This is a genomic window from Pedobacter arcticus A12 (genome assembly GCF_000302595.1).
In the GTDB taxonomy this organism is placed as follows: Bacteria; Bacteroidota; Bacteroidia; order Sphingobacteriales; family Sphingobacteriaceae; genus Pseudopedobacter; species Pseudopedobacter arcticus.
Genome location: NZ_JH947126.1, coordinates 209,797 through 267,467, shown reverse-complemented (window position 1 = coordinate 267,467; position 57,671 = coordinate 209,797). Strand labels below are relative to the sequence as shown.

56 protein-coding genes and 1 riboswitch (2 of these 57 only partly in view) are annotated in these 57,671 nt (G+C 35.1%); of the genes, 16 read left to right on the top strand and 40 right to left on the bottom strand.

All coding sequences use genetic code 11. From position 1 onward, the window contains the following. Positions 1-99, top strand: partial view of a hypothetical protein gene (locus tag B176_RS0108060; RefSeq protein ID WP_017258291.1) — the final stretch only. 207 nt of this gene lie to the left of the window's left edge; the window shows 99 of its 306 coding nt (coding positions 208-306); its start codon lies beyond the left edge, outside the window; it ends in the stop codon at positions 97-99. A 67-nt stretch (positions 100-166) separates the two neighbouring features. Here B176_RS0108060 and B176_RS0108055 read toward each other — a convergent pair whose 3' ends face one another. Further along, complete coding sequence (locus tag B176_RS0108055; protein ID WP_154647926.1) at positions 167-517, bottom strand: hypothetical protein; 351 nt, start codon at positions 515-517, stop codon at positions 167-169. A gap of 376 nt (positions 518-893) precedes the next feature. On the opposite strand from B176_RS0108055, the gene B176_RS0108050 reads away from it, so the two are divergent. Then, positions 894-1,463 (top strand): hypothetical protein, encoded by a 570-nt coding sequence (locus B176_RS0108050; RefSeq protein WP_017258289.1) that lies wholly within the window; start codon positions 894-896, stop codon positions 1,461-1,463. Between the two features lie 83 nt (positions 1,464-1,546). On the opposite strand, the gene B176_RS21380 is transcribed toward B176_RS0108050, so the two are convergent. The 8 genes from B176_RS21380 to B176_RS0108010 all read right to left on the bottom strand — a co-directional run bounded on the left by B176_RS21380 (position 1,547) and on the right by B176_RS0108010 (position 8,357). After that, positions 1,547-1,726 (bottom strand): magnesium transporter, encoded by a 180-nt coding sequence (locus B176_RS21380; protein ID WP_262495916.1) that lies wholly within the window; start codon positions 1,724-1,726, stop codon positions 1,547-1,549. 501 nt (positions 1,727-2,227) lie between these two features. Beyond that, a complete protein-coding gene (locus tag B176_RS0108040) occupies positions 2,228-2,794 on the bottom strand; it encodes a cytochrome b/b6 domain-containing protein (RefSeq protein WP_026063224.1) in 567 nt (188 codons plus the stop codon). Positions 2,795-2,810: 16 nt separating this feature from the next. Then, complete coding sequence (locus B176_RS0108035) at positions 2,811-3,266, bottom strand: hypothetical protein (protein ID WP_017258286.1); 456 nt, start codon at positions 3,264-3,266, stop codon at positions 2,811-2,813. Positions 3,267-3,272: 6 nt separating this feature from the next. Next, on the bottom strand, positions 3,273-3,866 hold the full coding sequence (locus B176_RS0108030) for a TetR/AcrR family transcriptional regulator (RefSeq protein ID WP_017258285.1): 594 nt from the start codon (positions 3,864-3,866) through the stop codon (positions 3,273-3,275). A gap of 237 nt (positions 3,867-4,103) precedes the next feature. Continuing rightward, on the bottom strand, positions 4,104-4,817 hold the full coding sequence (locus B176_RS0108025; protein ID WP_017258284.1) for a DUF3307 domain-containing protein: 714 nt from the start codon (positions 4,815-4,817) through the stop codon (positions 4,104-4,106). Next, on the bottom strand, positions 4,805-5,410 hold the full coding sequence (locus B176_RS0108020) for a hypothetical protein (protein ID WP_017258283.1): 606 nt from the start codon (positions 5,408-5,410) through the stop codon (positions 4,805-4,807). The genes B176_RS0108025 and B176_RS0108020 overlap by 13 nt, the downstream gene beginning before the upstream one ends. 297 nt (positions 5,411-5,707) lie before the next feature. Further along, entirely contained in the window at positions 5,708-6,946 is a 1,239-nt protein-coding gene (locus B176_RS0108015) for a homoserine dehydrogenase (protein ID WP_017258282.1), read from the bottom strand. A gap of 106 nt (positions 6,947-7,052) precedes the next feature. Further along, positions 7,053-8,357 (bottom strand): O-acetylhomoserine aminocarboxypropyltransferase/cysteine synthase family protein, encoded by a 1,305-nt coding sequence (locus B176_RS0108010; protein ID WP_017258281.1) that lies wholly within the window; start codon positions 8,355-8,357, stop codon positions 7,053-7,055. Between the two features lie 200 nt (positions 8,358-8,557). Continuing rightward, positions 8,558-8,660: riboswitch (SAM riboswitch) on the bottom strand. A 263-nt stretch (positions 8,661-8,923) separates the two neighbouring features. Here B176_RS0108010 and mgtE point away from each other — a divergent pair. The 4 genes from mgtE to rpiA all read left to right on the top strand — a co-directional run bounded on the left by mgtE (position 8,924) and on the right by rpiA (position 12,661). Further along, positions 8,924-10,273 carry a magnesium transporter gene (gene mgtE / locus B176_RS0108000; protein WP_017258279.1) on the top strand — a complete coding sequence of 450 codons (1,350 nt, stop codon included), beginning with the start codon at positions 8,924-8,926 and terminating at the stop codon, positions 10,271-10,273. Positions 10,274-10,337: 64 nt separating this feature from the next. Next, positions 10,338-11,324, top strand: a complete 987-nt coding sequence (gene bioB / locus B176_RS0107995; protein WP_017258278.1) for a biotin synthase BioB — start codon at positions 10,338-10,340, stop codon at positions 11,322-11,324. Positions 11,325-11,380: 56 nt separating this feature from the next. Then, positions 11,381-11,899, top strand: coding sequence for a GNAT family N-acetyltransferase (locus B176_RS0107990; protein ID WP_017258277.1), 519 nt, complete (start codon positions 11,381-11,383; stop codon positions 11,897-11,899). Positions 11,900-11,995: 96 nt separating this feature from the next. Beyond that, complete coding sequence (rpiA, locus tag B176_RS0107985; protein ID WP_017258276.1) at positions 11,996-12,661, top strand: ribose-5-phosphate isomerase RpiA; 666 nt, start codon at positions 11,996-11,998, stop codon at positions 12,659-12,661. Here rpiA and B176_RS19215 read toward each other — a convergent pair. From B176_RS19215 to B176_RS0107960, 5 genes are all read right to left on the bottom strand, one after another. Further along, positions 12,658-13,272 (bottom strand): histidine phosphatase family protein, encoded by a 615-nt coding sequence (locus B176_RS19215; protein WP_017258275.1) that lies wholly within the window; start codon positions 13,270-13,272, stop codon positions 12,658-12,660. The two genes, rpiA and B176_RS19215, sit on opposite strands and share 4 nt — an antisense overlap. Before the next feature lie 561 nt (positions 13,273-13,833). Beyond that, complete coding sequence (locus B176_RS0107975; protein ID WP_017258274.1) at positions 13,834-14,079, bottom strand: hypothetical protein; 246 nt, start codon at positions 14,077-14,079, stop codon at positions 13,834-13,836. Between the two features lie 70 nt (positions 14,080-14,149). Next, entirely contained in the window at positions 14,150-14,824 is a 675-nt protein-coding gene (locus tag B176_RS0107970) for a DUF3291 domain-containing protein (RefSeq protein WP_017258273.1), read from the bottom strand. A 216-nt stretch (positions 14,825-15,040) separates the two neighbouring features. Continuing rightward, positions 15,041-15,616 carry a MarC family protein gene (locus tag B176_RS0107965; RefSeq protein WP_017258272.1) on the bottom strand — a complete coding sequence of 192 codons (576 nt, stop codon included), beginning with the start codon at positions 15,614-15,616 and terminating at the stop codon, positions 15,041-15,043. A gap of 31 nt (positions 15,617-15,647) precedes the next feature. Continuing rightward, positions 15,648-16,403, bottom strand: a complete 756-nt coding sequence (locus tag B176_RS0107960) for an SGNH/GDSL hydrolase family protein (protein ID WP_017258271.1) — start codon at positions 16,401-16,403, stop codon at positions 15,648-15,650. Positions 16,404-16,696: 293 nt separating this feature from the next. Between B176_RS0107960 and B176_RS19210 the strand changes: the two genes are divergently transcribed. After that, entirely contained in the window at positions 16,697-17,392 is a 696-nt protein-coding gene (locus B176_RS19210) for a DUF4397 domain-containing protein (protein WP_161603017.1), read from the top strand. A 73-nt stretch (positions 17,393-17,465) separates the two neighbouring features. Here B176_RS19210 and B176_RS0107950 read toward each other — a convergent pair whose 3' ends face one another. From B176_RS0107950 to B176_RS0107925, 6 genes are all read right to left on the bottom strand, one after another. After that, complete coding sequence (locus tag B176_RS0107950; RefSeq protein WP_017258269.1) at positions 17,466-18,329, bottom strand: N-acetylglucosamine kinase; 864 nt, start codon at positions 18,327-18,329, stop codon at positions 17,466-17,468. 126 nt (positions 18,330-18,455) lie between these two features. Continuing rightward, positions 18,456-19,445 carry a CobW family GTP-binding protein gene (locus B176_RS19205; protein ID WP_017258268.1) on the bottom strand — a complete coding sequence of 330 codons (990 nt, stop codon included), beginning with the start codon at positions 19,443-19,445 and terminating at the stop codon, positions 18,456-18,458. Positions 19,446-19,563: 118 nt separating this feature from the next. Beyond that, positions 19,564-20,646, bottom strand: coding sequence for a sugar transferase (locus B176_RS0107940; protein ID WP_017258267.1), 1,083 nt, complete (start codon positions 20,644-20,646; stop codon positions 19,564-19,566). A 3-nt stretch (positions 20,647-20,649) separates the two neighbouring features. After that, positions 20,650-21,045 (bottom strand): response regulator, encoded by a 396-nt coding sequence (locus B176_RS0107935; protein ID WP_017258266.1) that lies wholly within the window; start codon positions 21,043-21,045, stop codon positions 20,650-20,652. A gap of 435 nt (positions 21,046-21,480) precedes the next feature. Further along, a complete protein-coding gene (gene yidC, locus B176_RS0107930; RefSeq protein ID WP_017258265.1) occupies positions 21,481-23,265 on the bottom strand; it encodes a membrane protein insertase YidC in 1,785 nt (594 codons plus the stop codon). 22 nt (positions 23,266-23,287) lie between these two features. Next, entirely contained in the window at positions 23,288-24,901 is a 1,614-nt protein-coding gene (locus tag B176_RS0107925; protein ID WP_017258264.1) for a CTP synthase, read from the bottom strand. 274 nt (positions 24,902-25,175) lie between these two features. On the opposite strand from B176_RS0107925, the gene B176_RS0107920 reads away from it, so the two are divergent. After that, positions 25,176-25,610: a hypothetical protein gene (locus B176_RS0107920; protein ID WP_017258263.1), complete on the top strand. Its 435-nt coding sequence runs from the start codon at positions 25,176-25,178 to the stop codon at positions 25,608-25,610. A gap of 31 nt (positions 25,611-25,641) precedes the next feature. On the opposite strand, the gene B176_RS0107915 is transcribed toward B176_RS0107920, so the two are convergent. Beyond that, the gene (locus tag B176_RS0107915; protein WP_017258262.1) at positions 25,642-26,226 is read right to left on the bottom strand and encodes a riboflavin synthase; all 585 of its coding nucleotides are present in this window, start codon (positions 26,224-26,226) and stop codon (positions 25,642-25,644) included. 340 nt (positions 26,227-26,566) lie between these two features. On the opposite strand from B176_RS0107915, the gene B176_RS0107910 reads away from it, so the two are divergent. The 3 genes from B176_RS0107910 (at position 26,567) to B176_RS0107900 (ending at position 31,089) form a co-directional block, all read left to right on the top strand. Then, positions 26,567-27,808 (top strand): GAF domain-containing sensor histidine kinase, encoded by a 1,242-nt coding sequence (locus B176_RS0107910; protein WP_017258261.1) that lies wholly within the window; start codon positions 26,567-26,569, stop codon positions 27,806-27,808. Positions 27,809-27,944: 136 nt separating this feature from the next. Continuing rightward, on the top strand, positions 27,945-30,524 hold the full coding sequence (gene mutS / locus B176_RS0107905; RefSeq protein ID WP_193372303.1) for a DNA mismatch repair protein MutS: 2,580 nt from the start codon (positions 27,945-27,947) through the stop codon (positions 30,522-30,524). A 1-nt stretch (position 30,525) separates the two neighbouring features. Next, positions 30,526-31,089, top strand: coding sequence for a C40 family peptidase (locus B176_RS0107900; RefSeq protein ID WP_017258259.1), 564 nt, complete (start codon positions 30,526-30,528; stop codon positions 31,087-31,089). A gap of 221 nt (positions 31,090-31,310) precedes the next feature. Here B176_RS0107900 and B176_RS0107895 read toward each other — a convergent pair whose 3' ends face one another. The 15 genes from B176_RS0107895 to gatB all read right to left on the bottom strand — a co-directional run bounded on the left by B176_RS0107895 (position 31,311) and on the right by gatB (position 46,007). Then, complete coding sequence (locus tag B176_RS0107895) at positions 31,311-32,210, bottom strand: WD40 repeat domain-containing protein (RefSeq protein WP_017258258.1); 900 nt, start codon at positions 32,208-32,210, stop codon at positions 31,311-31,313. A gap of 107 nt (positions 32,211-32,317) precedes the next feature. After that, positions 32,318-32,905: a bifunctional phosphoribosyl-AMP cyclohydrolase/phosphoribosyl-ATP diphosphatase HisIE gene (hisIE, locus tag B176_RS0107890; protein ID WP_017258257.1), complete on the bottom strand. Its 588-nt coding sequence runs from the start codon at positions 32,903-32,905 to the stop codon at positions 32,318-32,320. Next, a complete protein-coding gene (gene hisF / locus B176_RS0107885; RefSeq protein ID WP_017258256.1) occupies positions 32,905-33,660 on the bottom strand; it encodes an imidazole glycerol phosphate synthase subunit HisF in 756 nt (251 codons plus the stop codon). The genes hisIE and hisF overlap by 1 nt, the downstream gene beginning before the upstream one ends. Positions 33,661-33,671: 11 nt before the next feature. After that, positions 33,672-34,421, bottom strand: a complete 750-nt coding sequence (locus B176_RS0107880; protein WP_017258255.1) for a 1-(5-phosphoribosyl)-5-[(5-phosphoribosylamino)methylideneamino]imidazole-4-carboxamide isomerase — start codon at positions 34,419-34,421, stop codon at positions 33,672-33,674. Between the two features lie 9 nt (positions 34,422-34,430). Further along, on the bottom strand, positions 34,431-35,021 hold the full coding sequence (gene hisH, locus B176_RS0107875) for an imidazole glycerol phosphate synthase subunit HisH (RefSeq protein ID WP_017258254.1): 591 nt from the start codon (positions 35,019-35,021) through the stop codon (positions 34,431-34,433). Between the two features lie 102 nt (positions 35,022-35,123). After that, on the bottom strand, positions 35,124-36,260 hold the full coding sequence (gene hisB / locus B176_RS0107870; RefSeq protein WP_017258253.1) for a bifunctional histidinol-phosphatase/imidazoleglycerol-phosphate dehydratase HisB: 1,137 nt from the start codon (positions 36,258-36,260) through the stop codon (positions 35,124-35,126). Continuing rightward, entirely contained in the window at positions 36,253-37,305 is a 1,053-nt protein-coding gene (hisC, locus tag B176_RS0107865) for a histidinol-phosphate transaminase (protein ID WP_017258252.1), read from the bottom strand. The genes hisB and hisC overlap by 8 nt, the downstream gene beginning before the upstream one ends. Positions 37,306-37,367: 62 nt before the next feature. Further along, positions 37,368-38,687 (bottom strand): histidinol dehydrogenase, encoded by a 1,320-nt coding sequence (gene hisD / locus B176_RS0107860; protein ID WP_040540297.1) that lies wholly within the window; start codon positions 38,685-38,687, stop codon positions 37,368-37,370. A gap of 133 nt (positions 38,688-38,820) precedes the next feature. Then, positions 38,821-39,672, bottom strand: coding sequence for an ATP phosphoribosyltransferase (hisG, locus tag B176_RS0107855; RefSeq protein WP_017258250.1), 852 nt, complete (start codon positions 39,670-39,672; stop codon positions 38,821-38,823). A gap of 402 nt (positions 39,673-40,074) precedes the next feature. Next, positions 40,075-40,914, bottom strand: a complete 840-nt coding sequence (locus tag B176_RS0107850; protein WP_017258249.1) for an anti-sigma factor — start codon at positions 40,912-40,914, stop codon at positions 40,075-40,077. Then, complete coding sequence (locus B176_RS0107845; protein ID WP_017258248.1) at positions 40,915-41,466, bottom strand: RNA polymerase sigma factor; 552 nt, start codon at positions 41,464-41,466, stop codon at positions 40,915-40,917. It abuts the gene before it with no gap. Positions 41,467-41,489: 23 nt separating this feature from the next. Beyond that, on the bottom strand, positions 41,490-42,371 hold the full coding sequence (gene lipA / locus B176_RS0107840) for a lipoyl synthase (RefSeq protein WP_017258247.1): 882 nt from the start codon (positions 42,369-42,371) through the stop codon (positions 41,490-41,492). Between the two features lie 153 nt (positions 42,372-42,524). After that, positions 42,525-43,220: a response regulator transcription factor gene (locus B176_RS0107835; protein ID WP_017258246.1), complete on the bottom strand. Its 696-nt coding sequence runs from the start codon at positions 43,218-43,220 to the stop codon at positions 42,525-42,527. 110 nt (positions 43,221-43,330) lie between these two features. Then, positions 43,331-44,452 (bottom strand): TlpA disulfide reductase family protein, encoded by a 1,122-nt coding sequence (locus B176_RS0107830; protein ID WP_017258245.1) that lies wholly within the window; start codon positions 44,450-44,452, stop codon positions 43,331-43,333. Positions 44,453-44,537: 85 nt separating this feature from the next. After that, entirely contained in the window at positions 44,538-46,007 is a 1,470-nt protein-coding gene (gatB, locus tag B176_RS0107825; protein ID WP_017258244.1) for an Asp-tRNA(Asn)/Glu-tRNA(Gln) amidotransferase subunit GatB, read from the bottom strand. Positions 46,008-46,144: 137 nt separating this feature from the next. Here gatB and B176_RS0107820 point away from each other — a divergent pair, with 137 nt between their 5' ends. The 5 genes from B176_RS0107820 to B176_RS0107795 all read left to right on the top strand — a co-directional run bounded on the left by B176_RS0107820 (position 46,145) and on the right by B176_RS0107795 (position 52,669). Further along, positions 46,145-46,525 carry an iron chaperone gene (locus B176_RS0107820; protein ID WP_017258243.1) on the top strand — a complete coding sequence of 127 codons (381 nt, stop codon included), beginning with the start codon at positions 46,145-46,147 and terminating at the stop codon, positions 46,523-46,525. Continuing rightward, positions 46,515-49,364 (top strand): alpha/beta hydrolase family protein, encoded by a 2,850-nt coding sequence (locus B176_RS0107815; RefSeq protein WP_017258242.1) that lies wholly within the window; start codon positions 46,515-46,517, stop codon positions 49,362-49,364. Before B176_RS0107820 ends, B176_RS0107815 begins: the two co-directional genes overlap by 11 nt. A 119-nt stretch (positions 49,365-49,483) precedes the next feature. Further along, the gene (locus B176_RS0107810) at positions 49,484-50,716 is read left to right on the top strand and encodes a nucleoside recognition domain-containing protein (RefSeq protein WP_017258241.1); all 1,233 of its coding nucleotides are present in this window, start codon (positions 49,484-49,486) and stop codon (positions 50,714-50,716) included. A gap of 76 nt (positions 50,717-50,792) precedes the next feature. Further along, a complete protein-coding gene (locus B176_RS0107805) occupies positions 50,793-51,164 on the top strand; it encodes a methylglyoxal synthase (protein WP_017258240.1) in 372 nt (123 codons plus the stop codon). A 329-nt stretch (positions 51,165-51,493) separates the two neighbouring features. Then, entirely contained in the window at positions 51,494-52,669 is a 1,176-nt protein-coding gene (locus B176_RS0107795) for a nucleotidyltransferase family protein (protein WP_017258238.1), read from the top strand. Here the strand turns inward: B176_RS0107795 and B176_RS0107790 are convergent. The 4 genes in view from B176_RS0107790 to B176_RS0107775 are tightly spaced (at most 32 nt apart) and all read right to left on the bottom strand, a layout consistent with a single transcriptional unit that may run on beyond the window. After that, positions 52,652-54,727: a prenyltransferase/squalene oxidase repeat-containing protein gene (locus B176_RS0107790; RefSeq protein ID WP_017258237.1), complete on the bottom strand. Its 2,076-nt coding sequence runs from the start codon at positions 54,725-54,727 to the stop codon at positions 52,652-52,654. The genes B176_RS0107795 and B176_RS0107790 overlap by 18 nt on opposite strands. Positions 54,728-54,729: 2 nt before the next feature. Further along, a complete protein-coding gene (locus B176_RS0107785; protein WP_017258236.1) occupies positions 54,730-55,665 on the bottom strand; it encodes a phosphoenolpyruvate carboxykinase (ATP) in 936 nt (311 codons plus the stop codon). Positions 55,666-55,679: 14 nt separating this feature from the next. Then, complete coding sequence (locus B176_RS0107780; RefSeq protein ID WP_154647925.1) at positions 55,680-55,832, bottom strand: hypothetical protein; 153 nt, start codon at positions 55,830-55,832, stop codon at positions 55,680-55,682. 32 nt (positions 55,833-55,864) lie between these two features. After that, a protein-coding gene (locus B176_RS0107775; protein ID WP_017258234.1) for an asparagine synthetase B family protein crosses the window boundary here: on the bottom strand, positions 55,865-57,671 show its 3' portion. The gene runs 14 nt beyond the window's last position; only the last 1,807 of its 1,821 coding nucleotides appear in the window; its start codon lies off the right edge, out of view — the gene reads right to left on this strand; it ends in the stop codon at positions 55,865-55,867.

Genomic DNA, 57,671 nt, shown 5'->3' with positions numbered 1-57,671 from the left:
AAGCAGATGAAGAGTGAAGCAAACGCAATTAGCAATGGTGGGATTTATCTTTCTGTTACTGCCTTATTAGTAATCATTGTTATATTATTGATTATATAATAATTAACAGAACGCTATAAAAATAAAGCCTCTCGATTTGCTGTCTAGAGGCTTTTTTATTTTAAGATTATTTGACCAACGTTGTAACGGTAATCTCCCCATCAAAAGATTTGTAAGTATACAGCCCTTTTTTCGTGGGTTTAAAAGTGTACTTCAAAGTATGCACCGGAATATTCGTAGTGCAAATTTCCTGCGCTTTAGGGTAATTATAATACGCTTTTATACTGACTGAATTGTCGGTCACTTTTGTTTCTAAATGATCTGCTATTGCACAACCATTTGTACCGCCGTTAAATATGACCACCACAGTATCTGTTTGTCCTAAAGAGATTTCGCTCAACGATTCAATTTCTGTTATTTGACCAACGGCCTGAATAGTGCCTTTGTTTTTAGTGCATCCCATTATAAATAGAGACATAATTATTAAAAAAATCTTCATAAGAGTAAAATTAGTGATATATTATGTGTAATACGTAGTTCTGTGCAATTCTGCTACGTTTTTTAACATTACAATAAATTACACAAATTATCCATGGAAATAATAAACTGATGCTTTAAATAAGCTGGTTTTTCACTACGCTGTATTGCAAATGCCACTGGATTTTAACTTTTTTAAATAGAATAAAAATTATTTTTAGATGATATAAACGTAGTTGTAAGATGGTACGTTGAGCTTTTATGAAAATAAAGTTCGCTTTTCGCTAATTAACTTCTAAAGGGAGGGGTAACAATTTTTGAGATGAGTTTATATAAAGGAAACAACATAATTATTTAACCTTTAAAACAAATACATCATGAAAAATTCAAGAACCATCATCGGAGCATTAAGCTTTATTCTTTTAGTTACTTTTGGATGCAAAAAAGAGAAAGAAGCAAAGTTAGACACAAAAGAACAATTTTCAGTAGCGATGCAAAAAAGCTCTTTCAAAGGAGAAAATGAAAATGCAATAGTAGTAGGATCTAAGTCTGAACTGGAAGCCTTGTTCAGCGGTAAAAAAGACAGAGTTTTTTTGAAAAAAGCGTCAGAAAAAAATAATTTATTCCGTCCAGTTGTTGGAACCACAGGTCCAGTAGTAGATCCAGAGCCAATTGATTTTTGCTGGGAAGAAATCAATACTTATTACAACGAGCATATCCAGTCTTGGCAAGCAATTGCTAACGAAACTTGTAAGCCTTACGTAACATGTATTACTTGTCCTAATTCTGGAGGTGGCTTATATGTAATGTACGCTATACAACCAAAAGGAAAAAACTGTTTGATTTACGAGCAGGCTTCAATAATGTATAATTTCACACCATTTAACTTCACAGTTAATCAGTACGATACTGAAGCGGTTTCATCAGTAATCAATCCAAAAAGATAATTAGTTGTCCAACTAGTTTTACCAACAAAGCCACTCATATTGGGTGGCTTGTTGGTTTTAGAAGGTTTTTAAAACATTAAAACTTACAATGATTTTCCGGTTAAAAGAGAACGCTGCAACCGAAAACAAATAACAAGTCCAGTGAGGTCTGTCAAAGTTGTCCCAAAAGGTGCAGAAGCTGTTGCCGGATCTGAACCTGCTTTTCTCAAGATAAAGGGAATTAACGAACCCGAAAGTGTTCCCCAGAGCACAATAAATACCAACGAAACGGATACTTAAAGCAATGGAAAACCAAAACTCACCATAATCATAAAAGCCAGCTTCTGCCAAACAAAAATTCTAACGAACTCGATAACGCCCAAAATTGTACTTAACAACAAACCAGAAAGCACTTCTTTTTGCATCAGGTACCGCCAATCTTTAAGAAGATTAAAAAAATTTAATCGCTTGGGAAGTTGGTTGAATCTTAATGGGTGAAAAAACTTCTAAATCACAAAGCTTTATAAGCACAGCCTTTTTGAAGTTGTTGCAATACTATTTAGAACTAGAACGAGAGAATATCGAAAATAAAAGAATGCGTTTCAATAGTTATAAGGGTTTTTTGAGATATAACCTTGTGAAATTGTATTATATATTTAGTTGGTGTTGCGTTATTGATAGCAACGGAGGAATAACGCTTTGTGGCAACCGGCGCAGGCAAGTCCCGATAGCTCGGGAAAATGCCCAAGTCTTAAACAATCAAAATCCATTAAGTGGAGAAGAACCTAGTCTCCCCCAATCATTTTTGAGACGATACCCTTTTTATTAGAATGTTCTGCGATAATAAGTCCAACCATGTGTAAAACAATAAAAATTGGGAACCAGTAAATCCCCCACTTGTGAACGGTTTCTATTCCATCTTTCCACTGCTCTAAGAAGCCTTTTTCAATACAGATTCCGGTAAATGCGGAAATGAAAACGAATACGTAAAAATACACATAACTTAAACCTTGCAAACGTTCTTTAAAGCTAGTGTTGCTTTTAAATGGGTTTGGGAAGCGGATTCCCTTAACCAGCATATACAATATACGGATAACAAAAGCGATGATCATGATGTGCGCAAACAGCTCATGCCATTGCCACATAGGCTCACGAATTGCTTTTGTGATACTAACCATTTGATCTTTTGAAAGGGGAGTGGTTTCTGTTTTACTTTGGATGATAGACACGATGCCATTTTTGTTCATCCAATACATCCGCAAAAACCCAGTGATAAATAACACAGGCATTGCTATAGCCATTACCCAATGCAGAACTCGGTGTAGTACGGAAAATTTCTTTTGCTTTTCCATTGTTTTAAGGTATTAGTTAATTGAAGTACTGACGGTATGTTTGATAGGATTGTTGCAGTTGAAGAATGATTTCTGACGCTTTCGCTTTATCAGTCTCTGTTTTTAAGGTTTTTACCAGTTCTAAGTGCGGATGAAGCCATTTGTGTAGTGCTTCATGACTTTCGCCTTTCATGGTGCAACTTTTTACCAACATGCTATTTTGTGCCTTTATTTCTTCCGCAAGTATTTTGTGATCTGTATCGTTATTCTCCAAATAACCATTTACGAGGTTTTCTCCTTCTAAAACAAAAGGTTTCATTTCGTTATTTACCACCCATTTTTCGCCATGATTTAATTGAATAGCATTAGCTTCTTCATCATGGTGATGTTCTTCGCTACTTACTTTTTCTTGGTTGTTTTGTGATTTTGTCGAGTTGTTACCACAGCTCGACAAAATGATAGCGCTTAACGCTAATAAAAATACTTTTTTCATGATTTTTTAGTTTTTGTTTTCAATCATTTTTAAGATGCCGTCTAAAACAGCGTTTCCTTCTTTTAGTAGATTAGATTTATGTCCGGACAATTTCCATTTGAGAACGGTTAAGCGTATGGAACCGATAATTATAGTGGTAAGTGTGGAAACACCGATGAGCTTGCTGTATTTACCAGATTCTTGTCCGCTTTTAATATTATCGCTAACGTATTTGTGCATGAGGTCCATAATCTCGGCTACTTTAGCACTCAGGCCATCATCAAAATGGAAAATGCTTTCTGCAAAAATCACACTTACTATCGCTGGTTTATTTGTGAACGCCAGTAATTGAGAATTAAAAATGGCTCTTAAATTATTTCCTTCCGTGTTGTTTGGATTCATAGCAATGCCTTGGATACGGTTTTTCATTTCTGCGATGAAATAGTTTAGCAAACCCAGTAAGATCTCATTTTTACTTGCAAAATGACGATATAGGGCCGGTTCTGACAAGCCTATATCGGCTGCCAAGTTTTTTATAGTAAGGTTTTGGATGCCGTATTTATCAATTCGGGCTGTTGCGGCTTCTATAATTTCTATTTGCCTATCCGTAAAATTTCCCATATAGATATTAAATAGATAAAACTATTAGTTAGCGTTCACTAACAAAGATAGTTTTAATTTCTAGAATAGCAATTCTGTTTAAGAAATATTTTTTTACGATAGTTTTTAGAAAAGTAGATATTATTTAATGTTAGGTTAGGAACGAAAGTTCAGAGGATTGAATTAAAACTATTGCTATAGGAAGGGATGCAGAGTCCTTCATTATTGTGGTGGATTGATTGTTTAATTAAATTGATTTTATAAGATTACTTTTATCTTTAAGTAAAGCAAGCCGATTAATATGGCAACTCCAAAACTTAATAAGGTGCCAATTAATATGTACTCCGTTAACTTAATGTCTTTGTTTTCTTTTAGATCTCCAAATCTAAATATTGACTTTGCAGCCAATAAAAATCCAATTCCTTCCCAAAAGGAAGTCACAATAAAACCGAATACAAATAAGCGCTCTAACATGCCTATGTATTTACCTGCGTTTTTTAATCCGCCGTTGGGTAATGGATAGTTAAAAATCTCAATTATTTTTTTAATTAATATGGACGATACATAGGTTAAGCTTATCAAAGCTATAACGAGCAGGTAGTTTTGGTTGCTAAATATCTGGTTTAAATCGATATTGTAGTTATAAAAATGCTTAATAAAAACAGCAATTGCAATAACGTGTAAAAACTGATCTAATAAAAAATTACTGATGGTACTGATGCTGTTTTTGAGAAAAACTTTTGTAATAACATCTATTGCAAAATGCGATAACGCCAATATTATTGAAGCTATGATGTACTTTTTATCGAAACCTGTTGCAATTAAAATTAAAAGTAAATGGATTACAATGTGGGCATAAAGATACAGTGATCTGAATTTTTTATCTTGGATATCTTGCACCATTTTATTGGTTTGAAATACAAAATCTCCCAATAAATGCGCTAGTGTGATTTTCAATATTAATTCAAACATTTTGTAATCTTTTTTGCAAATAAATCTACAATTTCAATCATCTCATCATAAGCACCTCTTTTAAGAGCCTTATTTATAGTGGTATTATCTTTCTGTAGCTTTTTTGCAATCTCTTTCTGCATCAAACTTCTGTTGACTAACGAGAAAAATATGGTTTCTGAAGTGGCTGGTTTCCAGCTATTGCTGATAAAACTTACCAATTTTAATATAGAGTTGAAGTATTCGTCAAATTCTAGGAATGGACTTTTGATGATCAGCGTATGGTTTTTTAATTTCTCAAAACTTTCGCCCGAATTGATATGTGCTGTACCAGAGGATTCGGTCACTTTTTTTCCTTTAAAACTTTTATCTCCAATTCCAATCGACATTCGTACATCAATTAAGCTGCTAGACTTGATCAACGACTTTATACACAAGGCTACTTCTAATGCTTTTTCCACAGGTACTTCTATTTGGAAACTATCTCCTCGGTATATTTCCCATTTTGTAGCATCTTTTGTAGTTGTGGAAAAATATTCTTTTAACCTTTGTTGCCAAATTTCTGGTTTAACCTTTTTGGAGTCGATGATATCTCCTGTTATTACCGCTACCATATTATTCTTTTTTATAAAGATACATTTTTTTTAATAATTGGCTTATTTTGACCAATTTATTGAAATTGGCTTATTTTGACCAATTATTGTTTTAGACTTATTTTTTAAAGATGTTAGCGAAATTACTTTAAAGAGAATAGGCTTATTTCAGCCAATTCATCAAAAATGGCTGAAATAAGCCTATTAGAAGTTGTCGAAAAAACTGTTACCCACCATTTTGCTTTGCGATTATGCATAAAAAACAAACCCCTCTGTTAAAAATAACAAAGGGGCTCATCATCATAAAAATGAAAGATATTAATCTATATTACTGCATACTTCTTCAATAACTTCCACCGCTTTTTCCGAAACATAATTTCCGGTATCGGCAATAAAAGCACCGTCATCTAAAATCAGTCTTTTTGCTTTAAAGATATCGTCCAACTTAATAGAACCTACTACATAATGATACTGTTTACAAGAGAAACGTTCTTCAATATCAATAAATGGCAGTTTTTTAACTAAACTTTCTGCATTAAATCTTAAATAAACCTGAATAATTTCCTCATTATTGAATTTTATCTTTTCTTCAATCAATGATTTTTTGTACTCGTAACGGTAATCATAACGGAGCGCAGAAATATCAGAAAAAACCGCCGCACCTGTTGGATGACCTCCAGCGCCTTTTCCGAAGAAAAACTGTTGATCGGCGAAAGCAGCCTGTACGCTTACTCCATTGTATTCGTTTTCTACGTTGAACAGAAAATCTTCTTTCTTAACCAATTTGGGCAAAACGTAAATGCTCACTTCGCTATCGTTCTGTTTTTTTGCAACTGGAACCAATTTTAGTTTCTGACCTTTTTCCTTCGCATATTGTAAATCGCTGTTCTGTAAGTTTTGGATACCGATATTTAAGATATCATCTGGATTTACAAATAAACCATAAGCATGAGCAGTAGCAATGGCAACTTTGTATTTGGCATCATAACCCCCAACATCCAATGTAGGGTCAGTTTCGGCAAAACCCAATTCCTGAGCTTTTTTTAACGCGTCATTATAGCTTTGGTTTTCGTTAAATACCTTAGAAAGTATGTAATTAGACGAACCGTTGAAAATACCACTTACGGCGTACAATAATTCGTTGTTATAATATTCCTCTAAATTTCTAATAATGGGGATACTGCCACAAACTGCACCTTCGTAAAGTAGCGAAGTGCCATTATCTCGCTGTATTTGAACCAATTCCTCCAAATGCAGGGCAATCATTTTTTTATTGGCCGATACTACATTTTTACCGTTTTTTAGTGCAAAAGACACAATTTCGTAAGCCGCATCTGCATCGTTGATCAACTCAATAATGGTATTGATTTCTGGGTCATTCAGTATTTCCCACTGGTCGGTTGTGAAAAGTTCGGCAGGTAAGGTTCTTTTTTTAGAAGGATCTTTAATCGCAATTTTCTTGAACTCTAAGTTTAAATTCCGGCTTACGGTGATGTCGTACAAACCTTGTCCCACTACGCCAAACCCAAACAAACCTATATTTAATTTTTTACTCATTATGCTATTCTTGAATTTTATTTAGCGTATATCAAAAGGATTTAAAAAGCTGTAAGTAACCTCACAGCTTTTAGTTCTATGAATTTCTCTAAAATTGTTTAACCAATTATTTAGCTGCTGCTAAAGCTTGTTCTATATCTGCTTTGATATCATCAATATGTTCAATACCAACAGATAACCTTAATAACGTTGGTGTAACACCAGATCCTAATTGTTCTGCATCTGTTAATTGTTGATGCGTAGTAATAGCAGGTTGTATAATTAATGTTTTAGTGTCACCTACGTTAGCTAAATTGCTAATCATCTTTAGATTATCAACAAATTTAGCAGTACTTTCTTTTCCGCCTTCTAATTCGAAACTCAATACAGCGCCAAATCCTTTTTTAAGGTATTTCTTAGCATTTTCATGCGCAGGGCTACTGGTCAAGCCTGGGTAGTTTACGCTTTTTACACTTGGGTGTTTTTCTAACCACTCAGCAATTGCCTGTGTGTTTTGGATGTGGCGCTCCATACGTAAAGACAAAGTTTCGATTCCTTGCAACAGTAAGAAAGAGTTGAAAGGCGAAATTGCCTGACCAAAATCTCTTAATCCTTCAACACGAGCTCTAATGGCAAATTGGATATTACCGAAAGGCCCTTTGCTTCCGAAAACATCATTGAAAACCAATCCGTGGTAACCTTCAGATGGCTCAGAGAATTGAGGGAATTTGCCATTGCCCCAGTTGTAATTTCCACCGTCAACAACTACACCTCCAATGCTGGTTCCGTGTCCGCCGATCCATTTGGTAGCTGCATGTACTATTACGTGTGCGCCATGTTCAAACGGACGGAAAAGGTAACCGCCACCTGCAAAAGTGTTATCTACTACAAGAGGAATATCATATTTTTTAGCTACAGCTGCAATTCCTTCAAAATCTGGAACGCTAAACTCTGGATTGCCAATGGTTTCAACGTAAATCGCTTTTGTTTTGCTATCAATAAGCTTTTCAATGCTTGCTCCTTTATCGTTTTCGGCAAACCTTGCCTCAATTCCTATACGCTTGAAAGCTACTTTAAATTGATTATAGCTTCCGCCGTATAAAAACGGACTGGTCACAAAATTATCTCCAGCTTCTAAAATATTGTTCAAAGCTAAAAATTGAGCAGCCATTCCAGATGCAGTAGCTACCGCTGCAACTCCACCTTCTAATGCGGCTATTCTTTTTTCAAAAACATCCGTAGTAGGGTTCATGATACGGGTGTAAATATTTCCGAATTCTTTTAAAGCGAAAAGATTACCTCCATGTTCAGAGTTTTTGAAGTTGAATGAAGTGGTCTGATAAATCGGAACCGCTCTTGAACCGGTAGTTGGGTCAGGTTCTTGTCCTGCGTGTATCTGTAAAGTTTCGAATTTTAGATTTTCAGTTGACATTGTTAAATTGTTTTAAAAGATGAATAATTTGAAGTTAATTTGATGGGTGTGCAATTTTAAATCGGCTTAAAGCCAAATATAATATTAACACATAGAAAAACACATACAACAAGAACTAACCGATTGTAGCATTTTAAGTCGTAGACCTTTAAGTAAGGTACTTAACAGAGATGGAATGTTGTTTTTTTTCATGTCTCAAAAATTTATATCCCCCTTTCGGGCTAGGAATTGGCACCTTCTCTTTTATGCTAAGGGTTGCCAGTGGGTCTGTGAGCCTAATCTCTCGCCACTTCTTTATAAATCAAGACCTGTGTTAGAGGCATTGATTTTGGTATCTCAACCAAATGATGTTGCGAATATAGGGGCTAAATCTATTAAAAACAAAATATTATTTGGATAAATGTTTGAGTAATAGGGCTGAGGTGTTCCACGACGCCCTGATTTAAACGGATATGACGATTTTCTTACAGTACTAGATTAGTTAACGCAAAAAAATAGCGTTTGTAACCGAAATTTAAATTCTAAAAAATGCAAATTTCTAAACCATTAAATTTAATTTCGCGTTCATGCAATCCTTTGATATTGACAAAACCGACATCCTGAAGATCAAACAGGCATTGGAGGGAGATGAGCAGGAACTTTTGTTGTTGGTTCAGGATTATCATGCATCAGAAATTGCAATTTTATTTGAGTCAATTCCGCTAGAAGCTCAAAAAAGAATCATCAACCTACTGCCTGTAGACGTTGCTTCAGATGTGATTTCTGAAATGAGCCAAGAGGCGCATCCCGCAGAACTTTTAGTTGATCTAGAACCAGAAAAGCGTCAAGAAATTGTAGAAGAACTCGATTACGACGATGCTACAGACATCATCTCGCAGATGCATAAAGACGATCAGCATGAGATTCTGGAAGACATGGACAAAGAGGACGCGGTTCATATCCGTAACCTGATGACTTATGCAGAAGATACCGCGGGTGGGTTAATGAACACGCAGGTAATTAAGGTGGATGCCGAAATGACCAAAAAACAGGCAATCGATCAAATTATCCTACAAAGTGAAGAAATAGAGGAGTTTTATACCATTTACGTTGTCGATCATTTCGATGTTTTGAAAGGCATCGTGTCATTAAAAGATATTATTAAAAGCAAGGTTAGCGCTAAAGTTTCTGATCTGGTAAATTCTGAATTTGTTTATGTTAAAGCCGATACAGACCAGGAAGAGGTGGCCGATTTAATTTCTCAGTATAACCTAACCAGTATCCCAGTTGTAGATATAAATATGAGACTGCTGGGGCGAGTAACCTTTGATGACGTGATTGACGTTATGGAAGAAGAAAATACAGAAGATATTTTAAAGTTTTCTGGTGTTTCTGAAGACGAGGAGTTAAGTGGTAACTGGGTTGATGCGGTAAAATCTCGTTTGCCTTGGCTTGTTTTAAATTTAGGGACTGCTTTTTTAGCGTCTTCCGTGATTAGATATTTTGAGCCTACCGTTACTAAAATTGTGGTTTTAGCAGGCTACATGACTATTATTGCTGGAATGGGAGGTAACGCTGCCACACAGGCGCTTGCGGTTACCATCCGTAGAATTACTTTAAGTGATTTGACAGATCACCAAGCTTACCGTACCGTTGTAAAAGAACTTACGGTTGGACTAATTAACGGTGCTATTAACGGATTTATCGTTTGTCTTTTTGCCTATTTTTATGATGATAATTTGATGCTGGGGATGGTGATATTTATAGCCATGACCGGTAATTTGTTGATTGCAGGTATAACGGGAGCTGGCATCCCTTTAATTTTAAAAAGGGTAGGGATTGATCCTGCAATTGCTTCGTCTATTATTATTACAACGTTTACCGATGTTTTCGGATTTTTACTTTTATTGGGTTTAGCCTCTAAATTATTACTATAATTGCTTTAATAATAAGTCAATGGACTAATGACCATTGTCCCTTGACTTTTCAACAACTTAACACATGCAAACAACAAAACACAACTGGACCAAAGAAGAAATTCTAGCTATTTATAATAAACCATTTTTAGATTTAGTTTATGAAGCTGCTACCATACAACGTGAAAATAAAGATTATTCGGAAGTTCAAATAAGCTCCCTAATCTCTATTAAAACAGGTGGTTGTCCGGAAGATTGTTCGTATTGTCCACAAGCAGCTCGTTACCATACAGACGTGGAAGTGCAATCAATGATGAAGGTTGAGGAGGTGATTGATTTAGCACAGAAAGCTAAAGACGGCGGCGCATCAAGATTGTGTATGGGAGCAGCCTGGAGAGAGGTTAGAGACAACCGTGATTTTGATAAGGTTATTGATATGGTTACCGCCGTAAACAACATGGATATGGAGGTTTGCTGTACTTTAGGGATGTTGAATGCGCACCAAGCACAACGTTTATCTGATGCGGGTTTATATGCTTATAACCACAATTTAGATACGTCTGAAGAGGATTATAGCAGGATTATTTCAACCCGTACTTACGACGACAGGTTGCAGACTATTGAAAATGTGCGTAAAGCAAATTTAACAGTTTGCAGTGGCGGAATTATTGGTTTGGGTGAAACTGTTAACGATAGGGTAGCCATGTTGCAGGTTTTAGCAAATATGCCACAACACCCAGAATCTGTTCCGGTAAACGCTTTGGTTCCGGTAAAAGGTACGCCATTGGCAGATCAGCCAAGAGTAGAGATTTGGGATATGGTGCGTATGATTGCTACTGCAAGAATTATTATGCCTAACAGTGCAGTGCGTTTATCCGCAGGACGAAATGAAATGAGTGTTTTAGAGCAAGCTTTTTGCTTTATGGCAGGTGCAAACTCTATTTTTGCCGGCGATAAACTGTTAACTACTCCAAATCCTGATTTTAAAGACGACATGGCGATGTTTGAGCTTTTGGGCTTAAGTACTCGTAAAGCATTTAAAAACGGAAGGCCAAGTGATTTAGTTCATTAGTCTTATGTATGTGTTGTTTTAGTTCATCGGGATGATTTTCATAAAAAGAAGCCGTCATGTTGACGATAGGGAGCATCTCACAAATAGGTTTAATGAGGTTAGTTCAGTTTAAAAAAGAACATTTTCAGATACTGGTTGATTGGATTATTGACGAGGATACCATGCTGAAATTCGCTGGGATTGGTTTTAAATATCCACTTTCAACAGATCAGCTGGAGAATTATATCCTCAAACATCCTGATAGACTTATTTATTTAGGAATTGACGAAAACGAAAAACCAGTTGCTTACGGTGAAATTATCCCTCAAGATGCTGATTCAGCAAGATTAGGTCATTTAATCATCGGTGAAAGCGAACGTAGGGGAAAAGGTTTAGGACAAACTTTGATAGAACTACTGAACCACGAAGCGAAACGTATGCTAGCTATTAAAAGGATGGATTTGTTTTTACTTCAGAATAATTTGGCGGCAGAAAAATGTTATCTTAAATATGGTTTCGAATTCGTGAAAAACGATTTCCAAATTAACCATAAAGGAAAATCCTACGATATATTAAAAATGACAATTGCTTTGTAGTCGATAAAAATACAAATAATCAAGATTTTACTTAGACCATTTGAAAACTCAGTAAACTGACCACCTAAAAACCTAACCCCTAAAAAGCTAAAAGAAATGAATCCAAAACAATTAATAGGCGAAGAAGCAACAAAGTACGTTAAAGAAGGAATGATTGTAGGTTTAGGGACCGGTTCAACAGCCTATTTCGCTATTATGAAGATTGGTGAAATGGTTAAAAATGGTTTGCACATAAAAGGAGTTCCCACTTCTAAATCAACTGAAGAATTAGCAATTTCATTAAATATCCCATTATTGCCTATTGAAGACGTTGTTAAAATTGACGTTACCATTGACGGTGCGGATGAGTTTGACGCTCGTAAAAACCTAGTCAAAGGTGGTGGCGCCGCCTTGTTGCGAGAAAAAATTATTGCTTCTGTAACCGAATTTTATGTAATCATCGCCGATGCGGCCAAAGGGTCGGATTACTTAGGTGATTTCGCTGTTCCGGTTGAAGTTACGCCTTTCGGAAAGGAAATCACCATCTTTCAACTTAAAGCCTTGGGTTGTGTGCCTAAACTGCGTTATAAGGACGATGAATTGTTAGTGACAGATAATCAGAATTATATTGTGGACTGTAAGTTTTATAAAATTGAAAATCCCGCTGAATTATCTGTAAAAATGAATGCAATTCCTGGTGTTGTAGAAAATGGTTTGTTTGCAAATATGGCGAACGTAATCATAAGCGAAGATGGAAAGGGTAGTACGCTTAAAATCGGTTAATCTTTAGTAACGGTTTTTAAATGTTCTGCCGTGAGATTTAGAAATGAGATACTGCTTAATGCTAATTCTTCGCTGTAGCTTAACTTAGATAAACTGCTATAATCAATCTGTAGGTTAAAAACCTTTTCTAACGGAAATTCCAAAACATATGAAACAATAGAGCGAATTACTCCAGCATGCGTTACCAGTACAATATTTTCTGATTCGTTATTGGAAACTGTCTCCTCGTAAAAATCAATAGCTCTTTCGTGTAAATCTAAAAATGATTCTCCTTTTTTGATCCTATAATTTACAAAATCTCCGTTCCAAGCGGTTAATTCTTTTGTGGGGATTTTAGCCCATTCCATCATCTCCCATACGCCGTAATTTAAATCCGAAACTCGTTGGTCAACTGTGAATTTATCGTCACTTAAATAGCTAGCTAATTTGGCGCACCTCCTTAAATTGCTGCTGTAATAAATCGTATTATTATTAAGTTGTAATCGCTCTCTAATCCAATCAAACTGTACAGTGAAATTTTCCTCTAAAGGCATTTCCGATTGACCAAAACATAGCTTGTTTGGGTTGTAGGTTTCCGTGTGCCTAATTAGGTAAATATTTTTATTCGCCATTTTATAAAATAGTTTTTCGGTATTTTATTAATCCTATTAGATAAGTACTTAGTTTTTAAATTAATATAAAAAAAACACACTAAGGTTGTTTTAGATTGCCGCTAGCTATGAAGTTTGTTTTGTCAAATTATTTTGCTCATCATAAAATAGGGGCAACAAAGCTAAAATTATATAAACCTTGGCCATCGGTTTTTTTATAATGAAAAACCAGTATTTAACATGTGTTTATTTTCTTGTTAATTCTATTTGTGAATGCTCTGTTAAAATGTTCGAGCGTTAAATCTTAATCTTTAACTATAGTTATCAACCAATAGCTATGAACGGTGTTTTACGCTAGACTTAGTTTATATTTCGCAGTTATCCTAAGCCAAATAATATTTTTATCTAATAATCAATAGTCTATTTATTAGGAATTTATAAGTTTTATCTCAATCTAATGTTTAGTATATTCCTGTTTGTATTCGTAAGATAATTTCAGTATTCCCAAATTATATTCTGATAAAACATTAAATAAAATTTAACTATCTATTTTTAAGTATTTTATGTACTTTATCTAATTGTTTAGTTATGTCTATTGTAAGTAGCTATAAATTCAGACCTCATTGTCTTGAAGTTTTCTATTACCGATTTTATGAACGCTTCATCAATAACTTCAAACACCCCATCGATACCATTTAAAATATCCATCTCGGCTAATTTGTATGTTTGCTCAATAGCGCCTTGCTCAAATTTGATGATGTATTTATTGTTCATAGAAAAGATGGTGATCTTACATTCTGGGTGTGGTAATTCTGCAACAATTCTCATAATTTGTAAATATTTTAAAAATAAAATACACTAAGGTGTTTTTGTTTCAATGTTATTACCTCAATTTTTTTTATGCTTTTATCAGTTTTCCATGTGTTTCAAGGATAATGAATCTCGCAAAAAGCTCTTCGCTATACCAACCTTCATCACGAGTTAGCTTTACTACTTTCGCGTGTTCTTCATCTTTGTAAGCGAACTTCACAACGTCGTCTACAGTTTCCCAAATAGAGAAAGTTGCCTGCATAAAAAATGGCGCCTCTCCAATTCCAATTGATGTAATAAAGCCTTTGGATTTGCCCATAATTGAAGCAACTGGCGGAACGTTTCTCCAGAAGTTTTTTAATTTATTTGGTCTAATTGTAGCTCTTGTAAGTACTGCAAGTCTTCCTTTTGCTTGTCTGATTTTTGGGTTGCCAAAAGGTTCTTTCCCACTCCATTTTCCATGAGAAGAAGTAGGTTCTAAAAGGATATAAGATTGGTCAAAACAAAATATTCTCCACCATTTTGCAATGAGTGATTTTTCTTGAAATTCGTCAAAGTCAGCTTTTGTTTGCCAAACAGCCAATAAACCCCATTGTTGAAAATCTGGATTAATGTCGAAAGTTCCGTTTTTACCACAACCTAAAAGTTTCCAAAAGCTAATTTTCGAATTGAAATACAGCGGTAAACGGTGTATTGCCATTGCTATAAAAGCAAAGGGTACAAGTGCTTTTGAATACCTAACTAAAGTGATTGAAACGAGCATGGAAAGCTAATTTCGTTAATTTAATGCGATGCTTTAAATAAGGTGGATAAATAGCTAAATGTGGATATGTTTAAGCACTGGGCTTAATCTAAAGAGATGCTAGGTTTGAACAGAAGCAAAAAACCATTCCTTTGATTTTAAGACTGCTGTGAAATAAAAAAAATTAGCAAACCAAAGAGCGAGCTTTGGAGTGAAGTTGATTGGTATTGTAATAAATTAAAATCCAGTGTTGTTTCTGAACATTTTAACGGCAATAGCTAGTAAAATGATTCCAAACGCTTTTCTAAGAATATGTAGCCCAGTTGGGCCAAATAGCCTTTCTATTCGTTGAGAGTTTTTTAAAACGGCATATACAAACAGAAGATTTACAAATATGCCGATAACTATATTTATGGTGGCATATTCTGCCTTAAGAGACAACAGCGTGGTCATTGTTCCCGCACCTGCTATAAGTGGAAATGCCAAAGGAACAATAGAAATTGTTTCTGGGATTTCTTCCTTAAAAAAATTGATTCCAAGAACCATTTCCATGGCAATAATGAAAATAACAATGGATCCGGCGATGGCAAAGGATGAGATATCTAACCCTATGACTTTCAATAAGGCTTCTCCTAAAAATAAAAAAAGCAACATCAGTAATAATGATACTAAAGTTGCTTTTTCTGATTGAATATGTCCGCCAGCTTTACGTCGTAAATCAATAATCAATGGGATTGAACCTAAAATATCAATAATCGCGAACAGCACCATGGTTACTGAAAGGATTTCTTTAAAATTCAATTTTTCGATCATTAGCTGGTAGGATTAAATCTGATTTTCTTTACTAACCTAACTTGGTGGCTTTAAGCCATGCTTCAGCCATTAATTTAGCACCTGCTAAACTTGGATGAACACCGTCTTTGGTCCAATAAGTTCCAGGAGCACTTTTTAATGCCTCGTCAAATACTGCTTGGTATGGAACAAAAATAGCGTTAAATTCTTTGGCGATTTTTTTAGCTGAAGCTCTGTATTCGTCAAATTCTGGATACCAAGAATCATCTACCGCCTTTACACCCTTCACTGCGAACGGCTCGCCAATTACCAGCTTTACATTAGAAAGCTTTTTTATAGTCCGTTGTAACAGTGCTGTTAAATCGTTTTCATAAACCTTAACTGTACCATCGTATTTTCCGCTGTGTTTATGCCAATAATCATTAACTCCTATCAAAATGCTTAATAAACTTGGATTTAAGTCCAAACAATCGCTATCCCAACGTTCTGCCAGTTGGTAAACTTTGTTTCCACTAATTCCTTTATTATAAATATGCAGGTTTTTTGATGGCTGGTTGTTAAGTAAAGTTGCGCCAGCATGCAAAGCGTAGCCATAGCCTAAGTTATCCATAGTACTAAAATCTGTATTGGCCTTCTTTCTTCCGGCATCGGTGATAGAATCTCCTTGGAAAAGGATTATTTCATCTGTACTTAGTTTTAGTCTTGATGTTGCAGTTTCTGGTATTGCAGCACTTACAATTTGAGGTAAACCAACTGCTAACGTGGTGGTCAAGGCTGTGGTTTTCAAGAAATCTCTACGTTTAATCATCTTATTGTTTTAACTATTTAGGTTGTATTTAAATGTATCGTTAAAAAATATTAATCGCAATAGCTTTTTATTTTATTTTGAGTGCAATTAAGATAGGACGTAACAATACTTTAAGAAATATCATGTTAAACATAAATTAATATGGTAAACATGGTTATAGCAGCGTATGGTCTAGGGATATTTTACTAGTGTTAATTTAAATTGTTTTTTTTTGTAGCGTATTGTACACTTGCTGCGTTAAGGTAGTTAGAACACAGGAATTAATAATGATTAAAAATTTAAAATTAACAGTTATGAAAAGTTTGAGAAATAGAAAGATTGGTGTATTAGCGATATTATTGGCCGTATTTTCCTTGACTTCTTGTTTGAAAGATAATAATACTGCGCCCAATTCTGCATGGCTATCCGTAATTAATGCATCACCAAATTTAGAAAATTTTGATTTTGTTATTGATAACAGATTGGTGAACAATGATTCATTTAGTTTTACTGAGCGTTTACCATATTTCGACATTTACACTGGCTCACGCCGTATCGGGATTTACAAAGACGAAACAACAGATACGCTAAGAACAGGAACTTTGTTGGCAAAGCCGGGAGAAATTTATTCGGTATATGTAGTAGGAGAGGCTCCCAGCCATGAATTTTTAACGATAACCGACTCTTTAACAAATCCTACAACAGGAAAAGCACAAATACGTTTTTTAAATTTAAGTGTGGGTGCACCTGCTTTAAAGCTTAACTACGGTGTAGATTCAACTTTAGTTAGTGATGTAGCTTACAAAAAGCATTCTAAATTTGTTGAGATCCCTGGAGGCAAGAAATATAATTTTAGTGTAACTACCCAAACAGGTTCTGGAAATACTGGAGCAGAAAACGGCGTGATGATTGAAAGTGGTAAAATTTATACCATTTGGGCAAAAGGATTTTATAACAATGCCACCACTGTTGATAGCCTTAAATTAGGACTTAAAATTCAAAGGAACTAATTGAAAATATAAACTATGATTAACCCAAAACGGGCTGCTAAATTATTTGCAGCCCGTTTGCTTTTTAAAATTTTTAAGCCTGTTTCTGATTAAAGTTTTCTAAGTGAAATTTCACTAAATCATCTATAGGAGAACGGATGATTTTTCCAACCTTCATTCCGTACTCTGTAGCAACCTCTTCTAAAACATTTCTAAAGTTATAGGCAACTGATCCAATACAATTGAATTCAAGTTCTTTATAGTTTGGATAATGGCTTACCAAGTTTTTGAAAAAATCTTCAAAAGATGTTCTTACCAGACCTCTTGAGTATTCAAGATTTAGTGTTATATCATATACAAATTTACTGAAGCTTGCACAGAATCTGTTTGGCAAAGGCTGTGTGTAAACTGCCTCTAAAATATCATCGGGTGTTAGTTTAAAAGTCTCCCAAAAAGAGTCTCTCACGTTTTTCGGCATATAGCCTCTTATATAATCACCTAAAAGTTTTTTTCCGATGTAACAACCGCTACCTTCATCACCTAAAATAAATGCTAAAGAATCGATACTCATTTCAATACCTTCACCGTCGTAAATACAAGTATTTGTTCCTGTACCCAAAATTGCGGCAAAGCCTCTTTTGTTTCCTAATAAAGCTCTAGCGGCTGCTAACAAATCATGTCCGATGTTAATTTTAGCAACCGGAAAAATCACTTTCATTGCACTTGCAACTATCGCAGCCTTTTCGTCGTTGTGCACTCCGGCCCCATAGTAGTTAACTTCTTTGATTTTTGCTACTGGTAAATCAGAGGGCATATTCTTTTTCATAGAATCTATAATATATTCCGTATTAGAAAAATATGGATTATAGCCCTCAGTATTAAACATTACCTTTTTTCCATCATCTTGAATTAGTGTCCAACTGGTTTTTGTGGAGCCCCCGTCTGCAATTAGTATCATTATCTTCTTTTGTGAGTTTAGGATTTATTTTAGGATAAAAATAGTAAAATTTACTTATTGTACACGCAACACTAAGCAAAGCTTTTCAAATTTTCTTAAAAAGTCGATTAATTTAATGTGCTCAATCTACGATTTAAAAAAACACTGCGCTAATCCTTTTTCTAATACCTCTCGTTTAAGTTTTTTACCGATAAAAACAAGCTTAGTTTCTCTGGGTTCATCGGGGTTCCATTCGTCACCGTCGGTAAATACGGGCGAGCCTTTAACAGACTGTATAATCAACTTTCTATTTAATCCTTCGATGTATAAAATACCTTTTATTCTATAAAACCATGCTCCTTGTATAGCTAACATCACTGCGAAATAGTGCCTAAGCTTTAATAGATCGAAACTTTGCTTAAAAATAAAGCTTTGCGACACAATTTCGTGATGCTTATATTCCGTTGGGATATTGAAGATGTTATTGTTTTGAGGGCTGGAGAAACTAAGTTTTAGCGCTGTCCTCTTTTTATCGTAAGCTTTTAAGTCAAGTATCTTATGAGTATTAACCTTTGCATAATCTGTAAATTCGTAATCTGCTAAAGGGTTAATCTGTTTTATGGTTTGGCCAATAGTTTTTAATGTATTTTCATCAACATTGGTTGATTTATTGAATATAATATAATCCGAAAATAAAACTTGTTTTGCAGCTTCTTCTTCGGTACCAATAACCTCTAAAACATTTACAGCGTCTATTAAACAAACAGTTCCATCAAGTTTAAAGGCCGTTTGTATATTATAGTCGGTTAAAAAAGTGGCAGCAACTGCCGAAGGATCTGCAATACCCGTGGTTTCAATAATTAAATGATCATAATCATAAGGGCCTATAACCAATTTATTGAGCACCTCGAACAGATCGCCGTTTAACGAACAGCAGATACATCCGTTTGATAATTCAAAGATATTTTCATCTGTTTTTACTACCAATTCGCTATCAATGTTGATTTCTCCAAACTCATTTTCAATAATGGCAAATTTAGTTCCGGGGTTTTCTTTGATAATATGATTAAGGAGTGTTGTTTTTCCAGAACCTAAAAATCCGGTAAGTATGGTTACTGGTACTGATTTTATGGACATTTTTTAGATGTTGAATTCTTTAAACTAATATTTATTAGGCAAACCTATAAAATTAGTTGTAGATAGGAAGCTGTACGTTATTTTTTATGGAATAAATTCGTTTGGAACGGTTAATTTCTTAAACCTTTTCTTTTTGAACCAATGCTGGTACCGTTTTTAAAATAATTTTTAGATCTAACCACATAGAGTAGTTTTTTGCGTAAAAATTGTCGAGTTTTTTACGTTCATGGTCAGACATTTCTTTTTTACCACGTTTACTGATTTGCCATAGCCCAGTAAGCCCGGCCGGACCTAAAAATCGCATTGACCATTCGTTAGTGGTTAATTGTTCTGCTTCGTAAAGTGGGAGCGGACGATTGCCAACCAAAGACATATCACCTTTTAATACATTTAAAAGCTGAGGGAGTTCGTCGATACTGCTGTTTCTTAAAAATGCACCAAGTTTGGTAACCCGAGGATCATTTTCTATCTTAAAAAATGAGGCATCACTATATTGATTTTTATGAGCTAGGCTAGCTATTTCAGCATCTGCACCAACTCGCATTGATCTAAATTTATAGAAATCAAATATTTTATAACCCGTTCCAACTCTTTTGCTGGTGTAAAAAACTGGCCCTTTAGAATCTAACTTGATTAATATCGAGACGATTAAAAAAAAAGGAAATAATATAATTAACGATATACTGGAGAGTAAAATATCCAAAAGCCTTTTACTTACGGGCATATAATACTCGATAACGGGCACTTGTGATAACTGGTTGACTTGAGATCTTAGCAGTTTATAAAAACTTAAGAATTTTAACCGCTCTTTTAAATCATCAAAAGGCACAGGATTAATATAACAGTCACTTATGCCAAGCTCCATTGCTTTTTTAACAATAGCAGGGCTAGGTTCTGTTAACAAAAAGATAGTTATTAAGTTTTTTGTAAGGAAATTGCTTTTGAGTGCCGATACGTAAGTTTGTATATCTTCAAAAGTGGTTGGTTCCACTTCTAATAAAATAATGGTATTGATATCATCAAAAGAAATAGCGTGTGTGCGTTTTTTTAACTCTGATAAAGTATCAGCTTGGTTTATCGTGAATTCTGTATTCGAGAAAAATGATTCAATTCCTTCTTTAAAGCTAATGCCATAATAAAGAATATTAATCGAAGAATTTGATTTGAAGTGGTCTTCAACGTTAACATTCGTAAATTGCATTCGCTAATTTAGTATAATTTTAATTTTATCTTTTAAAATTGAAGGATTAAATGGCTTTGATATTAAATCGTTGATAGGATAGGGGATTCGCGTTTTAATATTTTCTAATGAATCTGAACCGGAAAGCACAATTACAGGTACATCTCTAAAATATCCACTTACTTTTAATGAGCGTACAAAATCAGCACCATCAAAATAAGGCATTTCCATATCAGAGATAATTAAATCAGGGATGTTTCCATTATCTAACCAAGTTAAAGCATCAAATCCGTTATTTTTGATTACTAATTCATAATCCTTTTTTAAAATAAATTCCAAAAGTTTTAAAATAGCAATCTCATCATCAACTAGCAGAATCCTTTTCTTTACCACCTCTTTATTTTTCTCTAACGATACCATAATTCTATATCTTTTATACTAACCATTAAACAGAAAGGATGCCGAATCATGCTCAATAAACTTTTCAAATCTAATCATACTAAACTAACTAGCCTTCGGATTAAAATTTATAACAATCAAATTTAAGCCTCATTTAATCGAACGTTTAAAATCATTGCCGATGTAAGCTTGAAACCCTAATCAAGACTTACTTTAATAAAGTTATACGTACATCAGCTGTTAAAAGTTATTACGATATATTTTAATACTCGGACTTTTTTATTTTATTTTATTTTTAAATATTTTTAGGAATTTTAAACAACCTGTAAAACATGGGGAAATTGTTTCCTAAAAGCGGAATATCTTTCCCAGATTCCCGAATTTTCACACACCGTAACTAACTGAAAAAGTTCCAGATTTTTGGTCTGGAACTTCAATTTTATAGCTTAGAAATTATTATTTCTTCTTCTGTTGATTCAACTGTTGTTGCCTCATCATCTCTTCCATCTTTTTTTGGAAACCACCTTTTTTCTTAGCTTCCGGTTTCTTTTTATTTTCCTGTATTTGAGCATGAATCTTATCATCATCAACAAACTTTCTGATGAAGTACTGCTGAGAGAACGTTAAAATATTTGCACAGAAATAATAATAGTTTAAACCTGCTGGGTAGCTATTTAACACGCCAAAAAAGATGATTGGTGTAATGTAGCCAATGTACTTCATTTGCCCCTGTACACCCGAAATTTGGTTATTAAAGTAGGTATAAATTAATGTAGAGATTGTCATTAATAAACACATTAAGCTAATATGGTTCCAGCCTAAAAGCGGAATGGTTGGGAATTTAATCAACTCATCATAAGTAGATAAATCATGCATCCAAAGAAAGCTTTCTTGTCTTAACTCAAACAAGTTCGGGAAAAAATAAAAGAAGGCTAAAATAAACGGCATCTGGAAAACCATAGGCAAACAACCACCTAAAGGGTTAACGCCAGCCTGTTTGTACAGTTTCATGTACTCTTGTTGTACCAACGCTTGGTTACCTTCGCCTACCTTAGCTTTTATCTCGTCCATTTCTGGCTTTAGAACTCTCATTTTAGCCATAGATAAGTATGACTTATAAGTGAACGGCAATAGTACCGTTTTAAGAATAATGGTAAGCAACAAGATGATTAAGCCGTAACCCAAATTCATGCTTTCAAAGAAGTTGAAAATTGGAAGTACCAAAAAGCGATTGATCCATTTTAAAGGACCCCAACCCATTTTCACTTGCTTATCTAAATCATGTCCTTGAGCTTTTAACTGGCTAAATTTATTAGAGCCAAAGTAAAATTGAAGGTCATAAGTGTTAACCTGATTGTTTTTGTACGGAACAGATAATTGTGCCGAATAAGACTTAACAGCAGAGCTATCTGCTAAGGTGGTGATTTTTATATGTGCTTTGCTAAAACCGTCTTTGGCGATTAACGCCGCAGAAAAGAAGTGTTCTTTAAATGAAACCCAATTTGTTTTTCCTTCATTTAAAACTTTTTCATCGTCCTTACTTTCACTTAAGTAGTCAACCTCGCCATCACCTTTCTGAAAATAGGTGGTTGAACCTAAACGTTCGTTATGTAGGTCTTTTTCTTGTTGTAACAATTTAGTGTTCCAGTCCAAAACCATTTGATCGCCAGATACTTTGTTTTCAAATCCTTTGGCATCAACTTTAAAACCTACTTTATTGGAATCAGCCGCTAAAGTGTACGTGTAATTTAGAGATGAACCATCGCTATTTGCCATCTGCATTACAATGTTTGCTGCATCTTGGCTTACAACTTTAAAAGCTTGATCAGAAGTGTTAAGGTTTTGGCTTCCTGATTTATACTCGAAACCGAAATTGGTATCTTCAGCTTTAAAAAGGATAAGCGGTTTGCCATCAAACGTTTTTTCGTCTTTAACCTGTACGCTAACTATTTTTCCACCTTTATTTGATAAGGTTACTTTAATCGCCTTATTTTCTAAAACGCTCAATTCCTCCTTAAATAAATCAGATGAAAGTGCAGTATCTGTATTTGTTACTGTTGCGCTATCTGTTAAAACGGCTGTTTTTTTTGCAATTGTTTGGGGATTCTTTTTTGTTGTTGCGATTGAATCTTGTGTAAATTTCTCTCTCTTTATTTCTTCTGATGAAGGTTTTAAAAGAAAAGTAGAACCTACTAAGATTACTAAAATTAGGAATAATCCTGTAAACGTATTTCTATCCATTAGTTATTATTAATACTTCTTTTTAAACTTTCTTTTTTGAGTGTTCAATTGAAGCGGCGACAAATTTAACAAAAAGTGGGTGTGGATTTGCAACAGTTGATTTTAATTCTGGGTGAAACTGTGATGCAACAAAATATGGGTGACTCTTAAGCTCTATAATCTCTACCAAGTTGTTTTCTGGATTTATACCAGAAGCAATCATTCCGGCGTCTTCGTAAGCCTTCAAAAACTTATTGTTAAACTCGTAGCGGTGTCTGTGGCGTTCGGTGATTTTTGATTTCCCGTAAATAGCATGTGCTTTAGTGCCTTTCTTAAGTTCACAAGTGTAAGATCCTAAGCGCATGGTGCCACCTTTTAATGTTACTTTCTTTTGCTCTTCCATAATAGAAATCACATCGTCTTCGGTGTTTTCGTCCATTTCTGTACTATGGGCGTTTTTTAAACCTAAAACATTTCTACCAAATTCAATTACTGCACATTGCATCCCCAAACAAATCCCAAAAAACGGAATATTGTTCTCTCTAATATATTGTATAGCGGTAATTTTACCTTCAATACCCCGAGCGCCAAAGCCGGGAGCAACTAAAACACCATCTAAATTACCAAGTTTTGCTTTTACATTGTCTTGCGTAAGCCCTTCTGAATGGATAAACTCAACCCTAACCTTACACTCATTTTGTGCACCAGCATGTATAAAAGCTTCTATAATAGATTTGTAGGCATCCGGTAGTTCAACATATTTACCAACAAGCCCAACTTTAATTTCTGAAGTTGGATTTTTTAAATGACCTAAAAATTCTTTCCAACTTTCTAAATCTGGTTCGTTTTTTAATGGAAGTTTTAATTTAGAAAGTACCGTACGGTCTAACTGCTCTTTTAGCATCAAAAGCGGTACATCATATATCGTTTTTGCATCAGCAGATTCAATTACAGCATTGATATTTACGTTACAAAACAGCGCAATTTTCTTTTTGATTTCTTGATTGATGTGGTGTTCTGTGCGACAAACCAAAATATCCGGCTGTATACCGTATTCCAGCAACATCTTAACCGAGTGTTGTGTGGGTTTAGTTTTTAATTCTCCGGCTGCAGCCAAGTATGGAATTAAAGTTAGGTGGATTACAATAGCATTGTTTGAACCAGCTTCCCACTTGAATTGACGAACTGCTTCTATAAAGGGTAACGATTCGATATCACCAACAGTTCCACCAAGTTCTGTAATTACAATATCGTAATCGCCTGTTTCGCCCAATAAACGCATGTTGCGCTTAATTTCATCGGTAATATGAGGTACAACTTGTACGGTTTTACCTAAATAAGCGCCTTCTCGTTCCTTATTAATTACGTTTTGGTAAATTCTTCCGGTTGTAATGTTGTTGGCCTGAGTGGTGGGTACGTTTAAGAAACGCTCGTAATGGCCTAAATCCAAGTCTGTCTCTGCTCCATCTTCTGTCACATAACACTCGCCATGCTCATAAGGATTTAAAGTTCCTGGATCAATATTAATATATGGATCAAACTTTTGAATAGTTACGCGGTAACCTCGGGCTTGTAAAAGTTTAGCTAATGATGCGGAAATAATACCTTTTCCTAAAGACGATGTAACGCCCCCCGTAACAAAAATATACTTAGTCATGTTGGATTTTGTTGTTTTTAAACACCTAAAAAGAAAAAAAGAATAGTGCTTTTTTAATGTGTTTGTACGGGATGCAAAATTAGGTTTATTTTTTGATTTTGAACTATCAAAGCATATGAATTTTAAAAGGAATTGGTTTATTTCTCCTTTTTATATCCTCAGTTTCGCTAATGCTTTGATTTGCCGTAGTTAAACTTTTATTATGGCAAGTAGTTTAAATTTATAAGTGTAATAAATAAAATACTAGATTGTTTTTATCTTAAATTTGTTGAATATGAATTCTACTTACAGAAGTTTATTGTTGCGTTACCAGAATTACCTTTTAGAGTTTTATCAATTGATAGAAGATAAAGAAGTAATTGTTGCCGAAGATGCAGTAAAAGCAACAGCAATTAAAAAGTTTTTAGAAAACCTGCCCGATTTTGAATCTGAATTTGAGATTGAATTGGGTATAAGTAGTGCAGTTGAGGGATTTGAAAACAATTGGCTTATTCAAATATCTGATGATGGGTTTTCTGTACGTTCTTATACTGTGGATGGTTTAGATGAAACCGATGAATGGTTTTTTCATTACCATGATGATACTAAAGAGTATGAAGGGAATCTTTTTGCCGATGGCGATTGGGATCTGTTTTTAGAAGAGGTAGCGGATATTGATGACTTTGATGGTAAAGTTTTAAGTACGGTACTAACTTATAGTTTGGGTTGATGATTTTTCATCAACTCAAACTTACTTTGGGTTATTTTCCCATCATCTTGGCAACATACTTCCCAATAATATCAAACTCGATATTTACAAAATCGCCAATTTTAACGTTTTGTAGGTTGGTGTACTCAAAAGTATAAGGGATAATCGCTACAGAAAAAGTATTATCACAAGAATTTACAACCGTTAAGCTTATCCCGTTCACGCATACCGATCCTTTTTCTACAGTTACATTTCCCTTGTCGGCATCATACTCAAAAGTAAAAATCCAGCTCCCATCTGTTTCTTTTAAATTGATGCATTTTGCTGTTTGATCTACATGTCCTTGCACAATGTGTCCGTCTAAACGGCCGTTCATTTGCATGCAGCGTTCTAAGTTTACCAGATCACCAACTTTTAGATCGCCAATGTTGGTTTTCTTTAAGGTTTCCCAAATAGCAGTTACGTTATGTTCATCGTCTTTTAAACCAACCACTGTTAAACAAACGCCATTATGCGCCAAAGATTGGTCTATCTTTAAATCTTTTGAAATGGTAGATTTAACTGTGATGTGTAAATTACTTTGCTCTTCTTTAAGCTTTGTAATTTTCCCTAGTGTTTCAATAATTCCTGTAAACAAAGTTTATTTAATTAATTGTGATTTTAATAAATTTATTAATGCTTGTTGGGTTTTAGATAGCCTAATTAACACTAAAATGATTTTCAAATCTAATAAAGTCTATTCAGTTTTTAATATCATACCTAATAGTATTTAAAAAACGGCAAACATTTTTTGGACAAAAAACGTTTATATGTTTAGCTATCAATATTTACCAAAAATGGTATTGCAACAATGTTTTATACTATTTAAAAGCATGTTAATTAAATGTATTTCAAATAATTAACTAATTATTAAATCAATAATATATATTTGATATATTAGCAATGCTAAAAGCATCATATACCAAATTTACCGATTAATGGCTTCCATAATAGCAGAAGTAGAACAAATTGATGATATTTATAATTTAACTTCTATTCTTTTAAAAAACGAAGAAGATTCTCTAGAACAGTTGTTAAAAGCAGCTTGCAAAATTTTTAAAGCTGAGTTAGGCGTAATCTGTTTGTTAAAAGATGACAGATATATCGTAACAAGCATATATTCACAATTACCTTATGTAGTTGATGTTATTGCTATACCAAGGTTAGATGAGACATTTTGTTATCACGCCATCAAAGAAGGTAAGATTTTGGAATTGCCAGATATTGGTAACTCTAAATATAACAATTTGATCTGTTGCGATGTTTTAAAGGTGAAAAGCTATATAGGCATTCCTTTAAAGTTTGACAATAAAGATGTTGGGACTATAAACTTTTCATCAAGAGAAGTTAGGAGTGACGGTTATAGCAAAAAAGAACTCGATTTATTGATTTACCTTAACCAGTGGGTAAGTCAATACCTTAACCGAAACTACTACAAAGAAACTTTACAGAGCCAGTACGAAGAATTGGAGGCTAAAAACAGAGCACTAGAAGTGTTGATGGAAGAAAACAACCAGCTGACACAGATATTGGTTCATGATTTAAAATCACCTTTGAGTAATATCAAAATGCTTTCTTATCTCTTTCAGGATTTTGCTCAGGATGCAGATAGCGAAGAATTGATTAGTATTTTTAATAAAAGTTTAGACTACGTTTTTCATTTGATAGATCAGATGGAGACGCTAAACAATATGGAGACATTATCTACCAGTAGTTATATCGAGGATTTAGATTTAGATGAATTTGTACAAGCTAATTTGAAAGACTTTGCAAAAACTGCCGAAGCTAAATCAATAAATTTCAATTATAAGTTTGACGGCACAAAATCTATCGTTAAAACAGATATAAATTTCTTGAAACGGATACTTTACAACCTAATTTCTAATGCGCTAAAGTTTTCTCCGTTTCAAAAACAAATCTACGTAACATTAAGCTGTACCGACACTCATTTTCTAATCGCAATTAAAGATGAAGGTCCGGGTATTGGTGATGGAGAACTCTCTTTGCTTTTTCAGAAATTTGTAAAGCTCCACAACCGACCAACAAATTCAGAAAGTTCTTCTGGCTTAGGATTGTTTATAGTTAAAGAGCTCCTTAAAAAAATTGGGGGCGAAATAACAGTAGAAAGCGAGTTGGGAAAAGGCAGTACTTTTAAAGTACATCTACCTTTTGCTGTTTAATTATCTTATCTACAACTCTTCCTTTCCACATTAGCTAAATTATCCACAATTTAGAACGGCTAACTTTAATTTTTAACTTTGCATTTCAAAAAATCTAGATTCCTTGGCAAAAATAAAAGATAAAGAGACACCTCTTATGACGCAATATAACCAGATAAAGGTTAAATATCCGGGTGCGTTATTGCTGTTTAGGGTCGGAGATTTTTACGAAACTTTTGGTGAAGATGCTATTAAAGCTTCCCAAATTTTAGGCATTGTACTAACCAAAAGAGCAAACGGTTCTGCCTCTCATATTGAACTGGCAGGTTTTCCTCATCATTCCATAGAAACTTATTTGCCTAAATTAGTTAGGGCAGGCCAAAGAGTAGCTATTTGCGATCAATTAGAGGACCCTAAAAACGTTAAAGGAATTGTTAAACGCGGTGTAACCGAATTAGTTACGCCTGGAGTAGCTTACAGCGATAATATTGTTAATCAAAAATCCAATAACTATTTAGCCTGTTTGCATTTTGAAAAACAAACCATTGGTGCTTCTTTTTTAGATATTTCTACGGGCGAGTTTTTGGTAGCACAAGGTAATGCCGAGTATATTGATAAACTTTTGCAAAGTTTTAAGCCTAGTGAAGTGATATTTTCGAAAGCAAAATCGAAAGACTTTACAGAAACGTTTGGGAGTGGTTTTTATACCTATACGCTTGATGATTGGGCTTTTACAACAGATTACGCACAGGAAACACTACTTAAACATTTTGAAGTAAAATCACTAAAAGGTTTTGGTATTGAGCGTTTGCAATTAGGTATTGTGGCCGCAGGCGTGGCTTTACATTATTTGGGCGAAACCGAGCATAGGCAGTTGCTGCACATTAGCAATATCTCCCGTATTGAGGAAGAACGTTATATGTGGTTGGATAAATTTACCATAAGAAACCTCGAACTCATTGGCTCCAACAACGAAAACGCCAAAACCTTAATTGATGTTTTGGACCATACTTCTTGTGCTATGGGTGCCAGAATGTTGCGCAAATGGATGGTAATGCCACTTAAAAACGAAAAGCCTATTCAAGAAAGGCTGGCCGTTGTTGAGTTTTTTTATAAAAATACCGAGCTAAGGAACCAGTTGCAAGGTTATATCAGACAAATTGGCGATTTAGAACGTTTGATTTCGAAAATCGGATTGCAAAAAACCAATCCGAGAGAAATTATACAGCTTAAAAAAGCTTTGATTGCCATTGCGGAAGTAAAAAATATTTGTGAAAATGTAGATCAAGATGCGGTAAAACGAATTGCCGAGCAGATAAACCCCTGCGCTTCTATTAAAAATAAAATAGAAACCGAGTTATACACGGATCCACCTATTGCTTTAAACAAAGGTAAAGTAATGGCCGATGGTTTAAATGAAGATTTAGATCGATTGCGAAAAATTGCTTTTGGCGGTAAAGATTATTTATTGGAATTACAAAAACGAGAGGCTGGTATTACAGGTATTACATCGTTAAAAATAGCATTTAACAATGTTTTTGGGTACTACTTAGAAGTTTCAAATACGCATAAAGATAAAGTGCCACAAGAATGGATTCGCAAACAAACTTTGGTAAATGCCGAACGTTACATTACGCCAGAACTTAAAGAATACGAAGACCAGATTTTAGGTGCCGAAGAAAAAATATTGGCTATTGAAACCCGTTTGTTTACGGATTTAGTTACCAGTATAGCCGATTTTATTAAGCCCATTCAGTTAAACGCATATTTAATTGCACAGCTAGATGTTTTGCTTTGCTTTGCCGAAACGGCACAAAAAAACCATTATGTAAAACCTAAAGTAAGTGGTGATAAGTTATTGGATATCAAAGGTGGGCGACATCCTGTAATTGAACAACATCTACCTTTGGGCGAAGATTACATCACCAATAACGTTTATTTGGATAATGACTCGCAACAGATTATTATTATTACCGGACCAAACATGGCGGGTAAATCTGCTTTGCTACGTCAAACCGGTTTAATTGTTTTGATGGCGCAGATGGGAAGCTTTGTGCCTGCAAAAGAAGCTTCAATTGGGATTGTAGATAAAATTTTCACTAGGGTAGGTGCATCGGATAATTTATCGTCGGGCGAATCAACGTTTATGGTAGAGATGAACGAAACGGCGAGCATCTTAAATAACCTTTCGGATAGGAGTTTGATTTTATTGGATGAAATTGGACGAGGGACATCAACTTATGATGGTATTTCCATTGCATGGTCCATTGCCGAATACTTGCACAACCATCCATCGGCGAAAGCCAAAACCTTGTTTGCTACGCATTACCATGAGTTGAACGAGCTGAGCAATTCTTTTAACCGAATTAAAAACTTCAACGTTTCCGTGAAGGAAGTAGGCAATAAAGTGATTTTCTTGCGTAAACTGGTGCCAGGTGGTAGCGAACATAGCTTTGGAATTCATGTTGCTAAAATGGCTGGAATGCCATCGTCGGTTTTAAAAAGAGCGAATGAAATTTTACTCCGTTTAGAAAACGAACGTACCGGTGGAGAACATGTAAAAGCCAGTTTAATGAAAATGCAAAAGCAACCTGTGCAATTGCAAATGTTTTCCTTAGACGATCCTGTTTTAATAAAAATTAGAGATGTTTTAAATAATTTAGATGTAAATACGTTAACTCCTGTAGAAGCTTTAATGAAACTGGACGAAATTCAGAAGGTTTTAAAAAAATCTTAACATGAAGATAAATAGGTATAAATCAAGCAAGGTCTCACTACCCATTACGCTATACGCAATACTTCTTTTCTCACTTTCTTTCACTGCCTGTAAATCAAAAAAGAATTTACCAAGCTCGCCAAAAGCTAATTTTGAAAAACCATCAAATAAAATAGCGAATAAATATGCTGAGGCTATGGATGTTTCAAAAAAACATATTAAGAATGGTGGTTTATATAGCTTTATTGATGATTGGGAAGGTACTAAATATCAATTCGGTGGCTTAAGTAAGCGAGGAATAGATTGCTCTGGCTTGGTATATCTGATTTATAAAGATATCTACGGAAAAGAAATTCCAAGGATGACCAGCCAGCAAGTAGATATCATCAAAAGAAAATACGAAAACCAGTTAAAAGAAGGCGACTTGGTATTTTTTGATTTTGATGGTAAAAAGTTTAGCCATGTAGGGATTTACCTGCAAAACGGCTATTATGTGCATGCTAGCACTAGGCGAGGGGTAATGTTGGAGAAGTTGAGAAATCCTTATACTTATAAATATTTTTCGAGGGGTGGAAGCGTAAGATAAGGTAAATCTCCTTTTCGAATTGAACACCTAATTTGTGAGATTTCTCTCTATCGTTCGAAATGACGGCGTGGATATTCTGTTGTCTTAGCGCCCTCAGGAATCTCCTTTTTCAGGGACTCTGCGTTTACATCTACTTTTATATCGTGTTTACCCGTGTAAAGCAGAGATGGGTCTTAAAAAAATCAGGTTGTAGCGGAGATCGGCGAATGTTATTAAGTTTTCTATTTGTCGTTAAACTCCCAGATTTTAACAAATTTATCATCGCCAACAGATAAAAGATACTGACCATCGTTGCTCCATGCAATATCATTTACAGATAAAATATGACCTTCTTTGGCTTTATCTATACTTAGTACTTTAAAAAGAGATGAATCTGCCGAGCGCCAGATTTTTATAGACTTGTCTCTGCTGGCGGTAGCAAAAAAAGGTTCAGAAGGATGAAATACAATCTGATATATTGCAAATAGATGTGCGGGGAATTTCTGTATTAGTGAGCAGTCAAAAACATTATAGCTATTTAGGTGTGCATCTCGACCTCCCGTAATTAGCTTAGCGCCATCTGGCGAGAACTTTACTGAACCAATTCCGTTTTCATGGGCTTGAAACTCTTGAATCAACGTAAAATCATCCAAATTGTAAATCCGAACGTATTCGTCGTTTGATACCGTAGCTAAAAGATTTAATTTTTCATGTATAGCAGCTGAACGGACTTTGGAATATCCGGATTGGAATTGGTGTACTAATTCATTTTCGGTAGTTGAAATGATGAAGATTAGCCCTTTTTCTGTTGTGCAGATCAACTCCTCTTTTTCCGAAATATATTTTAAGGAAAATATAGCAGAACCTAAGCTAAGTGTTGTTTTTAGAGCGGTAGTCTCTAAATCAAAGATTAAGAGATTTCCATCATTGCAACCTGCGTATAAAGTGTTAAGCTCAGGAATGATTTCTAAAGCATAAACCGTACGTTTTACATTTTTGAATACTCTTTTATGTGATTTACTATTTAAATCCCATTCTACAATTCCCTTGTCGTTACCGGCTGTATAAAAAAGAGATTCGGTTGGGTGACTGATTACTGCGTATATCGGGTTGCTGTGCCCGGAGAGGGTGGTGGTTTTCATCTTTTACATTTTTTGCGTTAGGGATTGCAGTGTAAATCCTTTATCAGCTTTTTCTGCTGATAAAGATTGAAACATAAAGCCCGTCCCCGAACGCCCAAAATTAGAAATTATTGGTGACGAGATTCTAAGTTTTTTGCAATGTTATCTAAAGACAGGTTTTTCTCTTTAAGTAATACTAAAAGATGGAACACTAAATCGGAAGCTTCATTGATTAAATCAGTTTCTGTTTCCGCTAATGCTGCTATAACGGTTTCTACACCTTCTTCACCTACTTTTTGAGCTATTTTATTTAAGCCTTTTTCTCTTAAACTGTTCACGTAAGATTTTGTAGTCGGATTTTCGTAGCGTTCTGTAATGATGTTCTCTAACTCGAAAATAAAATTTTGATTGTAAGGAGTATTAAAGCAACTTCTAGAACCAGTATGACAAGTTGGTCCGACTGGTTTTACTTTAATTAACAAAGTATCGTTGTCGCAATCTATGCTGATGGATTTTACGTGAAGAAAATTACCGCTTTCCTCGCCCTTTGTCCATAGTCTGTTTTTGGTACGAGAGAAAAATGTAACTTTCTGTTGTTGTTCGGTTTTTAAGTAAGCTTCTTCATTCATGTAGCCTAACATTAAAACTTCTAAGGTTTTTTCATCTTGAATGATAACCGGCACTAATCCGTCACTTTTTGCGAAATCTATTTTCATCAGATTCTTATTTCTATATTTTTATCTTTTAATAATTGTTTCAATTCTGGAATCAGAATTTCTCCATAATGGAATACAGACGCTGCTAAAGCGGCATCTACATCGGTTTTCTTGAATACATCAACAAAATCCTGACTTGAACCTGCACCGCCAGAAGCGATAACAGGAATAGACACCATATCATTAATTTGCTTCAATAGTGTGTTGTCAAAACCTGATTTTGTGCCGTCTTTATCCATAGACGTGAGTAGAATTTCTCCAGCTCCACGTTCCTCTGCATTTTTAATCCAATCTTGAGTTTGTAGCTCAGTAGCGATTCGACCGCCATTTAAATGAACAAAATCTCCATGGACTAAGTGTTTAGTATCAACTGCCAAAACTACAAATTGAACACCAAATGCTTTAGCGAGATCATCTATTAATTGCGGGTTTCTTACAGCGGCTGAATTGATAGAAATCTTATCAGCACCTGCATTTAATAAAGCTTCAGCATCTTTTAATTCACTAATTCCTCCGCCAATGGTGAAAGGAATATTGATTTGACGAGCTACGGACTTTACCATTTCAATGGTGGTTTTCCGTTTTTCGTGGGTGGCAGTGATATCTAGGAAAACCAATTCATCTGCACCTTGGTTTGAATATTGCCAAGCCAATTCTACTGGATCGCCTGCATCACGTAAATCGACAAAATTAATGCCTTTTACTGTTCTTCCGTCTTTGACGTCTAAACAAGGGATGATACGTTTACTTAACAAAATGCTAGAGGTTAAATAGAACTCAGTCTGTGCAAATTCCAATTTTTGATTTCTTCGATTGAAATTCTTTTTTCATAGATGGCTTTACCAACTACGCAAGACTCAATTTTATGGTTGTTTAACTCTTCAATATCTGCCATAGAGCTAACACCACCGGATGCTATCAGTTTAATGAAAGGGGAGTGGCTTAAAAGTTTTTCGTATAATTCTACTCCTGCACCACCTAATTTTCCGTCTTTATTAATGTCTGTGCATAAAAAACGGAAAAAGCCTAATTGCAAGCATTTATCTACGTAGTCCATTAATTTAATTGGTGAACTTTCCATCCAACCCGAGTATTTAATTACTTCGTCCAAAACATCAATTGCAACCACAACTTGATCTGAGCATTTTGTTTTATTGCACATTTCTTTTGCAAGATCCTCTAAAAATGTAGGATTCGTAATTGCCTGCGTACCCACAATTACGCGGTAAATACCAACATCAATCAACTCTTTAACTTTATCAATACTTCTTACACCACCACCGTATTGCACTTTCATGTCGGTTTTTTTGATGATGTCGGCTAAGTATTTTTGATTGCTGAAATCGCCTTTAGCACCATTTAAATCTATGATATGGACAATCTCAGTCCCGTTAGACTGGTACATTTCAATTTGTTCTTCAAGGGCAACCTCGTAACGAGTAACTTGATTATAGTCGCCTTCAACTAAACGAACGATTTTTTGGTCTAATACGTCAACAGCAGGGATAATATACATTTCTTGATTTTATAAGTTAGCGAAATTTTTAAGGAGCAATTCACCAGCTTCACCAGATTTTTCTGGATGGAACTGTACTCCGTAAAAGTTGTCTTTCTGAACACTTGCGGAAAACTTAATTCCGTAGTTACAGGAAGCGATGGTAAAATTAGGATTAAATTCTATATAATAGGAGTGAACGAAATAAAAATACGTCTCATCTGCTATTCCAATGAAGAGGGGATTTTCTTTTTGCGGAGAAATCTGATTCCAACCCATGTGTGGAACTTTCTTTGATTCGAGCTCTTTAAAACGTAATGTTTTTAATGGTAAAATGTCCAGTAGATTGTAGTTTCCTTCTTCAGAAAAACCTGTAAGCAATTGCATACCTACACAAATCCCTAAAACTGGCTTTGTTAAACTTTTGATTTTTGGAACCAAACCTGTATCGGTAAGCTTTTGCATAGCAGTTCCCGCATGACCAACCCCTGGAATAATTATTTTGTCGTATATATCAAAATCATCTTCAGAATTAATCATTCCGTAATTAAGATTTAAACGACCTAAAGCAGCGGTTAACGAGAAAATATTCCCAGCGCCGTAATTTACTATACCTATCATTTATTAAGTATTGAGTATTAAGTAATGAGTATCAAGATAATTTGCTTGGTTGAGGGAATTTTCATTTAGTTGTCTTTCTACTTGATACTAAAATCATTCTACTTATAATAATCCCTTTGTACTTGGCAATCTCATATTATTGATATCGCGTTTTACGGACATTTTAATGGCTTTTGCGAAGGCTTTAAAAATTGCTTCAATTTTATGATGCTCGTTGTCGCCTTCAACTTTGATGTTTAAATTTGATTTAGATGCATCAGAGAAAGATTTAAAGAAATGATAGAACATTTCCGTTGGCATATCACCAACTTTTTCGCGTTTAAACTCCGCTTCCCAAACTATCCAGTTTCTACCACCAAAATCTATAGCAACTTGCGCCAAACAATCATCCATTGGTAAGCAGAAACCATAACGTTCAATCCCTTTTTTATCGGCTAACGCCAGAGCGAAAGCTTCACCTAAAGCTATTCCAGTATCTTCAATGGTGTGGTGCTCGTCAATATGTAAATCACCTTTGGTGTGTACAGTTAAGTCTATACCGCCGTGACGGGCAATTTGATCTAACATGTGGTCAAAGAAGTTTAAACCGGTTTTGATATCTGAATTTCCTTTTCCATCTAAATTGATTTTAATGAGGATGTCCGTTTCGTTGGTTTTTCTGATGTGTTCGATTCTACGGTCGCCCACTTTTAAAAAGCGGTAGATTTCGTTCCAGTCAGAAGTTTCGATAGCTAAAACTTCGTTGAGATTCTCGATCTTATTTTGCGCTTCGGTAGCACCTAATTCAGGATTGTTATTTAACCAAATGGCTTTTGCTCCTAAGTTTTTAGCTAAAACCACATCATTCAATCGGTCACCAATTACAAAAGAATTTACCAAATCATACTTCTCTTGATCAAAGAAATGAGTTAGTAAATCAGTTCCTGGTTTACGGGTTGGCGCATTGTCTTTTGCAAAAGTTTTATCAATAATGATTTCGCTAAAGTTGATGCCTTCATTTTTCAAAGTTTGGATGATGAAGTTTTGTACCGGCCAAAAATTTTCTTCGGGATGGCAGGAAGTTCCTAGCCCGTCTTGATTGGTTACCATTACCAACTCAAAATCTGTTTCTTTAGCAATTTTAGCTAAGTTGCTTATTGCATTTGGGTAAAAAACCAATTTTTCAAATGAGTCTATCTGCTCATCTGCGGGCTCTAAAATCAGCGTTCCGTCTCTATCTATAAAAAGTAATTTAATCATCTTTAAGTTTTTTTAGGCTGTTGATGAGAGCCTGATTTTCTCCGTTTGTACCAATGGTAATGCGTAGGCAGCCTTCGCAAAGTTCTACCTTATTACGGTTTCTTACAATAATTCCTTCTTCTGTTAGGTATTTATAAATCTTATCTGCATCCGCGGTTTTTACTAAAATAAAATTCGCATCTGAAGGATAAATGTCAATTACAAAATCAAAATTCTTTAATGCTAATACTAAAGCGTCGCGTTCTTTTAAAATCTCTTTAATCCAGCCATTTACTTGGTCAACATTATTCAAAGCCTCTAATGCCAAAGTTTGCGAAGCCTCGTTGATGTTATAAGGTGGTTTTACCCGATTAAAAACTTCGATAATTTCTTCGCTGGCGAAAGCCATTCCTACTCTTAATGCAGCTAAACCCCAAGCTTTTGATAAGGTTTGCAAAACCACTAAGTTGGAATATTCTGTTAATTCCTGTATAAATGTTTTCTGACGAGAGAAATTGATATACGCCTCGTCAACTACCACAATACCATCAAAGTTTGCTAAAAGCGTTTCAATGTCTTCACGGTTGATCGAGTTACCTGTTGGGTTATTTGGCGAACAGATAAAAATCAATTTTGTGTTATCGTTTATAGCTTCAGCAATTCCATCTAAATTCAGTTGGAACTCTTCGGTAAGATTTACACGTTTAATTTCAACATCATTGATGTTTGCAGAAACTTCGTACATACCATAAGTAGGCGGTACGATGATTACATTGTCCAAACCTGGGTTACAAAAGCTTCTGAACAAAATATCAATGGCTTCGTCACTTCCATTACCTAAGAAAATATTTCTTGCAGGAACTCCTTTTATCGCACTTAATCGCATTTTAACTGCGTATTGCATTGGATCCGGATAGCGATGATACGCCTTAGGAAGTGGAGAGCCAAACGCGTTTTCGTTGGCATCTAAATAAACAGAAGCTTCGCCTTTAAACTCGTCTCTTGCAGAAGAATAAGGTTTTAAGGTTTTGATGTTTGGTCGGATGATTTTGTTTATGTCAAACATTTTTTAGTTCATTAGTTCCGATAGCCTTTCGGAAGAGTTTATTAGTCATTAGTAGATTACGCTCAACAATCTTGATTCTTGCTACTTGTTTCTCGGCTCTGCAAAAGTCTCACAGATACAGCATTTTTATGCGCCTGCAGCCCTTCAATTTCTGCTAAAATTTCAATAGTTGGTCCTAAATTTTTTATACCGCTTTCGCTGATATGCTGGAACGTGATTTTTTTTACAAAAGAATCCAAAGACACGCCAGAATAAGAACGAGCATAAGCACTTGTAGGCAAAGTGTGGTTTGTTCCACTTGCATAATCCCCAGCACTTTCTGGAGTTAAATTGCCTGCAAAAACAGAACCTGCGTTAATGATTTTATCGGAAATTTGTTGCCAATTATCTGTTGCTAAAATTAAATGTTCTGGCGCATATTCATTACTAAAAGTCATTGCTTGGTCTAAATCCTTTACAAAAACCATATAAGAATTGTCAATTGCTTTTGCCGCAATTTCTTTCCGCGGTAAAACTGCTAATTGCTTTTCTACTTCACTTAATGTTTCTTTAATAATTGATTCAGAGTTACATAATAAAACTCCTTGACTGTCAATACCGTGTTCACATTGTGCCAATAAATCTGCTGCAACAAAAATTGGGTTGGCGGTTTCATCAGCAATTATCAAAACTTCTGAAGGGCCAGCAGGCATATCAATTGCCGTGTTTGTGGTCGATTGGATCAAGGTTTTCGCCATGGTAACAAACTGGTTTCCAGGACCGAAAATTTTATCAACTTTCGGGATACTTTCTGTTCCGTAAGCCATAGCTGCAACAGCTTGTGCGCCTCCAGCTAAGAAAATTTTTTCTACGCCTAAAAGTTGTGCAACGTAAGCAATGTATCCGTTTACAGTTGCAGATTTTTGCGGAGGAGAACAAACTACAATTTCTTTACAGCCAGCAATTTTTGCAGGTACGCCCAACATCAAAAATGTACTCGGTAAAACTGCCGTTCCACCTGGGATATACAATCCAACTCTCTCAATTGCTCTAACTTCTCTCCAGCAAGTTACACCGGCAGTAGTTTCTACTTTATCTTCTTTAGAAATCTGTGTTTCGTGGAATTTTTTGATATTCTTATAAGCAACGTTAATTGCTTTTTTTACATCTTCTTCAATTCCGCTGGCCAAGTGGTTAATTTCATCTATCCCAATAAACAAAGAATCCAATTCAACCTTATCAAATTGTGAAGCAAAGTTTTTTAAGGCTAAATCTCCATTAATTTTTACTTCGCTGATGATTTGTTCCACCTTTTCTCTTATCTCGTTTCCTGAATCTGCGTTGCGGGAAATAAGATTTTGAATGTCAGAATTGCTTAAATCAGAAAAGATATATTGCCTCATCCTAAATCCTTCTCCGAGGGAGAAGGACTTTTGACTTGCGTTGTTGTTTTCCTTTGTGTTTTCCATTTTGTCTACAAAAGTCAGAGCCGTTTTGTAAGCTCTTGATACTTGCTACTAAAATCTAGATACTACTCTACAAAATAATCTTCTCAATTGGCATCACCACAATTCCTTGTGCGCCAGCAGCTTTTAACTCGTTAATGTGGCTCCAAAAATCTCTTTCTGGAATTACGGTGTGTACAGCTACCCAACCTTCTTCTGCCAATGGCAAAACAGACGGACTTTTAACACCAGGAAGTAAAGCCAGGATTTTATCAAGATTTACTTTTTCAACGTTTAAAACTACATATTTAGTTTCTTTAGCTCGCATTACAGATTGTATACGCTGTAAAAGTTCTGCAACCAAAGCGTCACTTTCAATTCCTTTTCTGCCGATTAGGATCGCTTCTGATGACATTACATCCGCAAAAGGCTTTAACCCATTGCTACGTAAAGTACCGCCAGTAGAAACGATATCAAAAATAGCATCGGCTAAACCTAAACCTGGCGAAATTTCTACAGAACCCGAAATCATTTTAATCTCTGATTTTACACCTTGTTTAGTTAAAAATTTCTCTAAAATAACAGGGTAGGAGGTTGCAATTGATTTTCCGTGTAAATCAGCAACGGTTTGAATGTCACTGTCGTTTGGAACAGCCAGTTTTAATTTACATTTTCCAAAACCTAAACGTTGCAGGTAACTTACATCAACATCGGTTTCGGCAATTCCGTTTTCACCAACTATGCCAATATCCGCAATACCGTCTTGTACGTATTCTGGAATATCATCATCTCTTAAGAAAAGTATTTCTAAAGGAAAGTTTGATACTTGCGTAATTAATGAGCTTTTATAGTTTTCGAAAGAAAGTCCACAGTTTTTTAACAGTTCTACAGATTTTTCGTTTAACCTGCCAGATTTCTGAATAGCAATTTTTAAAGTTTTCAAGATTTTATGGTATTAATAAAAGACTAAAGAATGAGAATAAAAAAGTTCTGACGTACAAAACATACAAAATATAACATCGCCTTAGCGATGATGTAAATGATGTGTAGGTGTCAAAATTAATTTCATGTCTTTTTTAATAATTCTACGGAGAGATATTATGTATGTCGCAAATATAGCAAGCTTACGGGGATAATCAAGTTTTTTATAAGGATGTTTATCAGAAATGTGTAGAAAACGGATTTGTAAGGGAAAGTTTGTTTATGGATGTAAAAAAAACGAAGGGTCTCTCTGCGAGATACCCTTCTTGGACAAAAGGCGTTGCCTAACCTTCAATAGGATTTAAACAAAAAACCCAAAATCTGTTTGTCAGATTTTGGGTTTTTATGATGTAGATATGAAAAACTAAATATTCCCGATTACCATTAATTTTTCTAAAGTTGGACTAACACTGCCACCTCGTGGCTCTAAGGTTACAGCAAATGTTTGTGCTGTGCCAATTGATTTCATATCCTTAAGACCAATTTCTCCCTCTTCCATATCAAACACACCTAAATCCACAGGTTTACCATCAACTAAAGCCCAAAGCTGGTATTGATGCTGTTCATCATTTTTAGGCATTTTCATATTGGTAAAATCTAACATTACCTTTTGCTCTTTTGAATTAAAAGCAACCATAATATTTGAACTTGGAGAATTGTCTGTACCTTTTAAATTCACCATTTTAAAATCTGGGTTTGTCAAAACCTTTATAGATTGGTTGGTGCTGTAAACTTTTTTATCCAAATAATTAACCTGATTAGCAAAAGTTTGGTTGCTGCTCTGCAATTGAGCAATCTGTTTTCTGCTGTTTTTTAAGCTACTTGATAAATTAACAATCGCAACAATACTCACTACCAAAAGTGCTAAACATGCTGCAAAAGAATACTTATAAAAGTTTGCCACCTTGCTCAACGGAACAACTTTAGCTTCAGTAACAACCGACTTAATTACAGGTTCTACAACTTGTTCCTCGTCAGAAAACGTAAGCTGGCTAAAGAAATTCTCTTTTACTTTTAACGATGGTTCTATTGCCAAATTCAACGACACATCCATCATCACTTTCTCAATCTCCTCCAATTCGGCTTTTACCTCAGGATGGAGCTTAGACATCGCCTCAACCGCTGCTTTTTCTTCAGCATTAAGGTCTCCTAAAACGTAAAGTTCTAAAATGCCCGATTCGATATATGTTTTAATGTCTTCCACCTATTTAAAATATTTTCTCAATTCTATAATTCCCATTCTCAGTCTTGTTTTAACAGTGCCTAATGGCATTGCTAACTCCTCCGCAACTTCTACATGTGTGTAGCCTTGAAAATAAATCATATCAACAATGATTTTTTGTTCTGGCTTAAGTTTTTGTAAAAGATCTTTAACACCCATTAACTCTGGCTTATATTCAGAGTTATGCTGTATGTCAATCGAATTTACGTGATTTTCTAAGTCTTGGTTTTTAGAATGATTTCTATAATCTTTGGATCTTACCTTATCGATAGATAAGTTACGTACAACATTTACCATCCAAGTAAACAAACGACCTTTAGAAGCATCATATTGCTGAATAGAATTCCAGATTTTCACCAGTCCTTCCTGTAAAACGTCTTCGGCTATTTCATTATCCGTGATCACTCTTTGTATAATCCCCATTAAAGATGCGGAATACATACTATACAGTGCTTCTGCTCCGATTTTTTTCTGCTGTTTTAAGGCAATAACCAGTTCAGGTTCTTCTAAAAATACTTTGTTGGCTTTTATCACAAGTGGCGTAAGATAAAGATGATTTATTGAAAATCAAATAGGTGTTTTTCAGCATGATACGAAGACCGTACCAAAGGACCACTTTCCACGTATTTAAATCCCATTTCTCTACCTTTTTCTTTATAGAATGCAAATTGATCGGGATGAATCCAATCTAAGACAGGGTGATGGTTTTTTGTAGGTTGTAAATATTGACCTATCGTAAGGACATGTACACCAGCTGTTTTTAAATCCTGCATTGTTTCTAAAACGTCAGCTTCGTTTTCGCCTAAACCCAACATAATACCCGATTTGGTGCGTAAACCAAATTCCGAAATACGTTGCAAGCACTCCATACTACGATCGTACTTTGCCTGTACACGCACTTCTTTTGTTAACCTTCTAACAGTTTCAATATTATGCGAAACTACTTCTGGTTTTTCTTCACACACTCGGTACAAATTATCCCAAATCCCTCTAAAATCAGGAATCAAAGTTTCCATTGTTGTTTGCGGACTTTCTCTGCGGATTGCCTTAATGGTTTCTGCCCAAATAATAGAACCGCCATCTTTTAAATCATCACGATCTACGGAAGTAATTACCGCGTGTTTAACCGTCATTAATTTAATGGAGTTTGCTACACGATTTGGTTCATCCAAATCTACAGCTAATGGCCTGCCGGTCTTAACCGCACAAAAAGAACAAGACCGTGTACATATATTACCTAAAATCATAAATGTAGCAGTCCCGGCACCCCAGCATTCGCCCATGTTTGGACAATTACCGCTTTCGCAGATGGTGTGCAACTTGTGCTCATCCACAATCCCTCTTACTTCAGCATATTCTTTGCCTACAGGTAATCTCACTCTTAACCAATCTGGTTTGCGTTGTGCTTGATTTGCTGGAATCACAGGAAGTTCAATCATAAAGCAAAAGTAAGGATTGTTTAAAATATAAACAGCGGTTTTGAATATTTATTTAGGATATTAAAGTGGGTTTTTAGCTAATCAACACCGAATTTTACAGTAAATCCAGAAAGAATTAAGGAACGTAAATTTAGGGATTACTTTTAATCAAATTTATGCTTCAACAGTCTCGAATTTATAACCTACGCCTTTAACGGTAGTTACATAGTCGTTTCCTAGCTTTTCGCGGAGTTTTCTGATGTGTACATCAATGGTTCTGTTGGTTACAACCACAGAGTCTTCCCAAATACTGCTTAAAATAGCTTCGCGGGTATATACTTTACCAGGTTTTGATGCTAATAAGTATAACAATTCAAACTCTTTTTTTGCGAGTACTATCTTATTGCCGTCTTGAAATACTAAAAAAGCTTCTCTATCAATTACCAAATTAGAAATTTCCAGTTTTGTTTCTGTAACTTCTTCTGCTTGTAAGTTACGTCTTAAAATAGCGTTAATCCTGCTTAGTAAGGCCCTAGGTTTAATAGGTTTTGCGATATAATCATCAGCACCAACGTTAAAACCAGCAATTTCAGAGTATTCTTCACTTCTGGCAGTCAAAAAAACCATGAAGGTGTTTTTAAATTCAGGCATTGTTCTTAAAACCCTACAAGCTTCAATACCGTCCATTTTCGGCATCATCACATCTAAAATGATTAAATCTGGAAGGCATTTTTTTGCTTCTTGAACAGCTTCTTTTCCGTTTTTAGCGGTGAAAATGGTGTAACCTGCTTTTTTTAGGCTATAAGCAATCAGTTCCAGAATGTCTGGTTCGTCATCAACAATAAGAATTTTTTGTTTGTTACTAATCATAAAATCTATTTGTTACGAATCTACATGCTTTTTTACCGGCATTGTTAAGTTAATATTAACAGATGATTAAACTTATAGCCAATTTACGTAATTAAATAGGTAAAAAATGCTTAAAGTGTTTTCTCTAAAAACTGATTAAGTTGTTCTCCACGCAAATTCTTAGCTATAATTTTTCCGCTTGGGTCAATTACAAAAGAAGCAGGAATTGCGCTTACGTTATAAGACAAAGCAGTAGGAGAGTCCCATTGTCTCAGTTCCGAAACTTGTGCCCAATCTAACTTATCGGTAATAATTGCTTTCTTCCACGCATCTTCGTTATCATCCAAAGAAAAACCCAACACCGTAAAATTTTTATCTTTAAAGCGGTGGTATGTAGCAACTAAATTTGGGTTTTCTTGACGACACGGTGCGCACCAAGATGCCCAAAAATCTACTAAGACATATTTGCCTTTAAAATCGGCTAGGTTGATAACTTTTCCGTTTGTGCTTAAAGCCGAAATTGTTGGCGCAACACTTCCAACAGCTACTTTTTTTGTAGCTTCCATTTGTTTTGCAAAAGATGTGATCGCAGTGTTTTTTGGGAATGTTTCCGCTGCTTCTTTACTATAAGCAATCAGTTTACTTTCATAATCGTCATGTTGCATGCCCATCATGATATTTGCCGCAAAAAATGCAGTCATCGATTTTTTATTTTTTTCGATGAATTCCATTGATTGCTCTAAAAATGGCTTAGCTATAACCCCTGCTTTTGCATTGTACTCTGCAATAATCTGGTCTTTATTTTCTTGATTAGCCGTAATCATTTTGCTATACTGTTCGGCTAAAGCTCCATTTTGTTGACTGTATACTGCGGTAATTTTATTGTATTCGGTGATTTTATCTGCTTCCTCAGAACCCTTGATCTCGTAACTTCCAGTTGGGTTGTTCAAATCAGCTTTAAGCTCAACTTCGTCGCCATTTTCGGCAATCACAAAAAACGCTCTTTGGCCAACTGCCACTTGATAAAACTCTGGATCTACACTTTTGGATTTTAAAGTAAATTGCTTGTCCTCATTTAAAAAAGTGGAGTCAATTGGAATCATTTGTCCAAAAGTATCTAGTTCTAATAAATAAACCTTTTTGGCATCGCCAATGTTTGTAAACGAACCTTTAATGCTAAACTCACTTTTATTTGAACATGAAACTGCAAACAGCGCTACTCCAAATAATCCTACAATAAAATGCTTTTTCATCTATTTATTTTATTTTTTAAGGGTGATGAATCCATCATGACTTGATTAGCAATAGCTTATGAGCTTCTGCAAAATCAGGATGGATTCATTTAATACCTTCTAATTTTTCGATAATTAACTTATTTGCCTGTTTAGGGTCTACTTTACCATGAGATAATTTCATCACTTCGCCCATAAACAGTCCTATAACTCCTTTTTTACCGTTCTGGTATTCTTTAACCTTATCTGGGAATTTTTCTAACGCTGTTATGATAAATCCCTCTAATTCATTGTCACATTTTTTATGGATCAGATTTAGTTCCTCAACCAAATTGGCAACTTTAGCTTCTGGTTGCAGAACCAAGGCCGCAAACAATTTGTTTTTCGCCTGGCTATTGTTGATCTCTTTATGCGCTACCAAATTGATGATAGCAGCAATTTCTTCGGCAGGGATTCTCAAATCAGCAAAACCTTGTTGTGTTTCGTTTAAAAATGATTTAAGCGTACCCATTACCCAGTTAGATGCCAATTTATAACTTGTACTGTGCTTTGTTATTGCTATAAAATAATCTGCCATGGCTTTATCAGCGGTAAGCACCAAGGCATCATAGCTGGGTAAACCCATTTCTTTGGTGAATTGCTGATAAAGTTGTTCGGGCAAAGCGGGCATTTCTGCTTTTATTGCCTCCAAATACTCATCAGAAATCACCATTGGCAATAAATCTGGTTCGGGGAAATAACGGTAATCGTTAGCCATTTCTTTAGAACGCAAAGGCGTGGTTTTGCCAGTTGCTGCATCAAAATTCAAGGTATTTTGATCAATGGTTTTTCCTTTATTAATTAAACCGATCTGACGTTGGATTTCATGCTCAATTGCTCGCTGAACATTTTTGATCGAGTTTAGGTTTTTAACCTCGCAACGGTTCCCTAGTTTAGTTTCACCTTTTAACCGAACAGAAACATTGGCATCGCAGCGCATAGAGCCTTCTTCCATGTTGCCATCGCAAATATCAAGGTAACGAACTAATTTACGCAACTCCGTTAGGTATGCGGCAGCTTCTTCGCCAGAACTGATCATGGGCTCTGTAACAACCTCTAACAAAGCTACTCCAGCTCGGTTTAAATCGATATAAGAATAATCTGCATCTAAATCATGGATACTTTTACCAGCATCTTCTTCCATGTGGATCCGATTTAGAATAATATCTTTTTCCTCACCAGTTTCTAACCTTATTTTGAGTTTTCCACCGATACAAATAGGCTCGTTATCTTGCGTAATTTGATAGCCTTTAGGCAAATCGGCATAAAAATAGTTTTTACGGTCGAAGAAATTATACTGGTTGATTTTACTGTCGATAGCCAAACCTAATTTGGTGGCATACTTTACCGCTTTTTCATTGGTTAAAGGCAATGCGCCCGGTAAACCTAAAGAAACGGGACTTATATTTTGATTTGGTAAATTACCGAAAGTTGCTGAATCTGAACAAAATGCTTTTGATGCGGTAGATAATTGAACATGAACTTCTAAACCTATAACCGCTTCAAATTGTTCAATATTGTTTATGATTTGATTCATTCTGTATTAAAAATTTACCAAAAGGCCTGTTTTATTGTGATTTTCAAATATAATTTAATTAGTCACAAATAGTCAAAGAAAAAAAATAATAATAGATTTATAAAAGATTAGGGTTTAATAATTCAGTTTTGATACCAATGCAACAAAAAATATTTTCAGTTGACGAATATATCGCACAGTTTCCTACAGAAATGCAAAACTTATTACGCTTATTAAGAGCGACAATAATTTTGGAAATTCCAGATGCTGTAGAGGTAATTAGTTATGGGATACCAACTTATAGGGTGGATGTGAATCTGGTTCATTTTGCAGGCTACAAAAAGCATATAGGTTTTTATCCAGGTCCAAATGCGTTAATTAAGTTTAAAAGTAAGATATTGGCATTCAAGCATTCTAAAGGTGCTGTTCAGTTCCCAATCAATAAGGAATTGCCGTTAAAATTAGTTTCTGAGATTACGAAATACGTATTGATCCAAAATCAAATAAAACCATCGAAAAAACAACCAAATGAAATTTAATATACCTTTCTTAAAAACTAAAACATTTCTCGTTCTCCTATTTACCTGTACTACGTTTGTTTGCTTTTCTCAAAAAAAACCGGTAGACCACAGCGTTTATGATTCTTGGGAAAGTATAGGAAGTAAACAAATTAGTGCCAGCGGTAAATGGATTGGCTATTCCATTGCGCCACAGGCAGGTGATACCACTTTATTGATTAAGTCGGTAAAAAATGGATCAACTGTTTTTTCTTATCCACACGCACAAAAATTTACAATTACTCAAGACGAGGCTTTTGTGGTTTTTTCTATTATTCCTAAATTTTCTGATACCAGACAGGCTAAAATCAAGAAAAAGAAAGCGGTGGATATGCCAAAAGATTCGTTGGGTATTTTAAACCTGAATAGCAAAACGTTGGAAAAAATACCGCAAGTGAAATCTTTTGCATTACCAGATAAAGCCAGTAATGTATTGGCATATCTTTTAGAGAAAGAAAAAAAGGACACAACCAAAACTAAAAAGACTGAAAGTTTGCAAGATGCTGCTTACTTTTTTGCAGACGAGAAAGAGAAAAGTAACGAGGCTAAAGAAGGTAGTGTTTTAGTTTTAAAATATCTGGCAACTAAAGATTCTGCTAAATTTAAAGGTGTAAATGATTACCTGCTGAGTAAAGACGGGCAGTATTTAATTTATAGCTGTTCGGGGATAAAAAAGGATTCTTCTGTAAAACCAGGCGTGTACCTTTTTGAAACTAGCAGTAAGAAAACTACATTTTTAACCGGTGGTAAGGGATTGTACAAAAATTTCGCTTTTGATGAGAAAACTAAACAAATAGCTTTTACGGGTAATAAAAGTGAGGAAAAAGCTTTGGTAAAGCCTCATGATCTTTATTTTTATAATTTCACTACTGATAGCGCAAGCATCTTGGTTTCTACAAAAACGGTGGGCATGCCACAAAATAACCATGTAAGTGAAAACGGGAAAGTGTTTTTTAGCAAAGATGGTTCTCGGGTGTTTTTTGGAACAGCGCCCATTCCTGTAGCTAAGGATACCACCATTGTTGATTTTGAAGTTGCGAAAGTAGACATTTGGAACTACCAGGATGAATATCTGCAACCCATGCAATTAGCCAATTTGAGCAAAAAGCTAAAGGAGAGTTTTTTGGCGATGGTGGACTTAAAAAACAATAAGTTTTTACAGCTTGGCACCGAGGAGCTAAACACTGTTAATTTACCAGAAGATGGAAATGAAGATTTCGCTTTGCTTTCTTCGGATTTTGGAAATAGGGTTGCGATGCAGTGGGATGGCGCAACATTAAGAACAGCCTATCTTATTAATTTGAAAACTGGTAAAAAGACACTGGTTAGTTCCAACACCAAAACAGAATATAAATTTTCTCCGAAAGGAAATCATGTACTTTGGTTTGATGAAAAAGAACAGAATTGGTTTTCTTACAGCGCTTTAACAAATAGAAAGATCAAGATTATCCAAGAAAAAGGTAGTGTTTTTGGCGATGATGAAAATGATGTGCCCGATGATGCCAAATCTTATAATTATGGAGGTTTTACGGAAGATGAAAAACAGGTTTTAATTTATGATAAATACGACATCTGGTCTTTTAATCCCGAAACAGGTATTGGAAAAAACTTGACCAATGCTTTCGGCCAGCAAAACAAAACCACGTTTCGCTACACTGCTTTGGATAAAGAAAAAAAATCGGTACCCCAAAAAGGTGAACTATTGTTAAGTGCTTTTAACCAGCTTACTAAGCAAAACGGCTGGTTTACAAAAGATATTGCCAAACCTGGTAATCCAATAAAATTGGTGATGGAAAACTATAGTTTTTCTAAACCCATTAAAGCGGAGAACAGCAAAATGATGGTTTATCAGAAAGAAAATTACCAAAACTCTCCTGATGTGTATGCAAGCACAAATTTTAAAAACGAACTTAAGTTAAGCAATATCAATCCTCAACAAGCCAATTATAAATGGGGAAATGCCATGTTGGTGAACTGGATAACTCCGAAAGGTTATAAAGCCACTGGGGTATTGTATAAGCCAGAGGATTTTGATCCTAAAAAGAGCTACCCAATGATTGTTTATTTTTATGAAAAAGTGTCGGACAAGCTATTTGCCTATCAAGCACCAGCGCCCACGCCATCCCGATTAAATATTTCATATTTTGTAAGCAATGGATATTTGGTTTTTACGCCAGATATCAGCTACGAGATTGGCTATCCTGGCAAATCTGCCGAAGAATTTATTAATTCGGGCGTTGAATATTTAAAACAAAACTCATGGGTTAACGGCAACAAAATTGGCATACAAGGGCAAAGCTGGGGTGGTTATCAAGTCGCTCACCTTATAACCGTAACCGATAAATATGCTGCTGCCTGGTCGGGCGCACCGGTGGTCAATATGTTTTCTGCTTATGGCGGTATACGTTGGCAAACAGGTATGAACAGGCAGTTTCAATACGAAAAAACGCAAAGTAGAATAGGTGCAACAATTTGGGAGAAACCAGAATTATACACCGAAAACTCTCCATTGTTTAGAATGCCAAATGTGCAAACCCCTGTTGTGATTATGGCTAATGATGGCGATGGTGCTGTGCCATGGTACCAAGGGATAGAAATGTTTACTGCTTTGCGCAGATTAGGAAAGCCCGTTTGGATGCTTAATTATAATGGCGACGAACATAATTTGATGAAGCGCCAGAACCGTAAAGATATTTCTATTAGGGAACAGCAGTTTTTTGACCATTATTTGAAAGGTGCGCTGATGCCTGTTTGGATGGGGAAAGGTGTACCAGCAACCGAGAAAGGCAAAAATTGGGGTTTCGATTTAATTAAACCTTAACAGAGAATTGTTGATTAATTGTGATGCATAAGGTTAATTTGATTTTTTTATTCATCAAAAACATTTTATGCGTTTTTATTTTGTAAAAAATTATAACCTTTAGCAATATTTAATTTTACATGGCATTAAATTACGTTTGGGTCGGTTTTTTCATAATCTCGTTTGGGGTTGCATTATTTAGGCTGATATTTTTTCAGGATTATCAGATTTTTCAAGAAATTGTAAACAGCACCTTTGATATGTCGAAAACCGGAGCCGAGATTTCCTTAGGCTTAATTGGTTTAATGACGTTTTGGTTGGGTATTATGAAGATTGGCGAAAAAGGAGGGATGATCAATATCTTTGCTAAGCTTGTTGGTCCGTTTTTCAGCAAAATTTTTCCAGAGATCCCAAAAAACCACCCTGCTATGGGTTCTATTTTAATGAACTTTTCGGCAAATATGTTGGGTTTAGATAATGCGGCAACACCTTTAGGTTTAAAGGCGATGAAAGAACTGCAAGAAATTAATCCGCAAAAAGATACCGCTTCAAATGCCCAAATTATGTTTTTGGTGCTTAATGCATCGAGTTTAGTGTTAATTCCCACTAGTATTATGGCTTTTCGTAAAGCGGCAGGAGCAGTAGATCCGTCAGATGTTTTTGTTCCTTGCTTATTAGCTACTTTCTTTTCCACTTTAGTGGGATTAGTGGTTACAGCGACCTATCAAAAAATCAATCTTTTCCAGAAAACTATCCTTATTTATTTGGGTTCTGCGGCCGCAGTTATTGGCGGAACATTATATTATTTTACCACGCTATCGCAAGATCAGATTAGTATTGTTTCTAGTGTGGTGGGCAATGTGTTGCTGTTCAGTATTATTTTGTCGTTTATTATTCTGGCACTTTTTAGAAAAATCAATGTATTTGAAACATTTATTGAAGGTGCCAAAGAAGGGTTTGAGATTGCCGTAAAAATTATCCCTTACTTGGTGGCCATTTTGGTTGCGGTTGGTGTGTTTAGAGGTTCTGGCGCTTTAGATTTTTTAGTGGAGGCCATAAAACATCTGGTAGCTTTCGCTGGATTAGATACAGGTTTTGTTCCGGCATTGCCTGTTGCCTTTATGAAACCTTTGAGCGGGAGTGGTGCCCGTGGGTTGATGGTGGAATTGATGAATACTACTGGTGCTGATAGTTTTGCTTCTCGGGTTGCCTGTGTAATACAGGGTTCTACGGAAACAACTTTTTATGTTTTAGCTATTTATTTCGGTTCGGTTTCCATTAAAAAAACCAGACATGCCTTACCTGCTGCGCTTTTGGCGGAGTTAGCAGGAGTTTTAGCGGCTATATTTATCGCATATATATTTTTTAAATAATGAAACCATCATGGTTTTGGCAAAGTGCATGGGGATATGATTGCTTCATTACCATTAAAAACAATTAAATAAACAAATGAAAAAGAGAATTGCATTGATAGCCCACGACGGGAAAAAAGCAGAGATGGTTGGTTTTGTAAAAGATCATTTAGAGATTTTATCGAGAATGGATCTAGTAGCTACAGGAACTACTGGTGGCTATGTGGAACAAACTGGTTTACAGGTAAATAAAAAACTGAGCGGACCAAACGGTGGCGATGCACAAATTGCTGCAATGGCCGCCGAAGATTTGTTAGATGGCATTCTGTTTTTCAGAGACCCACTAGGCAAACACCCTCATGAACCAGATGTACAAATGTTGATGCGTATCTGCGATGTGCATAATGTGCCAATTGCTACAAATCCCGCAACGGCTAAGTTAATTTTGGAAGCCTTGGCGGATGATTAGTTTTTCAGGTGCTTAGGTTGTTAGGAGCTAGTTTGTTAGAGCTAGGTTTATCTTATGGAGAAAAATTACGAAAAGAAACCGGGCTCAAATCTGGATGTTTTACATTTTAATCTGTCTAAGAAATGTCAATTCAGAATGCATTAAAAGTTATTAAAGATATTAGGGAATCGAAAAACAAGGCTTCGAAAATTTCTACTATGGAAGATTTAGTTATACTATCCGATACAAAAGGTCTTCCTTGTTCTGAGAATGATCTTGAAGCAGCTTTTCAAATAGATTGGAAGATGCGATGGGTTAAACACTCAAATAAGTTTTAGACTTGGTAAGATATGCTTAGTATAGGTCACCTCAAAACGATATATGGAAATGAGGAAACGTTGATAATTCTTATAACACGCTTATATTTTGATAAGCAAAGCGTGGGAGAAGTGAACGATTTCTTAGAAAAGGAAGAGATAAACTGGTTGTTGTTCTATAAACTGGTTCAATTAAATGATATCAGAGGTTTTGTCTATGAAATTGTAATAACCTCAAACATCTCGATAGACCAATCAGTTTTTAATGCATTGAAAAAAGATACCGTAGGTATTATATTGTTCGGTAAATATCAATTACAATTACTTAACCATTTAAGTCAACAATTTAGTAATCTTGGAATAAGAGTAATTAATTATAAAGGTGTAAGGTTTGCCAACCGTTATTATAGATCATTATCTATGAGGGAAAGCGCTGATATAGACTTCCTGATCAAAAAGGATGATTTGAGTAAATTGAGAGAATGCCTTTTATCAAACGATTTTATATCAACTTACGATGTCTCAGAACATCAAATTGGTTTTTTGAAAAAGTATCAGCGTGAGCTATCGCTTAAGTCTCCAAAAGATAAATTGGGCATAAACTGTTCTGTAGAATTACAATGGAAACTAGTGGAAAATTATTTTGGTAAATTTTATGAATATGATTTCTTAGCCAAACATTTAACTCACGATAGTAATGGAACAATAAGTATGGCCTTATCACCAACTTATGATTTTCTGTGTATCGCTTCTCATCACTTAATCAGAGAACCTTTACTGAAGTTTAAGTATTTAATTGATTTAGCATGTATTATTGATAAATCTGGTAAGAATCTAAACTGGGAGGAGATAGCAGCAGGTTTTAAACGGTATAAATTTTCGCCTTTTCTTTGGTCAGGTGTTAATGCGTTAGAAGAAATAGTTGGTATCAAAATACCATTATCTGAGAAACCAGCTATCAAATATCATCTGTTTTCTTTTATGAAAGCAAAAAATGACCGGGAAAATTTGTTTAAGAAAATAAAACTTATCGGTCTAAAACTAGATTTTACAGAGCGGATAAAATTCAAGGTTAAAGCTTACTCCTGGTTACTTGTGCCAAATACCAATGATCTTTCACTTACGGATAAACCAGCTTGGGCTATCCCGTTAATTATTCCAACAAAGTCTTTTAAACTCTTTTATTCTTTTTTATTTAATAAGAGATAGCGCATATTTGTTCAACGCATCTAAAACTGTAACTGTAGTAAAATTTTTCATCTGATCCTTAAAGACTGGTATATTTTTACCGTTTTCATGATTCCGATCGTTAGAATTTGGAGATCTCAATATCGCATCAGACTTCCAACATCCTTGCTGTTCTTGTGAATTGATTAGTACTGTAGTTATTTTCTGCTTCAGTATAGAATTTTCTTTTTCGGAATTATCGCATAATAGTATCCGCAATAGAAAAGCAAGTTTGAAAGTGTTAGGAAAGGATGCATTTAATATTCTATTTGCCTCATGCGTTGCCCAGTTTATAGCACTTTCAATTGATTTCTTATATTTTTCTGCGTTTTTACTATAAAGTGCTTCTGTAGCGAGCCCTGTCGCATACTCGTAACCATCCCACCAGTAACCATACCAAAAACCGTCTTTATCTTGTTGATTAATTAGGTAATCAATAGCATGTTGTTTTCCCGTTAGTGCATATGCTGCGGTTACGCAATTATGGGGTATTTGCCAGCCGTTGAAAAGTACACTAGTGGCAACTAATGCTTCTTTTTCTAAAGAGCGACGCTTTGCGTATGTAACTATACCGCCATCCTCTGAAATATGTTTTTCCACTATACTTAAAAAACATATATCAAGGTTGCCAATTAAGTTCTCGGAGTTAGTAAAGTGCAAAACCCATGTGGTGCTATCCGCGTCTCCTCGTGTTAAGGCATTATAACCCCAACCTTCATTCATGCGGTATCTCGTCTTTAATATATCCCAAGCTTTTTCTAGTGATTTTTGAGTTTTTTGAGTTTTTAAATTAGAAAGGTAATAAGCAACATAAGCTGTTACCCATTCATCGCTAGTTCCTGGCTCTAGGTGAAAATCTTTCCACCAGCCAGCTTGAGTTTGGTTTGATAAAAGAAAGTCGATTCCTTTGTCGATTACTTTTTCTAGTTCTTGAGGCTCATCGTAAATTTGATTTTCTTGCTTTTGTAAGCTATCTAAATTAATCGTATTCTGAGACATCCATAAACTTTCATAAGCGAGATAAGCCTTTATTTCAATTTCATTCTCTGGCTGGTAAGATAGTTTTAAATGAGAAATCCACTTTTTTAAGTAGGTAAATTCACTTTCGGATTTACCTAATGAATCTAGCCAAAGATGACTTGGCCAATTCTCAATCTTCCCCGGAAAAACATCTTCGTTCCATTCTAGTATTGTTTTTATTTTGTCTTTTTCAAGTATACTGTCAAGTTTCAGCTTTTCAATAAAATCCTTCCAATAAGTTTCGGTGCTGGGTTGCCCATTCCAAAAACATTCAAAACCAATTTTTGGATAAATTTCTGAGCCAATATCGATACATAAAGTTATACGGTCTGCGTAAGTATATATTAACGACAGCCAATACTCGAGCTCTTTACTAAGCCACTTATAACCAGTTTTCTGTAAAAAAGGAACTACAGAGCAGTATGGTAATTTTTTTATATTTACACGTAAAACGTCATTATTTCTAGAAAATAGAATTCCTAAGTATGCTAGGTATGCAGGATCTGGACAGGCTTCTATAATCGTCTCTAATAACTTATAATAAGGTTTGTTTTTACCTAACGTATTATTTAAGATAAATAAAGAATAATCTTTTCTTTGAGTGCTGGTAAGGCTGGTCTCTAGCTCAAAAAATAAAAGGGGTACATTTAAATTAGGTGAATTAACATCAAGTTCTAAAAATATCTCAGGTATACTTTTGTGATAAAAAGAGTTCTTATCTGCCCACTCTTTTAAAAAAGAAAGAAGTAGTTGATCTTCTCCATTTCCAGAAAGTTTTCTCTCAAACCAGCTTAAAATTGATGCCAAGTCGTCCTCGTCTCTTCTAATACAAAACTGCAGATCGACCTGATCTTGCTTATTCAAGCGGCACTCTAATGCAAAGCGGATAATAGGAGGAAAAAAAGCAGCAGCCTTTTTAAGCAAATCTAGCTGGGGAGCGGAAACAATTGTTTCGGGGAGCGTACAAAAGAAATCCTTTGCCGCACCTAGTAGCGGATATTCATCAGCAGCTTGCAACATGTTTAAGAAAAGTTTAAAGTTTCAAACACAGAATGGTATACTTCACTAATTCGGGTAATTTCGTTTGAAGCATGTATTTTGTAACAAGGTACATGTTCCAAAAGTTTTAATGATGATTGGAAATAAGTTTTTAGGTATTCTTTTGAATTAAAACCAGGCAATAGTATTTCCTCCATTAAGGTTGAAAGTGCTTCGGATTTCTTCATCGGTTCAATTAAAAGCGCTGGATCAAAACTTCTTTGCTGTAAAAAAAATACGGCTGCAACCTGTTTTGGGTTGCTATTCTCAACAGGTTTATCATTGCGGAAGTAGACCTTAGAACTAGAGGTTTTATATTGATTGCTTTTTTTAAAACCATCAGAAAGATCAAATACATTTTTTACTTTTTGCTTAGGAATATTTAAAGCAGATAAAATATCTGGATTGATTTTGAGTGAGGTTTCACCTTGATAAGAAAGAAAGCAGTTCTTTTCTTGCTGTAGCAAAGAATAATCGTCGCACCAGATATCGTGTCCCTGTAAGTGAAAAAAACTTGCTAGCGTTGATTTTCCAGCACCTTTTTTACCCATAAACAATATTATTTTTTCGTTTATCTGCATTGCCGAAGCATGCAAGCAAAAATACCCCTGTTCTTGCAAACAAAACTTTTTGATGTTACCCTTAATTAACGAGCTAACTGTTTGAGGGGAGACTTCAATCTGATAATTACAGAAAACATTTTTGCCACCAGAAGTAATGATGAAGCTAACCATCGGTTTTTGTTCATCACGATACTCAAACAGATAGCAATTACCATATTCAAAACTACTTCCTGTATAAAAATTTTCGCCAAATATATTTGGCGAAAATTTTTGTTCATGAGGCTTAAATGCTAATTTTTCTTTCAGTAGCAAAAAATCAAAATCTGTTAGATTGTGGAATTCTATTTTAAACTTCACACAATAACTTCAAATTATGAATAGTAATTTGGGCCACCACCACCATCTTGAGTATGAGTGCTGTCTGCACTTGTGGTATTCGTAATTTCTCCAATTTTCCCCAATTCCTTCAGTTCTGGTGCAGCGTAGTTTTTTTTAGAGTTTCCAGTAGTTTCTTCTTTGTTCATATCGTCGTTTTTTAACGAAAGTAACGTTTTTTTTATAAAACACAATTGTTCCAAGACATGATTGTAAAAATAATAAGTAGGTCGCTATCTGAATTAGCTAATGTATCAGATTTAGTAGCTTCTTCTATTAAAGATTTCATATCTGCATTTCCAATGAAAACTTTATTTTTTTTAGAAATACTGTTTTTAAGTACTTCAGCTATATTATGATTTTGTAAATTTTCAAAATGAGCATTTTTAAAAATAAGCGTTTTTGGTCGGGTAATAACTGCGGTTGGGAGATAAGGCGTCATTGCCATGCGTAGCAATGATTTTTTATAAAGCAGATGTGGAGGTAATGCAATGATAAAAAGAAATAAATCTAAAGAAAAGAAGGGTTGTCGTACTTTAACTTTATATCCATTAAATCCTGGATAAGACATCTCAAATAGCGAGGACCAAAACGGATTTTTAACCATTCCAAAGTAAGTACGCAAAGAATCAAGATTCTCGGTTTTTTTGGAGAAAGAAAAAACATTTTTGAAAAGAGAATATTTGTGGTTGTTGATTGACTTTTTAAAGTTTTTTTTAGGTTTTGATTTAATTAAACCTATCAATTTATGCCGAAGGCTTGTTCCAGAAAAGCGACCGAAAACGCGGTAGAATAAAATCTCGTCTTTATATGACTGAACTTTGTAGCCTTGCTCTTTAAGCTTTTGTTTAGCCGATTCTCCATATTCAAATAAAGGATCTCCACCGAACCCAGTTAAATAAGTTCGCGAAAATGTTTCTACGTCTGAGAGTATCTGAGATTCAGGGGTTGCATGCGGGACCCCAATTGGTTCGGGAAGCCAAGAGACAAGTGGTTTTAAAATTTTTTTAAGGTAATCCTCTGCTACGTATTGGTTTATCGGTATATCTAAATGTTTCGCTATCGTTTCTCCAAAAAAACCTTCTTTCTCGTTCACAAGATATTTATAAACAATATTAAAGCATTTTAACTCATGGTTAGCACCATAACACTCATTTAAAACTTTTTTCGTCACTGCGGTTATTGCAGAGCTATCCATACCTCCACTTAAAGAAGACGCAACCTTACTGTTTCGGGTACGATCATTTATAGATTGCTCAAATAATTGATAGAAGTGCTCCACGTATTCCTTCGTGGTTTTGTAACGAATAGGGCTAATCTGATTTGGTACATCCCAATAGCGACTTACATGAGCAACTCCATTTTTATAAATAAGTTGGTGAGCTGGTGGGAGTTTTTTTAGGTCTTTATAAATAGTTTGATCAAAATAATTGTTCAATCCAGCGGATAAATAAGACTTTACAACATCGTCATCGAGCTCTGAAATAAGATTCGGTACATCTTTTAAGGATGTGTAAAAATTTGTGAATAGAAACTTATCGTTGAGTTGGGTGTAATAAAATGGCACAAGACCAAAATGATCTCGGGCGCAGAAAAGATAATCTTCTTTCTCATTCCAAATTGCAAATGCATAATCTCCTGAAATGTGGTCTAGGCAACGCTCTCCCCATTGCTTATACGCATATAGGACCAAGTAGGAATCTGGAGTTGAATTACTGATCTCATCTCCAAATATAAACTTTAGCGCCCCTATAAGTTTGATACGATTATCTAGTCGCACATCTCCAATAATTCGGATATTTTCATCCATTGTAAATGGAAGATGCTCATCATCAGTATCATCGAAGGTTTTTAACCACGCAAAACGTAAATCAGCTTTCTCGCTTCGCCACGAACCCGAATAATCATCACAAGTTTGGCACATAGAGCTTGTTGCAATGTCTAAGATATCTATATCAAACTGCTCTAATTTAGAAGTTATAATTCCT

Bases quoted from the DNA above. Each gene is read 5' to 3' on its own strand.
- B176_RS0108055 (WP_154647926.1), bottom strand. From the start codon at position 517: ATGTCTCTATTTATAATGGGATGCACTAAAAACAAAGGCACTATTCAG.
- B176_RS0108050 (WP_017258289.1), top strand. From the start codon at position 894: ATGAAAAATTCAAGAACCATCATCGGAGCATTAAGCTTTATTCTTTTA.
- B176_RS0108040 (WP_026063224.1), bottom strand. From the start codon at position 2,794: ATGGAAAAGCAAAAGAAATTTTCCGTACTACACCGAGTTCTGCATTGG.
- B176_RS0108035 (WP_017258286.1), bottom strand. From the start codon at position 3,266: ATGAAAAAAGTATTTTTATTAGCGTTAAGCGCTATCATTTTGTCGAGC.
- B176_RS0108030 (WP_017258285.1), bottom strand. From the start codon at position 3,866: ATGGGAAATTTTACGGATAGGCAAATAGAAATTATAGAAGCCGCAACA.
- B176_RS0108025 (WP_017258284.1), bottom strand. From the start codon at position 4,817: ATGTTTGAATTAATATTGAAAATCACACTAGCGCATTTATTGGGAGAT.
- B176_RS0108020 (WP_017258283.1), bottom strand. From the start codon at position 5,410: ATGGTAGCGGTAATAACAGGAGATATCATCGACTCCAAAAAGGTTAAA.
- B176_RS0108015 (WP_017258282.1), bottom strand. From the start codon at position 6,946: ATGAGTAAAAAATTAAATATAGGTTTGTTTGGGTTTGGCGTAGTGGGA.
- B176_RS0108010 (WP_017258281.1), bottom strand. From the start codon at position 8,357: ATGTCAACTGAAAATCTAAAATTCGAAACTTTACAGATACACGCAGGA.
- mgtE (WP_017258279.1), top strand. From the start codon at position 8,924: ATGCAATCCTTTGATATTGACAAAACCGACATCCTGAAGATCAAACAG.
- bioB (WP_017258278.1), top strand. From the start codon at position 10,338: ATGCAAACAACAAAACACAACTGGACCAAAGAAGAAATTCTAGCTATT.
- B176_RS0107990 (WP_017258277.1), top strand. From the start codon at position 11,381: ATGTTGACGATAGGGAGCATCTCACAAATAGGTTTAATGAGGTTAGTT.
- rpiA (WP_017258276.1), top strand. From the start codon at position 11,996: ATGAATCCAAAACAATTAATAGGCGAAGAAGCAACAAAGTACGTTAAA.
- B176_RS19215 (WP_017258275.1), bottom strand. From the start codon at position 13,272: ATGGCGAATAAAAATATTTACCTAATTAGGCACACGGAAACCTACAAC.
- B176_RS0107975 (WP_017258274.1), bottom strand. From the start codon at position 14,079: ATGAGAATTGTTGCAGAATTACCACACCCAGAATGTAAGATCACCATC.
- B176_RS0107970 (WP_017258273.1), bottom strand. From the start codon at position 14,824: ATGCTCGTTTCAATCACTTTAGTTAGGTATTCAAAAGCACTTGTACCC.
- B176_RS0107965 (WP_017258272.1), bottom strand. From the start codon at position 15,616: ATGATCGAAAAATTGAATTTTAAAGAAATCCTTTCAGTAACCATGGTG.
- B176_RS0107960 (WP_017258271.1), bottom strand. From the start codon at position 16,403: ATGATTAAACGTAGAGATTTCTTGAAAACCACAGCCTTGACCACCACG.
- B176_RS19210 (WP_161603017.1), top strand. From the start codon at position 16,697: ATGAAAAGTTTGAGAAATAGAAAGATTGGTGTATTAGCGATATTATTG.
- B176_RS0107950 (WP_017258269.1), bottom strand. From the start codon at position 18,329: ATGATACTAATTGCAGACGGGGGCTCCACAAAAACCAGTTGGACACTA.
- B176_RS19205 (WP_017258268.1), bottom strand. From the start codon at position 19,445: ATGTCCATAAAATCAGTACCAGTAACCATACTTACCGGATTTTTAGGT.
- B176_RS0107940 (WP_017258267.1), bottom strand. From the start codon at position 20,646: ATGCAATTTACGAATGTTAACGTTGAAGACCACTTCAAATCAAATTCT.
- B176_RS0107935 (WP_017258266.1), bottom strand. From the start codon at position 21,045: ATGGTATCGTTAGAGAAAAATAAAGAGGTGGTAAAGAAAAGGATTCTG.
- yidC (WP_017258265.1), bottom strand. From the start codon at position 23,265: ATGGATAGAAATACGTTTACAGGATTATTCCTAATTTTAGTAATCTTA.
- B176_RS0107925 (WP_017258264.1), bottom strand. From the start codon at position 24,901: ATGACTAAGTATATTTTTGTTACGGGGGGCGTTACATCGTCTTTAGGA.
- B176_RS0107920 (WP_017258263.1), top strand. From the start codon at position 25,176: ATGAATTCTACTTACAGAAGTTTATTGTTGCGTTACCAGAATTACCTT.
- B176_RS0107910 (WP_017258261.1), top strand. From the start codon at position 26,567: ATGGCTTCCATAATAGCAGAAGTAGAACAAATTGATGATATTTATAAT.
- mutS (WP_193372303.1), top strand. From the start codon at position 27,945: ATGACGCAATATAACCAGATAAAGGTTAAATATCCGGGTGCGTTATTG.
- B176_RS0107900 (WP_017258259.1), top strand. From the start codon at position 30,526: ATGAAGATAAATAGGTATAAATCAAGCAAGGTCTCACTACCCATTACG.
- B176_RS0107895 (WP_017258258.1), bottom strand. From the start codon at position 32,210: ATGAAAACCACCACCCTCTCCGGGCACAGCAACCCGATATACGCAGTA.
- hisIE (WP_017258257.1), bottom strand. From the start codon at position 32,905: ATGAAAATAGATTTCGCAAAAAGTGACGGATTAGTGCCGGTTATCATT.
- B176_RS0107880 (WP_017258255.1), bottom strand. From the start codon at position 34,421: ATGTATATTATCCCTGCTGTTGACGTATTAGACCAAAAAATCGTTCGT.
- hisH (WP_017258254.1), bottom strand. From the start codon at position 35,021: ATGATAGGTATAGTAAATTACGGCGCTGGGAATATTTTCTCGTTAACC.
- hisB (WP_017258253.1), bottom strand. From the start codon at position 36,260: ATGATTAAATTACTTTTTATAGATAGAGACGGAACGCTGATTTTAGAG.
- hisC (WP_017258252.1), bottom strand. From the start codon at position 37,305: ATGTTTGACATAAACAAAATCATCCGACCAAACATCAAAACCTTAAAA.
- hisD (WP_040540297.1), bottom strand. From the start codon at position 38,687: ATGAGGCAATATATCTTTTCTGATTTAAGCAATTCTGACATTCAAAAT.
- lipA (WP_017258247.1), bottom strand. From the start codon at position 42,371: ATGATTGAACTTCCTGTGATTCCAGCAAATCAAGCACAACGCAAACCA.
- B176_RS0107835 (WP_017258246.1), bottom strand. From the start codon at position 43,220: ATGATTAGTAACAAACAAAAAATTCTTATTGTTGATGACGAACCAGAC.
- B176_RS0107830 (WP_017258245.1), bottom strand. From the start codon at position 44,452: ATGAAAAAGCATTTTATTGTAGGATTATTTGGAGTAGCGCTGTTTGCA.
- gatB (WP_017258244.1), bottom strand. From the start codon at position 46,007: ATGAATCAAATCATAAACAATATTGAACAATTTGAAGCGGTTATAGGT.
- B176_RS0107820 (WP_017258243.1), top strand. From the start codon at position 46,145: ATGCAACAAAAAATATTTTCAGTTGACGAATATATCGCACAGTTTCCT.
- B176_RS0107815 (WP_017258242.1), top strand. From the start codon at position 46,515: ATGAAATTTAATATACCTTTCTTAAAAACTAAAACATTTCTCGTTCTC.
- B176_RS0107810 (WP_017258241.1), top strand. From the start codon at position 49,484: ATGGCATTAAATTACGTTTGGGTCGGTTTTTTCATAATCTCGTTTGGG.
- B176_RS0107805 (WP_017258240.1), top strand. From the start codon at position 50,793: ATGAAAAAGAGAATTGCATTGATAGCCCACGACGGGAAAAAAGCAGAG.
- B176_RS0107795 (WP_017258238.1), top strand. From the start codon at position 51,494: ATGCTTAGTATAGGTCACCTCAAAACGATATATGGAAATGAGGAAACG.
- B176_RS0107790 (WP_017258237.1), bottom strand. From the start codon at position 54,727: ATGTTGCAAGCTGCTGATGAATATCCGCTACTAGGTGCGGCAAAGGAT.
- B176_RS0107780 (WP_154647925.1), bottom strand. From the start codon at position 55,832: ATGAACAAAGAAGAAACTACTGGAAACTCTAAAAAAAACTACGCTGCA.